Genomic DNA, 56,878 nt, shown 5'->3' with positions numbered 1-56,878 from the left:
GAGGTACCCGAGGCGCCGTTCGCCTTCTTCAAGCCGTCCACCTCCGTGATCGGCCCCGGTGACGACATCCAGTACCCGTCGTTCAGCCAGGAACTGCACCACGAGGCCGAGCTGGCCGTGGTCATCGGCCGCATGTGCCGCGAGGTCCCGCGCGAGCGCGTCAAGGACGTGATCTTCGGCTACACCTGCGCCAACGACGTGACCGCCCGCGACGTGCAGAAGCGCGAGAAGCAGTGGGCCCGCGCCAAGGGCTTCGACACCGCCTGCCCGCTCGGCCCCTGGGTGGAGACGGACCTGGACCTCGCCCGCGCCAACGACCTGACCGTCCAGCTCACGGTCAACGGCGAACAGCGCCAGCTCGGCCGCACGAGCGAGATGATCCACTCCATCGAGGACCTGATCGTCAACATCTCCGAGGCCATGACGCTGCTCCCCGGCGACGTCGTCCTCACGGGTACCCCCGCGGGGGTCGGCCCCCTGAACGTCGGCGACGAGGTCGCCGTCACCATCGAAGGCATCGGCACTCTCACCAACAAGGTTGTCAAGCGTGGCTAGCGCACCCGGCTCCCCCGTACGCGTCCGTTTCTGCCCCTCGCCCACCGGTAACCCCCACGTGGGCCTGGTCCGCACCGCCCTGTTCAACTGGGCGTTCGCCCGGCACCACCAGGGCACCCTGGTCTTCCGTATCGAGGACACCGACGCGGCCCGCGACTCGGAGGAGTCGTACAACCAGCTGCTCGACGCGATGCGCTGGCTCGGCTTCGACTGGGACGAGGGCCCCGAGGTCGGCGGCCCGCACGCGCCGTACCGTCAGTCGCAGCGCATGGACATCTACGCCGACGTCGCGCGGAAGCTCCTCGACGGCGGCCACGCCTACCACTGCTACTGCTCCCAGGAGGAGCTGGACAGCCGCCGCGAGGCCGCCCGCGCCGCCGGCAAGCCGTCCGGCTACGACGGCCACTGCCGTGACCTGACCGCCGGGCAGGTCGAGGAGTACCAGGCGCAGGGCCGCACCCCGATCGTCCGCTTCCGCATGCCCGACGAGGCGATCACCTTCACCGACCTGGTCCGCGGCGAGCTGACCTTCACGCCGGAGAACGTGCCCGACTACGGCATCGTCCGTGCGAACGGCGCCCCGCTGTACACGCTGGTCAACCCGGTGGACGACGCCCTGATGGAGATCACCCACGTCCTGCGCGGCGAGGACCTGCTCTCCTCCACCCCGCGCCAGGTCGCGCTGTACAAGGCGCTCATGGAACTGGGCATCGCCCAGCAGATCCCGGCCTTCGGTCACCTGCCGTACGTCATGGGCGAGGGCAACAAGAAGCTCTCCAAGCGCGACCCGCAGTCGTCGCTCAACCTCTACCGCGAGCGGGGCTTCCTCCCCGAGGGCCTGCTCAACTACCTCTCCCTGCTCGGCTGGTCGCTCTCCGCGGACCAGGACATCTTCACGATCGAGGAGATGGTCGCGGCCTTCGACGTCTCCGACGTGAACCCCAACCCGGCGCGCTTCGACCTGAAGAAGTGCGAGGCGATCAACGGTGACCACATCCGCATGCTGGACGTGAAGGAGTTCGCCGAGCGCTGCCGCCCGTGGCTCCAGGCGCCGTTCGCCCCCTGGGCGCCGGAGGACTTCGACGCGGCGAAGTGGGAGGCGATCGCCCCGCACGCCCAGACCCGTCTCAAGGTCCTGTCGGAGATCACCGACAACGTCGACTTCCTGTTCCTGGACGAGCCGGTCTTCGACGAGGCGTCGTGGGCCAAGGCGATGAAGGAGGGCAGCGACGCCCTCCTGCGCACCGCCCGCGAGAAGCTGGAGTCGGCGGACTGGACGTCGGCCGAGTCCCTCAAGGAGGCCGTCCTGGCCGCCGGCGAGGCCCACGGTCTCAAGCTCGGCAAGGCCCAGGCCCCCCTCCGCGTGGCCGTCACCGGCCGCACGGTCGGCCTGCCCCTCTTCGAGTCCCTGGAGATCCTGGGCAAGGAGCGCACCCTCGCGCGGATCGACGCGGCGCTGGCGAAGCTCGCCGTGTGACGCACCCGTACGACACGCGGGGCGGTGGCTTCGGCCGCCGCCCCGCGTCGGTGTGTCCGGGGCCACGAGCCCTGTTGTGGCATGTGCATGATGATTCTTGATCTCTCCTCGCCCCCCGAGCTCACGATCACGGACAGAGCCCCGCTGCAAGGGGAACGGCGCCCACAGCCGACCGCCTCCCCGCTACCGTCGGTGGCATGACGATCAGAGCCGTGGTCTGGGACGTTGACGACACCCTCTTCGACTACACCACCGCGGACCGGGAGGGCATGCGCGCCCACCTCCTGGCCGAGGGCCTGCTGCACGCCCACGGCGGCGCGGAGCGGGCCCTTCTGCGCTGGCGGGAGATCACCGACGTCCAGTGGGCCCGCTTCTCCGCCGGCGAGGTGGACTTCGTCACGCAGCGCCGCGACCGCACCCGGGTCTTCCTGGGCCGGGAGCTGACCGACGGCGAGGCCGACGAGTGGTTCGCGCGCTATCTGGTCCACTACGAGGCCGCCTGGAGCCTGTTCCCGGACGTCCTGCCCGCCCTGGACGCCCTCGGGGCCAGCCACCGGCACGCGGTGCTGTCCAACTCCAGCCTCACGGTCCAGGAGCACAAGCTGCGCACCCTCGGCCTCCTCGACCGCTTCGAGTCCGTGCTGTGCGCCGCCGAGCTGGGCGTCTCCAAGCCGGAGGCCGGCGCCTTCCTGGCCGCCTGCCGGGCGCTGGGGCTGCCGCCGCACGAGGTGGCCTACGTCGGCGACCACCCGGAGATCGACGGGCGGGGCGCCGCCGAGGCCGGGCTGCTGTCCGTGTGGATCGACCGCGGCACGGGCTGCGTGCGGGCCGTCGGGGAGGCCGTCGCGCACCGGATCTCGACCCTCGCCGAACTCCCGGCACTCGTCCGCGCCGATACCCGTTTTGGAGCCCCGTCCACCTTCGGGTAATGTTCTTCCTGCGCCGAGGGGAGCGGGCCGAAAGGCCGGAACCCCGAGACGCAAACTAGAACGAGAACCCCGCAGGGGCTTGAGTTCCAGTGGCCTATGGTGTAATTGGCAGCACGACTGATTCTGGTTCAGTTAGTCTTGGTTCGAGTCCAGGTAGGCCAGCTCGCAGAGCTTATCTGCAAAGCCCCCGTTGTGTAGCGGCCTAGCACGCTGCCCTCTCAAGGCAGTAGCGCCGGTTCGAATCCGGTCGGGGGTACTGATCCTGATCCTGTCGGGATCGCTAGGGCCCCCGTTGTGTAGCGGCCTAGCACGCCGCCCTCTCAAGGCGGTAGCGCCGGTTCGAATCCGGTCGGGGGTACTGACTGGTCTAAGCCATCATTGGTCTATGGTGTAATTGGCAGCACGACTGATTCTGGTTCAGTTAGTCTTGGTTCGAGTCCAGGTAGACCAGCTCGGATCTGCGGAAACGTAAGATCCAGGCCCCCGTTGTGTAGCGGCCTAGCACGCCGCCCTCTCAAGGCGGTAGCGCCGGTTCGAATCCGGTCGGGGGTACGCACAGGGAAGGCCCTCCACCTCGGTGGGGGGCCTTCGCCGTTCCCCGGCTCACTCGAAGCCGTAGCGCCGCGCCGACTCCTCCTCCTGCGCCAGCCGGTGCAGCGCCTGGAGCATCGGCTCGACCAGGACCGCGCTGGCCACCGCCGCCTCCGCCCGCTCGGCGTCCGTCCGGTACGTCTCCATGAAGTCCATGTCGGCGATCGCCGCCTGGTGCATCAACTTCGCCCGTCGCGCCAGCAGTTCGATGTCCCAGTCGAAGCCCAGCCGACGGAACGCCGCCAGCGCCACCACCAGGGACCGGTACGACGGGGAGATCGTCGTCAGCGACTTGGCGTTCTCCCAGCCCAGGCCGTCCAGCAGCGCATGCACCTCCCGGTGCGCCGCCCGCACGTACGCGTCGTCCTCGTCGGGCTCCGGGACCTGCGGCAGCGCCCACAGGGCCGCGCCCAGCCGGATCGTGCGGCCCAGCGAGTCGTCGTCCACGTGTCCGAGCACCTCGCGGACCGTCGCCACCGGCAGCCGGCCGACCTGGATCATGGCGCGGACCAGCCGCAGCCGGCGCAGGTGCTCCTCCTCGTACTCCGCGGTCGTGGTGTTGATCTGCCGGCCCGGCGGCAACAGCCCCTCGCGCAGGTAGTACTTGATCGTCGCGGTGGACACACCGCTGCGTCTGCTCAGCTCGGCAAGCCGCATCCCTTGCGCTCCTTCTTGGATAACGGCACTATCCAAACATCGGCTGTTGGATAGCGCCGCTCACCGACGCGACGAGGGGGAGCAGATGGTGTCCCGTACCACCGCTGACGCGAAGGGCGAGGTCGTCGTCCTGCTGATCGGCATGCGCATCAACCGTTTCTGGGCGGTGCACCAGTGGCTGCCGGTGATGCTCGCGATGCTCCGCATGCTGCGGGAACTGGAGAAGGACCCCGGGCGGGGGCTGCGGGCCAAGGTCCTGCTGACGGCGTCGCCGCGGACGTACTACGTCGTGCAGTACTGGGAGTCCAAGGACAAGCTGTACGCCTACGCGACCGCGCCGGACGCGTTCCACCACAAGGCGTGGGCCCTGATCAACCGCAAGGAGCGCAGCGGAAAGCTGCGGGGGCGGGTCGGGATCTGGCACGAGACGTACGTCGTGCCGGAGGGGTCGTACGAGGCGATCTACGGCGACATGCCGGCGTTCGGGCTGGCCGCCGCGCACGGGCAGGTGCCGTTGGAGAAGCGCGGCCGCTACGCCAAGGACCGGTTCGCCCACCGGTCGGGGCAGGACGTGCGGGCCTAGACGCCGAGGGGGTCGTCGTGGCGCGGTCCGTCGTGGTCTCGCGCGGGCCTGTCGGTCACGGCTCCGTCGGGGTCGCTCGCGCGGGCCTGCCGGTCGCGGGCCGGGCGTGGTCGCTCGTGCGGGTCCGTCGGGGCGCGGGTGCTCCCCGGTCGCCCGCGCGGTTCCCCGCGTCCCCCGGGGCGGTTCGTTCCCGTCGGGTGGAGGCTGCCGCGGCGTTGAGGCCGCCTCTCTCCCGGCGGGAACGGTCCTGCTGCCGTCAGCCCGAGCGGCGAAGCGCCTCCGAGAGGCGGCCCGCGGCGTCGATGACCGCCTGGGCGTGCATACGGCCCGGGTGGCGGGTCAGGCGCTCGATGGGGCCGGAGACCGAGACGGCGGCCACCACGCGGTTGGAGGGGCCGCGCACGGGCGCGGAGACGGACGCGACGCCCGGCTCGCGCTCGCCGATGGACTGGGCCCAGCCGCGCCGCCGGACGCCCGACAGGGCCGTCGCCGTGAAGCGGGCGCCCTGCAGGCCCCGGTGCAGTCGCTCGGGCTCCTCCCAGGCCATCAGGATCTGCGCCGAGGAACCCGCCTTCATCGTGAGCGTGGAGCCGACCGGGACCGTGTCCCGCAGACCGGACAGGCGTTCCGCCGCGGCCACACAGATCCGCATGTCACCCTGGCGCCGGTAGAGCTGCGCGCTCTCGCCGGTGACATCACGGAGGTGGGTGAGCACGGGGCCCGCCGTCGCGAGCAGGCGGTCCTCGCCCGCCGCCGCCGCCAGCTCCGCGAGGCGCGGGCCGAGGATGAACCGGCCCTGCATGTCGCGTGCCACCATGCGGTGGTGTTCCAAAGCCACGGCCAGGCGGTGGGCCGTGGGTCGTGCCAGTCCGGTGGCGCCGACCAGACCCGCGAGGGTGGCCGGACCGGACTCCAGAGCGCTCAGGACGAGGGCCGCCTTGTCCAGAACGCCGACGCCGCTACTGTTGTCCATGCAACGATACTCACGTCTCACTCTGTGAAACGCAAGTTCAATTTTCCGTGGAACGCGCCACCCTGGAATCACACAGCGGCCCGCAGACCAACGGGCCTGGCGGTGGACGCCCGGAATCACGACGTTCAGGGGCCCGAGAAGGGCAGCCACCGCTCCTCAAGATCTCTAGTTGGGTCGGCGGACGTTTGCCGGCCGGAGGGAAAGCGATGGGTAGGACACTCGCGGAGAAGGTCTGGGACGACCACGTCGTCCGGCGCGCCGAGGGCGAGCCCGACCTCCTCTTCATCGATCTGCACCTGCTGCACGAGGTGACCAGCCCCCAGGCCTTCGACGGGCTCCGCAAGAACGGCCGCACCGTCCGCCGTCTCGACCTCACCATCGCGACCGAGGACCACAACACCCCGACCCTCGACATCGACAAGCCCATCGCCGACCCCGTCTCCCGCGCCCAGCTGGAGACCCTGCGCAAGAACTGCGCCGAGTTCGGCGTCCGGCTGCACCCGCTGGGCGACGTCGAGCAGGGCGTCGTGCACGTGGTCGGCCCGCAGCTGGGTCTGACCCAGCCCGGTACCACCGTCGTCTGCGGCGACTCGCACACCTCCACGCACGGTGCCTTCGGCGCGCTGGCGTTCGGTATCGGCACCTCCCAGGTCGAGCACGTGCTGGCCACCCAGACGCTGCCGCTGGCCCGCCCGAAGACCATGGCCATCACCGTCGAGGGCGAGCTGCCCGAGGGCGTCACCGCCAAGGACCTGATCCTCGCGATCATCGCGAAGATCGGTACGGGCGGCGGCCAGGGCTACGTCCTGGAGTACCGCGGATCCGCCGTCGAGAAGCTCTCGATGGAGGCCCGGATGACCATCTGCAACATGTCGATCGAGGCCGGTGCCCGCGCGGGCATGATCGCCCCCGACGAGACCACCTTCGCGTACCTCAAGGGCCGTCCGCACGCCCCCGAGGGCGCCGACTGGGACGCGGCCGTCGCGTACTGGAAGACCCTGAAGACCGACGACGACGCCGTCTTCGACGCCGAGGTCGTCATCGACGCCGCCGAGCTGTCCCCGTTCGTCACCTGGGGAACCAACCCCGGCCAGGGCGCGCCGCTTTCGGCGGACGTCCCCGACCCGGCTTCGTACGAAGACGCTTCGGAGCGCCTCGCCGCCGAAAAGGCCCTGGAATACATGGGGTTGGCGGCCGGACAGCCGCTGCGCTCCATCAAGGTGGACACCGTCTTCGTAGGCTCCTGCACCAACGGGCGCATCGAGGACCTGCGTGCCGCCGCCGATCTCCTGCGGGGCCGCAAAGTCGCCGACGGGGTACGGATGCTGGTCGTCCCGGGCTCCGCGCGGGTGGGTCTCCAGGCCGTCTCCGAGGGCCTGGACGTGGTCTTCAAGGAGGCCGGCGCCGAATGGCGGCACGCGGGCTGCTCGATGTGCCTCGGCATGAACCCCGACCAGCTGGCCCCGGGCGAGCGCTCCGCCTCCACCTCCAACCGCAACTTCGAGGGCCGGCAGGGCAAGGGCGGCCGGACGCACCTGGTGTCGCCGCAGGTCGCGGCGGCCACCGCCGTCCTGGGCCACCTGGCCTCCCCGGCCGACCTGACCGACGACCGCACGCCCGCTGGAGTCTGAGAACCATGGAAGCCTTCACCACCCACACCGGCCGGGCCGTGCCGCTGCGCCGCAGCAACGTCGACACCGACCAGATCATCCCTGCTCACTGGCTCAAGAAGGTCACCCGGGACGGGTTCGAGGACGGTCTGTTCGAGGCCTGGCGCAAGGACCCCGAGTTCATCCTCAACCGTCCCGAGCGGCAGGGCGCCTCGGTCCTGGTCGCCGGCCCCGACTTCGGCACCGGCTCCTCCCGCGAGCACGCCGTCTGGGCGCTGCAGAACTACGGCTTCAAGACCGTGATCTCCTCCCGCTTCGCCGACATCTTCCGGGGCAACTCGCTGAAGAACGGTCTGCTCACGGTGGTCCTCGACCAGAAGATCGTGGACGCGCTGTGGGAGCTGACCGAGCAGGACCCCACGGCTGAGGTCACTGTGGACCTTGAGACGCGTGAGGTGCGCGCCGAGGGCATCACCGCCCCCTTCGAGCTGGACGAGAACTCCCGCTGGCGGCTGCTGAACGGCCTGGACGACATCTCCATCACGCTCCGGAACGAGGACGACATCGCGGCCTACGAGGCCGGGCGGCCCGCTTACAAGCCGCGGACGCTCCCGGTCTGATCCGGGCGGACCGAAGCCCCCGCACGGGTCTGGTTTCGGCCACCGCAACACCCCGCCTGTACCCCCGATCGCCACGATCGGGGGTACAGCCATGTCTGCACCCGAACGGCCCTGCGTCCCTGTTCGCGTTCGTTCAACTCCCCACGTTACGCGGCCCGTTGTGCGGGTACGTGAGTGCTGTGTTCGTGTCCACCGCAAGTGCCTGGAAGGCCATTTGAGGCGGCAGTTACACCCTGCGCAGGCGACAACTCGCCCCAGATGGCACAATCTGTGCATGGAACACGACGGCCAACTCCAGCTCTACACGGCGGTCGCGAACCAGCTCAAGGAAGCGCACGCAAAGGTGCGCGCACTGCAAGTCCCGGAGGGCGTACGGATGGCGCTGACCCGGAAGCTGCTGGTCATTACGGCCGCGGCCAAGCACGATCTCGCCGACGCGGCAAGGCGGCTCGATCGGTTCACCGTGGATCTCGACGCGGGTCGGATCCCCGAAGAGGACCGCTGAACCGTCCGAGACAGCCGAGTCCGTTGCGGCACAAGGGTGATAAGCCCGTTTCGTGTTTGATTTGCGGTATATATCTGCCTAACGTGCGAAAAAGCTTGAACACTTTCGTTCTGGCGATGTCTCCGAAGGGGAAGACGTGAACAAGGCGCAGCTCGTAGAAGCGATTGCCGACAAGATGGGGGGCCGCCAGCAGGCCGCCGATGCTGTCGACGCGGTCCTGGACGCCATCGTCCGCGCGGTCGTCGCGGGCGACCGGGTCTCGGTCACCGGCTTCGGGTCCTTCGAGAAGGTGGACCGCCCCGCCCGTTACGCCCGCAACCCTCAGACGGGCGAGCGGGTTCGGGTCAAGAAGACCTCCGTGCCGCGCTTCCGCGCCGGTCAGGGCTTCAAGGACCTGGTCAGCGGCTCGAAGAAGCTCCCGCGCGGCGGCGAGGTCTCCGTCAAGAAGGCGCCCAAGGGCAGCCTGAGCGGTGGCGCCGCCGCGACGGTCAAGAAGGCCGCGGCGAAGAAGACCACCAAGGCCGCTGCGGCGAAGAAGGCGGCCACCGCCAAGAAGGCGGCGCCGGCGAAGAAGACCACGGCCGCCGCCGCCGCGAAGAAGACCACGGCGAAGAAGGCACCCGCCAAGAAGACCACGGCGACCGCCAAGACCGCCGCGACGAAGACCGCCGCCGCCAAGAAGACCACGGCGAAGAAGGCTCCGGCGAAGAAGGTCACCGCCAAGAAGGCCCCGGCCAAGAAGTCGACGGCCCGCAAGACCACCGCCAAGAAGACCACCGCCCGCAAGGCGACGTCGTAAGGCCGCCACAGCAGTCACGCGCCGGGCCGGACTCCTCTCGGGAGCCCGGCCCGCGGCGTGTGTAAGGGCAGTTACAGGGTTTGAAGGGTTACGAGGGTGATGCGCAGGGCGTCGCCCCGGCCTTCGGTCTCGATCCGCACGCGCTGGCCCGGGCGCAGCAGCCGGAGGCCCCCGGCGTCGAACGCGGCGCCGTCGAAGGGGACCGGGGTGCCGTCGTCGAGCAGCACCTGTCCGCTGCGGGTCTCCGGGTCGTACGTGTATGCGGTGGCCTGCATGGCAGCAGCCTACTGGTCGCTTCGGCTCCACGTCCGCCCTCGGCTCCGCGTCCGCCCTCGGCTCCGCGTCCGCCCTCGGCTCCGCGTCCGCCCGTGGCCCGGGATCCGTCCGCGAAGGACGGGTCCGCGGTGACGGTCCGCGCGGTTCCCGGCGCCGCCTCGGGGCGTACCGGGCCGCTCAGGCGCCCGGGATAAGCAATCCCGCCGACGCCGTCGCCGTATACGGTCCCACTCCCAGCGTCAGTGCCGCGCGCAGGTCGTCCCCCGTGTCCACGTCCCGCCGTACCGAATCGACCCCCGCGAGCGTGAGTTCCGTAGCGCCGGAGGCGCGGTGCCGCATACGGGAATCCACGCCGAACGCCGGCCGCAATTCACGGTCACCGGCCGCCGCCAGCAAAGTCGTGCCCAGTGCCGCCGCATCCGCGAGAAACGCACGCGGGAATGGAGAGGCCGCCGCCAGTACCCGGGACAGTTCCGCCGGGCGCAGCGCCGGCAGATCGGCGTTCAGGGCCGCGACCGGCGCACCGGGGCTGATGTCCCGTACGACGGCCGCGCCGTGCGCCAGAGCGGCGTTCAGGCCGTCGCGCGGGGCGTCGGGGACGATCCGCGCGCCCAGCGCCGCCAGCTCCCGGCCGGCCCGCTCGTCGTCCGTGACGACCACCACATCCGACACCGCGGCGCAGGCCAGCGCCGCCGACACGGTGTCCTGCGCGAACGCCAGCGCAAGTCCCGGGCGCACTCCGTCGCCGGCGGTGTCCGCGAGCCTGCTCTTGGCCCGCGTCAGGGGCTTCAGGGGGATGACCAAGGTCCACTGCACCGGCGTACCGTCCCTCTCTCGTCCCGCTCATTGTCCCCCGGGCCATCTGGCGCCCGGGGGAGCGGGGCGTACGGTGTTCTCGACAGACCGGCGGCCCGGGGCCACACTTGTGCGGCCCCCGCCGGGGTTGGCAGTCCTAGAGGAAGGTGTCCTTGTGCCCCGCCGCAGAATCGGCTTCTGGTACCGCTTCGCCGCGGTGATCTGCAAACCGCCGCTGGTGGTTCTGATCAAGCGGGACTGGCGTGGAATGGAGCACATTCCGGCCGAGGGCGGATTTATCACCGCGGTGAACCACAATTCCCACGTGGACCCCTTCGCGTACGCGCACTATCAGTACAACACCGGACGGGTCCCGCGATTCCTGGCGAAGAGCGGGCTTTTCAAGAAGGGATTCGTCGGCGCCGCCATGCGCGGTACCGGGCAGATCCCCGTCTACCGAGAGTCCACGGACGCGCTCAGCGCCTTCCGGGCCGCGATCGACGCCGTGGAGCGCGGCGAGTGCGTCGCCTTCTACCCCGAGGGCACCCTCACCCGCGACCCGGACGGCTGGCCCATGACCGGCAAGACCGGCGCCGCCCGGGTCGCCCTGCAGACCAAGTGCCCGGTCGTGCCCGTCGCCCAGTGGGGCGCGAACGAACTGCTGCCGCCGTACGCCAAGAAGCCCAACCTCTTCCCGCGCAAGACCCACCACGTGCTGGCGGGCCCGCCCGTGGACCTCTCCCGCTTCTACGGCCGGGAGATGACTCCGGAGGTGCTGAAGGAGGCCACCGAGGTCATCATGGCCGCCATCACCCGCCTGCTGGAGGAGCTTCGCGGCGAGAAGGCGCCCGAGACGCCGTACGACCCGCGCCGTGAGCGCATCGAGCAGCGGCGCCGCACCCAGGCGGCGCGGATGCAGGGCAAGCAAGCGGAAGGGCAGAGCAAGTGAGCAAGCCTGTGCGGGCGGCCGTCATGGGCACCGGTTCGTGGGGCACGGCCTTCGGCATGGTCCTCGCCGACGCCGGCTGTGACGTGACCCTGTGGGCCCGCCGTCCGGAGCTGGCCGAGGCGGTCAACTCCACCCGGACCAACCCCGACTACCTGCCCGGGGTGGAACTCCCGGAGAACCTCCGCGCCACCGCGGACGCGGCCGAGGCGCTGCGCGACGCGGACTTCACCGTCCTCGCGATCCCCTCCCAGACCCTGCGCGCCAACCTCGCCGAGTGGACCCCGCTGCTCGCGCCGGACACCGTCCTGGTCTCCCTGATGAAGGGCGTCGAACTCGGTTCCACCATGCGGATGAGCGAGGTCATCGAGGACGTGGCCAAGGTCGGCACCGACCGGGTCGCGGTCGTCACCGGGCCCAACCTGGCCCGTGAGATCGCCGCCCGCATGCCCGCCCTGGCCGTCGTGGCCTGCACCGACGAACGGGCCGCCCAACGGCTCCAGGCCGCCTGCCACACGCCGTACTTCCGGCCGTACACCAACACCGACGTCGTCGGCTGCGAACTCGCCGGCGCGGTGAAGAACGTCATCGGGCTCGCCGTCGGCATCGCCGACGGCATGGGACTCGGCGACAACGCCAAGGGCTCGCTCATCACGCGCGGCCTCGCCGAGACCACCCGGCTCGGCCTCGCGATGGGCGCCGACCCCCTGACCTTCTCCGGACTCGCGGGCCTGGGCGACCTGGTGGCCACCTGTTCCTCGCCGCTGTCCCGCAACCACACCTTCGGCACCAACCTCGGCAAGGGCATGACCCTGGAGGAGACCATCGCGGTCACCAAGCAGACCGCCGAGGGCGTCAAGTCCTGCGAGTCCGTGCTGGATCTGGCCCGCCGGCACGGCGTCGACATGCCCATCACCGAGACGGTCGTCGGCATCGTGCACGAGGGCAAGTCGCCGGTCGTCGCGCTCAAGGAGCTGATGGCGCGCAGCGCCAAGCCCGAGCGCCGCTGAACCGCTCCCCACGACCGCGCCGAGCCTTCCCGGACCCGGCGCGAGCCGCCCCCCTCGCGACCGTCCCGAGCCCTCCCGGACCTGGCGGTGAGCCCTTCCGCGCGACGCTCCGCGACCGTCCGTGCGACGCTGAGCGACGGCCCGGGAGCGCGCGCTGACTTGGGCGCTACCTCCGGGTACTCTCAACGCGATATGAGCACCGAGAACCTTCCCCAGAGCCCTGAGCAGCCGTCGCGCAAGCCCCGCGTGGCCGTCGTGTTCGGCGGGCGCAGCTCCGAACACGGGATCTCCGTGGTCACCGCCGGCGCCGTCCTCAAGGCCATCGACCGGACGAAGTACGACGTCCTGCCGATCGGCATCACCACCGACGGCCGCTGGGCGCTGACGGCCGACGAGCCGGAGCGGATGGCCATCGCCGACCGCCGTACCCCCAGCGTGGACGAGCTGGCGGAGTCGCACGAGGGCGGCGTGGTGCTCCCCGTCGACCCCGCCAACCGCGAGGTCGTCTACAGCGAGCCCGGTTCCGTGCCCAAGGCGCTCGGCGAGGTCGACGTGGTCTTCCCGGTGCTGCACGGCCCGTACGGCGAGGACGGCACCCTCCAGGGCCTTCTGGAGCTGTCCGGAGTGCCCTACGTGGGCTCGGGCGTGCTCGCCTCGGCCGTCGGCCAGGACAAGGAGTACATGAAGCGGGTGTTCACCTCCTTCGGGCTCAAGGTGGGCCCGTACGTGGTGATCCGGCCCCGCGAGTGGGCCCAGGACGAGTCCGCCGCCCGCAGGAAGATCGTCGACTTCGCGGGCGAGCACGGCTGGCCGCTGTTCGTGAAGCCCGCGCGCGCGGGTTCGTCGATCGGCATCACCAAGGTCGACGACCTCTCCGGCCTGGACGAGGCGATCGCCGAGGCGCAGCGGCACGACCCGAAGATCCTCGTCGAGGCGGCGCTGCGCGGCCGCGAGATCGAGTGCGGCGTCCTGGAGTTCGAGGACGGCCCGCGCGCCTCCGTCCCGGCCGAGATCCCGCCGCCGGACGCGCACGCCTACTACGACTTCGAGGCCAAGTACATCGACTCCACGCCCGGCATCGTCCCGGCCCCGCTCACCGAGGAGCAGACCGCCGAGGTGCGCGCGCTCGCGGTGGACGCGTTCGAGGCGGCTTCCTGCGAGGGCCTGGTCCGCGCGGACTTCTTCCTCACCGAGGACGGCGAGTTCGTGATCAACGAGATCAACACCATGCCCGGCTTCACGCCGATCTCGATGTACCCGCAGATGTGGCAGGCGAGCGGGATCGGCTACCCCGAGCTGGTCGACCGCCTGGTGCAGGCCGCGCTGCGCCGCTCCACCGGGCTGCGCTGACCCCGGGGCTCAGTGCCGCATGGAGGCGAGTCCCGTCGGGACCGCCTTCTTCACGGCCGTTGCCAGATCCATCAGCACCTGGGCGCTGTCGTCCGAACCGGACAGCTTCTTCGGCAGCGTCACCTGCACATACGCGAGGCGACCGGACGTGGTGAACCGCCACGTCCCGTCGCTCTCCTTCTCCATCAGCCAGTCGACGCCGTTGACCCCGCCGCCGATCGCGTTCGGGTCGTCACCCAGGGCCACCTTCGGATCGACCATCTTCGGCGGCCGGACGATGCCGCAGCGCAGTATGATCGCCGGGTTTCCCCAGCCCGCCGTGTACGCGGACCGGGGCTCGGGGTCCTGACGGCTCTGCCCGTTCACCTGTCGCGGCAGCACCTTGTCCAGGTCCCGGCAGAGCGGGGCGGTCTTCGCGTCGGGGGTGGGAACCGCCACGGTGTCGCTGTCGTCCGCTGCGCTGCAGCTCACGACGGCGACCAGCAGGGCGGGCGCGAGCAGGCCGAGAGGCCGGTGACGGAAGAAGTTCACCGGCCAAGCGTAGACGGGGGCTACAGATGCACGACCGGACAGGTCAGGGTGCGCGTGATGCCGTCCACTTGCTGGACCTTGGCGACCACCATGCGACCGAGTTCGTCGACCGTCTCGGCCTGGGCGCGCACGATGACATCGTACGGACCCGTCACGTCCTCGGCCTGGAGCACTCCAGGGATCTTGCTGATCGTCTCGGCGACGGTCGACGCCTTGCCGACCTCCGTCTGGATCAGGATGTACGCCTGTACCACGGAACCTCCAGGGCGGCCACGAGGATCATGTGGGGAAAAGGAACGCCACGGTATCGCGTCGCCGCTCCTCGCGGGGAGACCTGCGGGAACCGGGCTTGCGCGCCAGGGTGCAGGCACGACGGAAGTTGACGGTCACCAGGACCGTTCTCGACGGTCAGCACGGCCGTGCCGGCAGTCGTCGGGACCGCGGCGACGGTCACTTCGACCGTATCGGGGACACTGATGAAGCGCGACTGGGCAGGGCAAGGGAGAGAAGGGGAGCTAGGGACATGAAGGGCACTGTTGGTGAGCTCGGGGAGTTCGGGCTCATCAGGGAGCTCACCTCCCGTCTCACCGCCACCCCGGCGGTCCGGGTCGGCCCCGGCGACGACGCCGCGGTGGTGGCCGCGCCCGACCGCCGGGTGGTGGCGAGCACCGACATCCTGCTGGAGGGCCGGCACTTCCGCCGTGACTGGTCCACGGCCTACGACGTCGGCCGCAAGGCCGCCGCGCAGAACCTCGCGGACATCGCCGCGATGGGCGCCGTACCGACCGCGCTGCTCCTCGGCCTGGTCGTCCCGGCCGAACTGCCGGTCACCTGGCCCACCGAGATGATGGACGGCCTGCGCGACGAGTGCCAGGTCGCCGGTGCCTCCGTGGTCGGCGGGGACGTCGTGCGCGGCGACATGATCATGGTGTCGATCACCGCGCTCGGCGATCTGCGCAACCAGGAGCCCGTCACGCGCGCGGGTGCCCAGCCCGGCGACCTCGTGGCCGTCACCGGCTGGCTGGGCTGGTCCGCGGCCGGGTACGCCGTGCTCGCCCGCGGTTTCCGCTCGCCGCGGGCCTTCGTGGAGGCGCACCGGCGTCCCGAACCGCCGTACCACGCGGGCCCGGCCGCCGCCGCGCTCGGCGCCACCGCGATGTGCGACGTGAGCGACGGCCTGATCGCCGACCTCGGGCACATCGCCGAGGCCAGCAAGGTCCGCATCGACATCCGCTCCGGCGCGATCGACATCCCGACGCAGATGAACGACATCGGGCAGGCCGTCGGCGTGGACCCGCTCCAGTGGGTGCTGACCGGGGGAGAGGACCACGCCATCGTGGCCACCTTCCCGCCCGACGCCAAGCTCCCGGCGCGCTGGAAGGTCATCGGCGAGGTCCTCAACCCCTCCGCGCTGCCCCAGGTGACGGTCGACGGGGCGCCCTGGACCAGCAAGGGCGGCTGGGACCACTTCGGGGACATCGAGTCATGATCCCCAGGGTTCTCACGGTGGCCGGCTCGGACTCCGGCGGCGGCGCGGGCATCCAGGCCGACCTGAAGACCATGCTGGCGCTCGGCGTGCACGGGATGAGCGTGATCACGGCGGTGACCGCGCAGAACTCCGTGGGCGTGCAGGGCGCCTGGGAGCTGCCCGTGGAGGCCGTACGGGCCCAGTACCGCAGTGTGGTCGACGACATCGGCGTACAGGCCGTGAAGACCGGCATGCTGGCCTCCGCCGAACTGGTCGAGGCGGTCGCCGAATTGATCTCCGGCACGGACGCGCCGGCCGTGGTGGACCCGGTGGGCGTCTCCAAGCACGGCGATGCGCTGCTGGCCGCCTCCGCGCTGGACTCGGTGCGCACCAAGCTGCTGCCGGTGGCGACGGTCGCGACGCCGAACCTCGACGAGGTGATCCAACTCACCGGGGTGCGGGTCGACTCGGAGGACGATCTGCGCCGGGCCGCGGCGGCCGTGCTGGAGTACGGGCCGCGCTGGGTGCTGATCAAGGGTGGCCATCTGCCGGGGGAGGCCGTGGATCTGCTGACGGACGGCTCGGCGGAGCACTGGCTGCGGGCCCCGCGCCACGACAACCGGCATACGCACGGCACGGGCTGCACGCTGGCGTCCGCGATCGCGTCGGGGCTGGCCAAGGGGCTGCCGGTGCCGGAGGCGGTGAGCGAGGCCAAGGAGTACGTCACCGGGGCGATCGCCGCCGGGTTCGCGCTCGGAGCGGGGATCGGGCCGGTGGACCACGGCTGGCGGTTCAGGAACTGAACCCGCGCGCGGGGCGGCAGGCCCGCGTCCGCGCGCCGGTTGCTGTGGATGCACGGCGTCGGTTGCCATGGATGCACGGCGCGGGTGGCCACGGGTGTACGGCGCGGGTGGCTATGCGGGTACGGCGGGTGTGGCCACGCGGCTGTGCGCGGTCACGGTGGTGCGCGGGAACGGCAAGAAGCCGGCCCACCCTGAGGTGGACCGGCTCAGTGCAGCGAACCAGACAGTGGCCGCGCGCGGATGGGGGTCCCCCGGCTCGAACGAAGTCGAGAATGGGGGAGGTAGCGTCAGCGCGAGACCTTGCCGGCCTTGATGCACGAGGTGCAAGCGTTCACGCGCTTCGGCGTCCCGCCGACCACGGTACGCACACGCTGGATGTTCGGGTTCCAGCGACGGGACGTACGGCGGTGCGAAAACGAGATGTTGTTGCCGAAGCCCGGCCCCTTGCCGCAGACGTCGCAGTTGGCAGCCACGGGTCACTCCAAAGACTTCAGATGCACTTACGGATAATCCCGGCATGCCGGGATCGAGATCCTAAAACCTGAGATCTTGAGTGGCGTTGCCAGGGGAACGGCCCGATCGGATCGGGCAACCGGAGCAGCATACAACGGCTGCTTCGGTACAACGAAACTACCATGGCAGATCAGGGCCTCGCTCCCGGCCCTCTTCCGGAAGGCACCGGTCCGGGGTCTACGCTGCGTCCCACGTACGGCCGGCTCAGGGAGGCGCAGGTGGCGCAGGTGCCGCAGACATTCTTCGATGCTCTCGCGGTGCGCACCTGGTGCGGTCTGGCGCTCCGGGCACTGGGGCGGGCCCGTGCGGAGATCGACGCGATCAACGTCTATCCGGTGGCCGACGGCGACACCGGAACCAATCTGTACCTGACCCTGGAGTCGGCGGCCACGGCCGTGGAGGCGGTGTTCGCCGGGTACGAGACCGGCGACGGAGAGCCCTCGCCGGCCGACGCCGTCCGGGCCATGGCCCACGGGGCGCTGATCGGGGCCCGGGGCAACTCCGGGACGATCCTCGCGCAGCTGCTGCGGGGGATGGCCCAGGTCCTGGCGGAGGCCGGGGACGCGTCGCCGGACGACGGCGCGGGGCTGCGGCTGGCGCTGCGCCGGGCCGCCGACTCCGCCCGGCAGGCCGTGGCCCACCCCGTCGAGGGCACCGTGCTGACGGTCGCCTCGGCCGCCGCCGAGGCCGCCGAGGGAGCCGAGGGCGACTGCGGGACGGTCGCGCGGGCCGCCTTCGAGGGCGCGCGGGCGGCCCTGGCGGCGACCCCGGGCCAGCTGGCCGTGCTGCGGCGGGCCGGGGTGGTCGACGCGGGCGGACGGGGACTGGTGGCGGTGCTGGGGGCGCTGGTGGAGACGTTCACGGGAGAGGCGGTACGAGAGGCCCCGCCCCGGGAGTACGCCCCGCTCCGGGAGTCCGCCTCCCCGCACGAGTCCGCCTCGCTGCGAGGGACCTTGCCCGGGGAGGCCGCACCGGGGGAGCCGCCCCTCGGGGAAGCCGCACCGGGAGAGGCCGCCCTGCGGGAGCCGCTGCGGACCCCGGAGGCCGTGTCCGTACCCGGCGGGCACGCGCGTGAGGAGCGTGAGCGGCCCGTTTCCGCATCCGGCCGGGGCGAAGCCGAACACTGCGCCGACGCGGCCGAGGCCGGCGGGCCCGCCTTCGAGGTGATCTACCTGCTGGAGGCCGAGGACGCGGCCGTGGCCCGGCTGCGCACGCGGCTCGACGCCCTCGGGGACTCCCTGGTCGTGGTCGGCGGCGACGGCCTGTGGAACGTCCATGTGCACGTGGACGACGCGGGCGCCGCCGTGGAGGCGGGCGTGGAGGCCGGGCGGCCGTACCGCATCCGGATCACCCACTTCGGCGTCGGAGACGTGCACACCGGCCGCGAGCGTCCGCCGCGCGAGCGCGCCCAGCGGGCGGTCGTCGCCGTCGTACCGGGCGAGGGGCTGGCCGGGCTGTACACCGAGGCCGGCGCGACCACCGTGCTGGCCCGCCCCGGGGAACCGCCCGCCAGCGGAGAGCTGGTGCAGGCGGTACGGCGGGCCCACGCGCGCGAGGTCGTCCTGCTGCCCAACGACGGCGAGCTGCGGCACACGGCCGCCGCCGCGGCCGAACAGGCCCGCACCGAGGGCATCCGCGTGGCCCTGATCCCCACCCGCTCGGCGGTCCAGGGCATCGCCGCGCTCGCGGTGCACGAGCCGGAGCGCCGGTTCGATGAGGACGTCGTCCAGATGACCTCGGCGGCGGGCGCGACCCGGTACGCCGAGGTCGTCGTGGCCGAGCACCAGTCCTGGACGACGGCCGGCATCTGCCAGGCCGGGGACGTGCTCGGCCTGATCGACGGCGACGTGGCGGTGATCGGCGCCGACGTGACGGCCACCGCCCGCACCGTCCTGGACCGCATGCTCCAGGCGGGCGGCGAACTGGTCACGCTCGTCGTCGGCGACGAGGCCCCCGAGACCGTCGCCGCGCACCTGGAGGCCCGTGTACGGGAGTCCTACCTGGCCGTGGACACGGTGGTGTACCGCGGTGGCCGGCAGGGCGCACTGCTGCTCATCGGCGTGGAGTGACCCACCCCTGCGGCCCGGCGGTCCCGTCCTCCGCCCGTTTCCCGCCCTCCGCCTCATGTCCCTGGGCAGCCTGCGTTCAGCTGAGCGCCTGCGTTCAGCCGGGCCGCCTGCGTTCAGCCGGGCCTCCTGCCGCGGCTGGGTCTTCTGCGGAAGCTGAGCCGTCTCGGCCCTCGGCGGGGGGACCGACTCACCCCTGCGGCCCGGCGGTCCCGTCCTCCGTCCGTTTCCCGTTCTCCGTCTGCTGTTCCTGAGCCGCCTCCAGCAGCTGGGCCGCCTCGGCCCGTCGCGCCCGGACGGTCTCGTCGCCGTCGTCGGCGCCCTCGAAGGCCGCGAGCACGGCACGCGCGCGTACCGCCGCCTGCGCCGGGCGCCCCAGGTCCGCCTCCAGCCAGCCCGCGGCCAGTTCCGCACCGGTACGGCTGTCCAGCCCGGCCGCGCCGAGCCGGGCGAACACCGCCACGGCCCGGGTCATCCGCTCCAGCGCCGCCTCGAACGCGGCCCGGATCGCCGTGTCCTCGGCCTCCTCGGACGCCGAGCGGGCCAGCAGCTCCGCGAACTGGCGGTGGGTGCCGCCGAGTTCGGCGGCCAGCTGGTCCCGGTCCGCCGGGCCGGCCGCCGCCAGCGCCGTCTCGCACTCCCGTACCGCCTGCGCCATCAGCGCGGCCGCGTCCGCCGCGCCGGACTCCCGGCCCAGTGCCAGCCAGGCGCGGGCGCGCAGCGAGCGGACCAGGAACGGGGTGTTGCCGAGCGAGCGCCACAGGTCGCCCGCGCGGGCGTAGGCCCGGTCCGCCTCGTCCGCCAGCCCGGCGCTGCCCAGCGACTCGGCGGCGAGGTGGGCGAGCGTCGCGTGGTCCTGCTGCTCGGGCCAGTGCCGGGCGAGGTCGGCTGCCTTGAGCCGCTCCTCGGCGGCGGCCCGGTGCTCGCCCAGCTCGCCCAGGCAGTCCCCGAGCCACCAGCGGGCCTGGACGACCGCGCCGTCTCCGTGCGTGTCGGCGCTCAGGTCGGCCAGCGCGGACTCCAGCACCTCGGCGGCCTCCGCGTACCGGCCCCGACGCAGCAGGAGGCCGCCCAGCTGCTGCCGTGCCCAGGCGCCCAGGGTGCCGCTCTCGCCTGCCTCGTCGGCCCAGTGCGCGGCCTCCAGGGCGTGCTCGGCCGCCTCGCCGGGCAGATCCCGGCCGCCGAGCACCTCGGCGAGCTGGAGGTGCAGCTGGGCCCGCCCGACCGGCTCCACGTACGGCCCGCCGTGTTCCAGGGCCGCCCGCAGCGCCCGCTCGGCCCCGGCCGCGTCACCGGCCTGGTGGGCCAGGGCGGCGATCTGCACCTCGTACTCCACCGCGAACCACGGCAGCCCGGCGGTCACGTACGCGTCGGCGGCCCGCCGGAACAGGTCCGCGGCCCGCGCCGCGTCCCCGGTGAGCCCGGCCAGCTCGGCGAGCATCGCCCGGGCCTCGGCCCCCCGCGCCGCCAGCCGCACGTCGTCCTCCCCGCGCCCCTCGACGAGCGCGAGCACCTCCCGCACGGCCGCCTCGGCGTCCACGACGGCCCGCCGGGCGTCCACGACGGCACGCCCCCCGTCGCCGGCGACCCGACCGGAGTCCCGGGCGCCCTGCCCGGCGTCCGTGCCCGCCTGTCCGGCGGCCTGGACGTCCCCGGGGCCCTGGCCCGCGTCCGGGTCCGCCTGTCCGGCGGCCTGGTGCACCCGGCGCATCAGGACGCGCGCGCGGCTCATCACCACCGACGCGGTCTGCCGCACGCCCGTCCCCTCGTCGGCGTACAGCGCGAGCACCTCGTCGTACAGGTCCGTGACCGTGGCCAGGGCCGCGTCCACCTCGCCCGCCAGCGCGCGGACGTACGCCCCACGCGCGCGTGCCGCCAGCGCCTCACCGGGGTCGCCCGCCTCCGCGTACAGCGCCGCCGCCCGCTCGAACAGGGCGAGGCCCTCGGGACCGCGGGCCATCGCCTCGTGGTCGGCGATCTCCGCGCGGTCCCGGGGCTCCAGCCCGGCGCCGTCCCGTGCGGCCCGCGCGACCGCCGCCCACGCCTCCAGCGCGTGCGGTTGCAGGGTGTCCGACAACCGCCGGGCCTCGGCGAGCAGGGCGGCCAGTCCGGGTTCGGCGGGCTCCTGCGAGGGCACCTGGGCGGGCGGGGCCTGGACGGCCGGTCCCGCCGCGGGGCGTACCGCTCGCACGCCCAGCGGCAGCCGCTCCACCAGCGGGCGCTGGTCCATCCGCGCGCGCATCCGGTCACCGACGGACGAGGTGCCGTTGCGGCGGTCGAACCGTCCGGCGAGTTCCGTCGCCTCCGCGCGCGCGTGCGCGGCGAGTTCCGCCGCGCTCCAGGTCCGCCCGGCCGGCCCCGGCACCCGCTGCTCGCCCAGGCCCAGCTCGGCCAGCCGGTCCATCAGCAGCGTCACCACGGCCATGAACTCCAGCCGGCTGCGCGGATGCCCGGTGTCCGTGAAGTACGCCGGCCGCTCCGCCAGCAGCTCCAGACCGCGCGCCTCGTTGCCGGTCAGCGCGCAGAACTCCACATGGTCGGCGTACGCGCCCCGCATGCTCTCCATGGACCGCACCAGCCGGAAGCCGCGCAGATGGTGGGCGCGGGCCTCGTCCACGCGTCCGAGCCGCAGCAGCGGGGCGAGCGAGGAGGCGAGCACGGTGTGCGGCTCGTGCGCGCAGGCGAACTCGCCCTCCAGCACCGGCCGCCACAGCTCCAGTGCCTCCTCGTCCCGGCCGCACCGGACCTGCCAGGCGCCCTGCCCGTGCAGCTCGCAGGCGTGGCAGTCGGCCATCCGGTCGCGGTCGGCGACCAGCCACGCGCCGTACGCCCGCTCCGCGCGCGGGAGGTCCCCGACGTGCGCGGCCACACTGAACTCGGCGCTGCGCACGGCCCGTTCGGAGTGCCCGGCGAGCCGGTAGCGGTGCTCCATCTCGCCGAGCCACTGCTCGATCGAGGCGAGCGGGACGTGCGGCTGGTCCAGCATGCCCGCCGACATCCACTTGAAGACCCAGTGCAGCGAGTGCGTCTCGTGCTCGTCGAAGTCCTCCGGCCGTTCGTCCCACATGCGCAGCAGCCGCGCGAACGGGACGAACATCTTGTCCTTCTCGGAGCTGTAGTTGTAGACCTTCAGCTGGTGCCCGAGCGCCTCGATCACCGCGAGCGGGACGTCGAGCCGCTCGGCCTCGGCGAGCAGCTGCTCCGCGCGCGCGTTGCGGGCCGGGCCCTCCGGTTCCTCGGCGTTCTCCGCCAGCGCCCGGCGCAGCGCGTCGAAGTCCGTGATCTCGCTCATCGCCCGTCCCCCTCTCCGTGGGTCGCCCATTCCAGCAGCCCGATGAACGCCCGGTTGAGCAGCGCCGAGTCGGCCGCCCGCAGCGGGCGCTGCGCTCTCAGCAGCGCCTGCCCGTACAGCGACTCGGTCGCGGTGCCGATCAGCTCCGGATCGCCGAGCGCACCGATCCGCCGGACCAGCGGACTGAGATGGTTGAGCACCAGACGCGCGCGCGGGGCGGTGCCGCGCAGCGAGCCCAGGATGCCCGCCCACAGGTCGTCGGCGTGCTCCTCGGCCGCCGCGCGGGCCTGCTCGTGCCGGGCGGCCCGGTCGTCCAGGTGCAGCGCGGGCACCGACAGCGGGTGGAAGGCGCGCAGGACGACGTCACAGCCCAGCGGGTCGAGCCGGTCCCGGGCGGCGGCCAGGAAACCGGACAGCGCCAGTTCCTCGCCGGGGTCGACCGCGTCCAGGTGCGCGGTCACGGTGTCCGCGTCCAGCTCGGCGACCACCGTCCCCGGCCGCACCCCCGGCAGCGCCTCGACCAGCTCGCTGTCGTACGTGTAACCGCCGTTGACCACCCCGACGCCCTGCGCCGAGGCGATCGGCGCGACCTGCCGGTACTCCTCCACCGTCCGCGTGAAGTGCACCACCGGGTGCCGCTGCGCGAACTCCTCCAGGGAGATCTGTCCGTCGGTCGTCTCGAACGGCAGCCACGGGAGCATCGTGCGCAGCATCTCCCGGTCGTGCCGGGCGAGGGACTTCACGCCCAGGTGGTGCACGGCGAGGAAGGCCGACAGCCGCTCGGGGTCACCGGCCGCGAGCCCGGTCAGCCAGGACCGAATCCTTTCGCCCAGCGCGTCCCGGACGGCGGCGAGGGTCTCGTCCTCGTACAGCGACTCGCGTGAGGCGGTGGGCCGCAGGCTGTCGGTGTCCAGGACGCAGCGCACGAAGAACGCCCAGTCCGGCAGGAGCTGTTCCGCCCGCTCGGTGAGCAGCATGCCTTTCAGGTGCACACGGTGGGTCGCCCGCTGGGCGGGGCTGACCGCCGACGGCAGCACGTACGCCACCCCGCGGATCCCGGCCAGCGGCACGTCCAGGTCGATCGAGTCCAGCGGGGCGAACCCGAACAGTTCCCGGCAGTGCCGGGCCAGTGCGACCCTTCGGCCGGCCGGACTCGGGTGGGCGCGGTCCCAGGGGGCGGGCAGATCCGTGACCGGCTCCTCGCCGACCCGGACGTCGTAGGGCAGCAGGGAGCCGAAGTCCCGGGCCAGGGCGCGGACCCGCTCGGGCGCCAGCCACTCGGCCGCGCCGGCCCGCGCCGTCAGGTACACGGTCGTGCCCGGTTCGGGCCGCTCCGCCGCGGGCAGCGTCCGCACGGTGTACGACCCGTCGTCCCGGGCGGTCCACTCCACCGGCGGTGCCTCGGGGGTACGGGCGCTGCGGCTGACCACCCGGATCCGCTCGGCGACCACGAAGCAGGCCAGCAGCCCGATGCCGAACTGGCCGAGGAAGTCCGACCGGGCCTCCTGCAGGCCCTCGGCCCGCTTGGAGCTGCGGCCGATGGTGGCCAGCAGGCTGTGCACGTCCGGCTCGGTGAGCCCGACGCCGGTGTCCTCCACCCGCAGCCCGCCGTCCGCCGCGTACAGCCGGACCCGCGCCGGGGCGTCCGGCTCGGCGGACCGCCGGGCGGTGATGGCGTCGACGGCGTTCTGCAGCAGCTCGCGCAGATAGACCTTGGGGCTGGAGTAGAGGTGATGGGAGAGCAGGTCCACCAGACCACGCAGGTCGACCTGGAACGTATGAGGTGGGTGAGGTGACTGGGATGCCTGGGATGCCTGGGAGGTCTGGGAGTCCATCGTCACTGCGCCGGGCGGGGGGAGTGCGCGCGGCGCGGGGTCGGGCGGTCCCGGCGGACGGTGACCGCGAAGGATGGCCGGAGCGCGTCATCCTAGGCCGGAACAGCCCGCCTGACCAGGAGTTTCCCTGATGTTTACGGCAGATCGCAGACAATCCGCGGGGCAGCGTCTACGGCATTGTCAGTGCCGTGGTGTGCAATGGATCTCGTGCCCGCACTGCAAGAACCGCTCAAGAAGGTGCTCGGCCCCGCCACCGCGAAGGTGATGGCCGAGCACCTCGGCCTGCACACCGTCGGCGACCTGCTGCACCACTACCCCCGCAGATACGAGGAGCGCGGCCAGCTCACCCACCTCGCCGACCTCCCCATGGACGAGCACGTGACGGTGGTCGCCCAGGTCGCCGACGCCCGCCTGCACTCCTTCGCCTCCGCCAAGGCCCCGCGCGGCAAGGGGCAGCGCCTGGAGGTCACGATCACGGACGGCAGCGGCCGCCTCCAGCTGGTCTTCTTCGGAAACGGCGTGCACAAGCCCCACAAGGAGCTGCTGCCGGGCACGCGCGCGATGTTCGCGGGCAAGGTCTCCGTCTTCAACCGCCGCCTCCAACTGGCCCATCCGGCCTACGAGTTGCTGCGGGGGGACAGTGAGGAGGCGGTCGAGACCTGGGCCGGCGCGCTGATCCCCATCTATCCGGCGACCGCCAAGCTGGAGTCCTGGAAGATCGGCAAGGCGGTCCAGACGGTCCTGCCCAGCGCCCAGGAGGCCCTCGACCCGCTCCCGGACTCCCTGCGCGCCGGCCGCGGCCTGCTGCCCCTCCCCGAGGCCCTGCTCAAGATCCACCGCCCGCACACCAAGGCCGACGTCGCCGCCGCCCGCGACCGTCTGAAGTGGGACGAGGCCTTCGTCCTCCAGGTCGCCCTCGCCCGCCGCCGGCACGCCGACACCCAGCTCCCGGCCGTACCCCGCGCCCCCCAGCCGGACGGCCTGCTCACGGCCTTCGACGACCGCCTGCCCTTCACCCTCACCGAGGGCCAGCGGAAGGTGTCCCGGGAGATCTTCGACGACCTCGCCACCGCCCACCCGATGCACCGCCTCCTGCAGGGCGAGGTCGGCTCGGGCAAGACCATGGTGGCCCTGCGCGCCATGCTCGCCGTGGTGGACGCGGGCGGTCAGGCCGCGATGCTCGCGCCCACGGAAGTCCTCGCCCAGCAGCACCACCGCTCGGTCACCGAGATGATGGGCGAGCTGGCCGAGGGCGGCATGCTGGGCGGCGCCGAGCACGCCACCAAGGTGGTGCTGCTCACCGGCTCCATGGGCATGGCGGCCCGCCGTCAGGCCCTGCTCGACCTGGCCACCGGCGAGGCCGGCATCGTCATCGGCACCCACGCCCTGATCGAGGACAAGGTCCAGTTCCACGACCTCGGCCTGGTGGTGGTGGACGAACAGCACCGCTTCGGCGTGGAGCAGCGCGACGCCCTGCGCGGCAAGGGCAAGCAGCCCCCGCACCTCCTCGTCATGACGGCGACGCCGATCCCGCGCACGGTCGCCATGACGGTCTTCGGCGACCTGGAGACCTCGGTCCTCGACCAGCTCCCGGCCGGCCGCTCACCCATCGCCAGCCATGTCGTCCCGGCCGCCGACAAGCCCCACTTCCTGTCCCGCGCCTGGGAAAGGGTGCGCGAGGAGGTGGCCGGCGGCCACCAGGCGTACGTGGTCTGCCCCCGCATCGGTGACGAGGAGGACGACCCCAAGAAGGCCGACAAGAAGAAGTCCCCCGAGGACGAGGCGGAGAAGCGCCCGCCGCTGGCCGTCCTCGACATGGCCGAACAGCTGGGCCGCGGCCCTCTGAAGGGCCTGAAGGTGGAGGTCCTGCACGGCCGGATGCACCCGGACGACAAGGACGCCGTCATGCGCCGCTTCGCGGCCGGCGAGACGGACGTCCTGGTCGCCACGACCGTCATCGAGGTCGGCGTCAACGTCCCCAACGCCACGGCCATGGTCATCATGGACGCGGACCGCTTCGGCGTCTCCCAGCTCCACCAGCTGCGCGGCCGGGTCGGCCGTGGCTCCGCCCCCGGCCTGTGCCTCCTGGTCACCGAGATGCCCGAGGCCGGCGCGGCCCGCCAGCGCCTGAACGCGGTCGCCTCCACCCTCGACGGCTTCGAACTCTCCCGCATCGACCTCGAACAGCGCCGCGAGGGCGATGTCCTCGGGCAGGCCCAGTCCGGCGCCCGCTCCAGCCTCCGGGTTCTCGCGGTCATCGAGGACGAGGAGGTCATCGCGGAAGCGAGACAGGAGGCGGCGGCGCTCGTGGCGGCGGATCCCGAACTGGAGCGGCTGCCGGGTCTCCGGACGGCTCTGGACGCCCTCCTGGACGACGAGAGGGAGCGGTACCTGGAAAAGGGCTGAGGCCCGGCACCCCGGCCGGAGCGCGGACCGTACTCCGTATGCGGCTACCGCCGTGCGGGCGGGACCAGCCACAATGAACATGGAAGTCGCCCATGGAGAAGGACCACACATGACCCGCGTGATCGCCGGCCGGGCCGGCGGACGGCGCCTCTCGGTACCTCCCGGCACCGGAACCCGCCCCACCTCCGACCGCGCACGCGAAGGGCTCTTCTCCACCTGGCAGTCCCTGTTGGGCGGCCCTCTGGACGGCGAGCGGGTCCTCGACCTCTACGCCGGCTCCGGCGCCGTGGGCCTGGAGGCGCTCTCCCGGGGCGCGAGCCACACCCTCCTCGTCGAGGCCGACGCCCGCGCGGCGAGGATCGTCCGCGAGAACGTGAAGAACCTGGGCCTCCCGGGCGCCGAGGTCAGAGCGGGCAAAGCGGAACAGATCATCAGGACGCCCGCCCCGGAGGAGCCGTACGACCTGGTCTTCCTCGACCCTCCGTACGCCGTCACCGACGACGATCTTCGCGAGATTCTCCTCACACTCCGCTCGGAACGCTGGCTCGCCGAGGAAGCCCTCGTCACCGTGGAGCGCAGCACCAGAGGCGGCGAATTCCACTGGCCGGACGGTTTCGAGGCGATCCGGTCCCGTCGTTACGGCGAGGGAACGTTTTGGTACGGTCGCGCCGCCTCTACGTGCGAAGACGCACGATGACCGGACCGGAGAGCGAGGGATCACAAGTGCGCCGCGCCGTCTGTCCCGGGTCGTTCGACCCGATCACCAACGGACACCTCGACATCATTGCCCGAGCCTCCCGTCTCTACGACGAGGTCTATGTCGCGGTGATGATCAACAAGTCCAAGAAGGGCCTGTTCGAGATCGAGGAACGGATCGAGCTGATCCGCGAGGTCACCTCCGACTACGCCAACGTCCGCGTGGAGGCGTTCCACGGCCTCCTCGTCGACTTCTGCAAGCAGCGCGACATCCCCGCCATCGTCAAGGGCCTGCGCGCGGTCAGCGACTTCGACTACGAACTCCAGATGGCCCAGATGAACATCGGCCTCACCGGCGTCGAAACGCTGTTCGTGCCCACCAACCCCACCTACAGCTTCCTCTCCTCCTCCCTCGTCAAGGAGGTCGCGGCCTGGGGCGGCGACGTCTCCCACCTGGTGCCCGCCCAGGTCCTGGAGGTCCTGAACGAGCGCCTGCGCAAGGACTGATGGGGCTACAGTCGTCCCGTCCGTCTCCAACCCGGCTGTAGAGAGTGGCGAGCACAGGTGGACGTGCAGAAGAAGCTCGACGAGATCGTCTCCACGGTCTCCGGCGCCCGGGGCATGCCCATGTCGGCGTCGTGCGTGGTCAACCGCGCCGAACTGCTCGCGATGCTCGAAGAGGTGCGGCAGGCGCTGCCCGGCTCCCTGGCTCAGGCGCAGGAGCTGATCGGCGACCGTGAGCAGATGGTCGAGCAGGCACGGCAGGAGGCCGAGCGGATCATCGGCGACGCGCACGCCGAGCGCGGCTCGCTGATCTCCGACACCGAGATCGCCCGCCGTTCCCAGGCCGAGGCCGACCGGATCCTCGCCGAGTCCCGCAAGGAGGCCGAGGAGATCCGCGCCGAGGCCGACGACTACGTCGACTCCAAGCTCGCCAACTTCGAGGTCGTCCTCACCAAGACGCTCGGCTCGGTCGGCCGGGGGCGCGAGAAGCTCCTCGGCACCGGCCCCGGCCTGGACGAGAACGGCTACGAGGACGAGGACGCCCCCGAGCGCAGCCAGGACCCGGAGACCCTGCGCCACAACGCCGACGCCTACGTCGACGCCAAGCTGGGCGCCTTCGAGGCGGTCCTCGCCAAGACCCTGGAGGCCGTCGGCCGCGGCCGGCAGAAGCTGCACGGCCGGATCGCCACCGACGACCTGGGCGCGCTCGCCGACGACACCACGACCTTCCAGCACTCCAGCGACGCCGACTACCTCGCCGATCTCGCGGCCCTCGCGGACAGCGACCGCGCGGCCCGGCGGCAGCAGGAACCGGTGCAGCCGCCTCAGCCGGCCGCCCCGCCGCCCCAGCCGTCGTACGAGCCGCAGCCGTCCTACGGCTATCAGCAGGAGCCCGACCCCTACGCGGGCTTCCCGCAGCAGCCGGACTACGCGCAGCAGCCGGACCCGTACGGCTACCAGCAGGCCGACCCCTACGCCTACCAGGGCTCGTACGACCCTCAGCAGGCGGCCTACGATCCCCAGCAGTCCCACGAGCCCCAGCAGTCCCACCAGCCGCCGCAGCCCCAGCATCAGCCGGGCTACGCCCTGGACGAGACGAGCCTCTTCGACACGAGCATGATCAGTGCGGAGCAGCTGAGGGCGTACGAGCAGGGCCGGGGACTGTAGCCGCGCACCGGATTGGGCGCTGAGCGAAAGGTCCAGTATCCTGGCTCTTCGGTCGCGCGTATGCCCGCGATCACCGCTGCCTGGAACACCTGCGGGCGGCGTCCCTTCGAGTACGTAGATCGAAAGCAGGAATGGCTCCCAACGCCCGCCTCGACCACCGCAACCCCCTCGTGATCGATACGCACGAGTTGGGTCGGCGTCCTGGTGCGCTGAAGCGCCTGACCCGCGAGATCGACGCTCCCCGGGATCTCGGCATCCCGGGAGTCATCGGAGTGCCGGAAGGTGCCCCGCTGGAGCTCGAACTCCGTCTTGAGTCGGTCATGGAAGGGGTGCTTGTCACAGGCACCGCCCGTGCGGCGACCGAGGGGGAGTGCGTAAGGTGTCTGGAGCCGGTCGGGCTGGAGCTCGAAGCGGACTTCCAGGAGATGTTCTCGTACCATGACGCCGATGACCGGGGCCGCGTGATCGCGGAACCGGGCGACGACGCCGAGGACGACGAGGACAGGCTCTTTGTCGAGGACGGTCTGATCGACCTCGAACCCGTGCTGCGCGATGCGGTGGTGCTCGCACTGCCGATGCAGCCGGTGTGCCAGGACGACTGCCCGGGCCTGTGCTCCGAGTGCGGAGCCCGGCTCGCGGACGACCCGGACCACCATCACGATGCCGTCGACATCCGTTGGGCGGCTTTGCAGGGACTCGCCGGTTCACTCGAAGACGGCGAGAAGGACGAGATGAGCGGCGCCGAAGCGGGCGTCGACGAGAAGCAGGAGAAGTAGCCGTGGCTGTTCCGAAGCGGAAGATGTCGCGCAGCAACACGCGCCACCGCCGGTCGCAGTGGAAGGCTGCGGTCCCCACCCTGGTTGCGTGCGAGCGCTGCCACGAGCCCAAGCAGCAGCACATCGCGTGCCCGTCTTGCGGCACCTACAACAAGCGCCAGGTCCTCGAAGTCTGAGCGGCTGGTGAGAGGCACCGTGTCCACGCCAAAGAAGAATTCAGCGGACAACACGGCCTCGTCCCACACGCTTCTGGAAGGGCGGCTCGGCTACCACGTCGAGTCCGCCCTTCTGGTGCGAGCGCTGACCCACCGTTCCTACGCGTACGAGAACGGCGGTCTGCCGACGAACGAGCGTCTGGAGTTCCTCGGGGACTCCGTGCTCGGCCTCGTCGTCACGGACACGCTGTATCGCACCCACCCCGACCTGCCCGAAGGCCAGCTGGCCAAGTTGCGGGCCGCGGTGGTCAACTCGCGTGCGCTGGCGGAGGTCGGTCGCGGCCTCGACCTCGGCGCCTTCATCCGGCTCGGCCGGGGTGAAGAGGGCACGGGCGGCCGGGACAAGGCGTCCATCCTCGCCGACACCCTTGAAGCGGTGATCGGCGCGGTCTATCTCGACCAGGGCCTCGACGCGGCCTCCGAACTGGTGCACCGCCTGTTCGACCCGCTGATCGAGAAGTCCTCCAATCTCGGCGCCGGCCTGGACTGGAAGACATCCCTGCAGGAGCTGACCGCGATCGAGGGACTCGGCGTGCCCGAGTACCTGGTCACGGAGACCGGCCCCGACCACGAGAAGACCTTCACTGCTGCCGCCCGCGTCGGAGGCGTCTCGTACGGCACCGGCACCGGCCGCAGCAAGAAGGAGGCGGAGCAGCAGGCCGCCGAGTCCGCCTGGCGGTCCATCCGGGCCGCGGCGGACGAGCGCGCCAAGGCGGCCAGGGAGACCGCCGCCAAGGACGGCGACCCGTCGTCCGCCACCGCCTGAGCAAGCAGCACGCGAGCGCCCGCCCGGCCGTCCACGCCGGCGCGGGCGCTCGGCTCATCCACCGGTCCGTACGGTTCTGACAGGGGTCCCGATGCCCGAGTTGCCCGAGGTCGAGGTCGTACGGCGTGGCCTGGAGCGCTGGGTCGCCCACCGGACCGTCGCCGAGACCGACGTGCTGCACCCGCGTGCCGTACGCCGGCATGTCGCCGGGCCCGACGACTTCGCGCACCGGCTCAAGGGCCACCACATCGGCACGCCCCGCCGACGCGGCAAGTACCTGTGGCTGCCGCTGGAGGAGACGAACCAGTCCGTCCTCGCCCACCTCGGCATGAGCGGCCAGCTGCTGGTCCAGCCGCACGACGCGCCGGACGAGAAGCACCTGCGCATCCGGGTCCGCTTCGCCGACGCGCTCGGCACCGAACTCCGCTTCGTCGACCAGCGCACCTTCGGCGGGCTGTCGCTGCACGACAACACCCCCGACGGCCTGCCCGACGTCATCGCGCACATCGCCCGCGACCCGCTGGACCCGCTCTTCGACGACGAGGCCTTCCACCAGGCGCTGCGCCGCAAGCGGACCACCGTCAAACGCGCCCTGCTCGACCAGTCGCTGATCAGCGGGGTCGGCAACATCTACGCCGACGAAGCCCTGTGGCGCGCCCGCATCCACTACGAGCGGCCGACGGCGAACCTCACCCGCCCGGTCACGGCGGATCTCCTCGGCCATGTCCGGGACGTCATGAACGCGGCCCTCGCCGTCGGCGGCACCAGCTTCGACAGCCTGTACGTCAACGTCAACGGCGAGTCGGGCTACTTCGACCGCTCCCTGGACGCCTACGGCCGTGAGGGCGAGCCCTGCCGCCGCTGCGGCACCCCGATCCGCCGCCGCCCCTGGATGAACCGGTCCAGCTACTTCTGCCCGAAGTGTCAGAGGGCGCCGCGCGTCTCGTCGTAACGCGCGCGGGCCACGAGGACGTCGTCCATCGCCCCCTCCACACAGTGGATGAGAGCCAGCAGCCGCTCGGCGACCTGGCGGCCCAGCGGGGTCAGTTCGTAGTCCACGCGGGGCGGATTCGTGGGCTGCGCCTCGCGGTGCACCAGACCGTCACGCTCCAGCGCGTGCAGCGTCTGGGACAGCATTTTCTCGCTCACCCCGTCGACCCGCCGACGCAGCTCGTTGAAGCGCAGCGACCCCTCGCACAGCGCGCCGAGCGTCAGCCCGCCCCAGCGGCCCGTGACGTGCTCCAGCGTGTCGCGTGAGGGGCAGGCCTTGGCGAAGACGTTGTACGCGAGGTCGTCCTGGTCCTGGGTGGTGGCGCTCATATCCGCAAGGGTACGCCCGCACAGCGCTTACCACTAGCTTGCACTAACTTCTGGTTAGTGCTTTCCTGTGGTTACTGCTTTTGCGTTGCGGTTCCCAGTCGAGCCGCCGCTTTCCGCTGCCGTTTCGAGGAGCCCGAATGACCACGCCCGTCGTTTCCATCGCCTACCACTCCGGCTTCGGCCACACCGCCGTCCTCGCCGAGGCCGTCCGTACCGGAGCCGTCGAGGCGGGTGCCGAGGTGCACCTGATCAAGGTCGACGAGATCACCGAGGAGCAGTGGGCGACGCTGGACCGCTCCGACGCGATCGTCTTCGGCTCGCCCACCTACATGGGCACCGCCTCCGGCGCCTTCCACGTCTTCGCCGAGGCGACCTCCAAGCGCTGGTTCGGCCAGGACTGGAAGGACAAGCTGGCCGCCGGCTTCACCAACTCCGCCTCCAAGAGCGGTGACAAGCTGCACACCCTGCAGTTCTTCCAGACGCTCGCCGCCCAGCACGGCATGCACTGGGTCAACCTCGGCCTGCTCCCCGGCTGGAACAGCAGCACCGCCTCCGAGAACGACCTCAACCGCCTCGGCTTCTTCGCCGGCGCCGCCGCCCAGTCCAACAACGACCAGGGCCCCGAGGGCGTGCACAAGGCCGACATAGCCACCGCCGAGCACCTGGGCCGCCGGGTGACGGAGACGGCGAAGGTCTTCGCGCGCGGGCGCGTCGCCGCCTGAGGTCGCGTCCGTACCCGGAGAAGCGAGGACCCGCGGGCTTCTCAGTACCCGAAGTCCTGCGTCCACCAAGGCCCGCCCGGGCCGAAGTGGACGCCGACGCCCAGGGTCTTGAAGTCGGGGTTCAGGATGTTGGCGCGGTGGCCGGGGCTGTTCATCCAGGCCGCCATCACGGCCGCCGCGTCGGCCTGGCCGCGGGCTATGTTCTCGCCGCCGAGTTCGGTTATGCCGGCCTTCGCGGCCCGGTCCCACGGGGACGTGCCGTCCGGGTCGGTGTGATCGAAGAAGTCCCGCGCGGCCATGTCGTCGCTGTACGCCTCGGCCAGCCCGGTCAGCGCGGAGTTCGCCGCCAGCGGGCTGTAGCCGGCCTTCGCCCGCTCCTCGTTGACGAGCTTCAGCACCTCGGCCTCGGCGGCGACCTCCTTCGGCACCGTCACCGGCGCGGCGGACGACGCCGACGCCGACGCCGGCGCCTTGGTGGCCGTACGGGACGGCGTGGGCGTGCGGGACGGCGTGGCCGTTCGGGTCGGGGTGGCCGTACGGGACGGAGTGGCCGTACGGGACGGGCTGGCCGTGCGTGACGGCGTGGGTGTGCTGGACGGCGTGGGTGTGCGGGACGGGGTGGCCGTACGGGACGGGCTGGGCGTGTGCGAAGGCGTGGCCGTACGCGAGGGTGTGGCCGTACGGGACGGGGTGGCCGTTCGGGTCGGCGTGGCCGTACGCGAGGGTGTGGCCGTACGGGACGGGGTGGCCGTACGCGACGGGGTGGCCTTCGGCTCGGCCGGGATGGCGGGAGTCGACGGCGTGGGCCGCGTCCTCGACGTCGGCTTCTCGGTGGCCGTCTTCGACGGGGCCGGCGCGGAGGATGCCGACCTGGAGGCGGACGGGGACACCGAGGCGGAGGCGGAGGCGGAGGCGGACGCGGAGGCGGACGCGGAGGCCGACCGGCTCGGGGCGCCGGCGTGGCCGCCGCCGCTGGTCCCGCTCGTGGGGCTGCCGAGATGACCGGCACCGCTGTCGGCGCTGCCCGAGGTGCCGCCCTGCGGGCTCGCCGTGTTGCCGGGTGAGGCCGAGGTCTGCGCCCGGCCCTCGCCGGTGGCGTGCGCACCACCGCCGAGCTGGTAGTTCTGCAGGCCCGGGACGACACCCGTGGCCACCGCGACCGTGCCGAGCGCGACAGCCGCCGACACTCCGAGCAGAGCAGCGCGCACCGGTGGCCGTACGGCCTTGGCCCGCGGCCGGCGACCGCCCGAAGGCCCGTCCCCGGGGGTGAAACCGCCACCCATGGATCCGCCACCCATGGATCCACCGTCCGTCGGACCGGAGCCGGAGCCGGGTGTGGCGGGCGTCCGGCCCTCGTCCGTCGAGAAGAGATAGGCCTGGGCCTTCGCGGTGGCCTCGGCGTAGGCCTCCGGGTTCAGGTAGGGCGCGATGCCCATGGGTATCGGCCGTTCCCCCGCCGACGACTGCCGGGCTCGGTCACTCCCGGCGGCGGAGCGCTGAGTACGGGTGACCCCTGTGGCGCGGCCCGTGGCGGCGCGGCCGGCGGCGAAGCGTCGGTGGCGTCCCATGTCCTGGCCCTCTTCCTCGTGCTCGCGGTCGACCCGTGTCCGCGCGGCGAGTGACTCGTCGGCGAGTGACTCCCTCTGGCCAACCCGGCTCACTCGATCAAGTGAGTTTCAATTGCAATCCTTTGCGCTCGGACGGTACCTGATGCCGTCGGGGGGACGACGTGTCCCGCGCAACACCGGCCGGTTAGGTTGCACCCATGAGTGAGGACGTACGACTGGTCGCCTGGGTGCGTGGACGCGTGCAGGGCGTGGGTTTTCGCTGGTTCACGCGTGCCAAGGCGCTGGAGATCGGCGGGCTGAGTGGTTTTGCTCTCAATCTGGCCGACGGCCGGGTCCAGGTGGTCGCGGAGGGGGCCCGGGAGGGGTGCGAGGGGCTGCTCGACTGGCTCCAGGGCAGCGACACGCCCGGACGCGTGGACGGAGTCACCGAGATCTGGGACACACCGCGCGGCGGCTATGACGGCTTCGCCATCCGCTGAGTCGGCGCGGCCGGGCGGTGCGGCCGGAACGCCGAAAGCTGCCGGGGGCATGTGCGCGGAGTGGAAACGCCCTGGTGGTTGCGAAGAAGGGCGTGGCATGGCAGGCTCCGCTGGTACTGCTGGTCGCCACGCCCTGAGGGTCCGGAGGAGTCGCAGCGCCGCCGTTTTTCCGGCCGCGTGCCCCGGTCTGCCCGCCAATACAGGGCGTGATCGTGTTGACCGTCAAACTTTTTGGTGAGACGCTGAAAGCCCCGCGCACCTTAGCTGTTTGGCATGGAGCAACAGCAGAGCAACACTCGGATGTGCCAAGCACCGCGGGTGCGAATCCCTCACGACCCACACCGCATCGGTCGGTCACTCAGTGTGGAGGACCAAGCATCATGGCAAAGGCGCTTCTCGGTTACGTCGGCGGCTCCGACCCTCGACTCCTCGCCGAGATGCGACGGCTGCAGCAGCGAGTCCAGGACCTGGAGTCCGAGCTGGTCAGGATCCAGGCGGAGAACCAAGCGCTGTCGGCTGCCGCCTCTCAGGACAGGATCATGGAGAGCATCGACGCACACCAGGCGGAGCCTGCGCTCACCTGATCACTGCATCGCTCCACAACAGCAGTCGCTGTGATCGGGCTGCCGTAATCAACCGCTCAGTTGATCCGACGGCTGAGACCCAGTCGTCATAGAGTTGCAAGGGACGCTTCGGCGTCCCTTCGTTCTTTCCCCCGCGCATCCTTTCAGCCTCTTCAACATCTGGTGTGCCCTGCATGGTCACTGGCGAAACCGCGCGGTTGCGAGGGTTCATGGAGTGAGATAGCGGCGGCGGGTAGAGTCCGGCGGCGTGCACCTCAAGGCCCTGACCCTTCGCGGGTTCAAGTCGTTCGCCTCGGCGACCACGCTCCGGTTCGAACCGGGCATCACGTGTGTCGTCGGACCGAACGGCTCGGGCAAGTCCAATGTCGTGGACGCGCTCAGCTGGGTCATGGGCGAGCAGGGCGCCAAGTCGCTGCGCGGCGGCAAGATGGAGGACGTCATCTTCGCCGGCACCACCGGCCGCCCGCCGCTGGGCCGCGCGGAGGTGTCCCTGACCATCGACAACTCCGACGGGGCGCTGCCCATCGAGTACGCCGAGGTCACCATCACGCGGATCATGTTCCGCAACGGCGGCAGCGAGTACCAGATCAACGGTGACACCTGCCGTCTCCTGGACATCCAGGAACTCCTCTCCGACTCCGGCATCGGCCGCGAGATGCACGTCATCGTCGGCCAGGGCCAGCTCGACTCCGTCCTGCACGCCGACCCCATGGGCCGCCGCGCCTTCATCGAGGAGGCGGCCGGCGTCCTCAAGCACCGCAAGCGCAAGGAGAAGGCGCTCCGCAAGCTGGACGCGATGCAGGCGAACCTCGCGCGCGTGCAGGACCTCACCGACGAACTGCGCCGCCAGCTCAAGCCCCTCGGCCGGCAGGCGGCGGTGGCGCGCCGGGCCGCCGTCATCCAGGCCGACCTGCGCGATGCCCGGCTGCGGCTCCTCGCGGACGACCTCGTTCGCCTGCGCGAAGCCCTGCGGGCCGAGGTGGCCGACGAGGCGGCCCTGAAGGAACGCAAGGAGACCGCCGAGCAGGAGCTGAAGAAGGCGCTCCACCGCGAGGGCCTGCTGGAGGACGAGGTACGCCGGCTCACCCCTCGTCTCCAGCGCGCCCAGCAGACCTGGTACGAGCTGTCCCAGCTGGCCGAGCGCGTGCGCGGCACCGTCTCGCTGGCCGACGCCCGGGTCAAGAGCGCCACCTCCGCGCCCCCCGAGGAGCGGCGCGGCCGGGACCCCGAGGACCTGGAACGGGAGGCCGCCCGCATCCGTGAACAGGAGGCCGAGCTGGAGGCCGCTCTGGAGGCGGCCCAGCGAGCCCTGGACGACACCGTCGCCCACCGCGCCGAACTGGAACGCGAGCTGGCCGTGGAGGAGCGCCGGCTGAGGGACGTCGCCCGGGCCATCGCCGACCGCCGCGAGGGTCTGGCCCGGCTGTCCGGGCAGGTCAACGCGGCCCGCTCGCGCGCCGCCTCCGCGCAGGCCGAGATCGACCGGCTGGCCACGGCCCGCGACGAGGCACAGGAACGCGCGGTGCGCGCCCAGGAGGAGTACGAGGCCCTCCAGGCCGAGGTCGACGGCCTCGACGCCGGCGACGCCGACCTGGCCGAACAGCACGAGACGGCCAAGCGGCGGCTCGCCGAGGCCGAGGCCGCGCTGAGCGCGGCCCGCGAGACGGCGACCGCGGCCGAACGCCGGCGCGCCGCGACCCAGGCCCGCCACGAGGCGCTGGCGCTGGGCCTCAGGCGCAAGGACGGCACCGGCATACTGCTCGGTGCCCGCGACCGGCTCACCGGCATCCTCGGCCCCGCCGCCGAGCTGCTCACGATCACCCCGGGCCACGAGGTGGCGCTGGCCGCCGCGTTCGGCGCGGCGGCGGACGCGATCGCCGTGACGACCCCCGCGGCGGCGGCCGAGGCGATCAAACTGCTCCGCAAACAGGACGGAGGCAGGGCAGCCCTGCTCCTGACGGGACCCCCCGACACCGCAGACGCCGCGCCCCCCAGGGGCGCGGGGAACGGCGCGCCCAGCCCCCACGCACCCGCACCCGATACCGCAGACGCCGCCCTCGGAAGTGGCCCGAAGCACCACGCACCCGCACCCGACAACACCGCGGCCCCCCTTCCCCCCGCCACCCTCCTTCCCCCCGCCACCCCCCTTCCCCCCGCCGCCCCCCTCTTCGCCGCCGACCTCCTCCGCGGCCCCGCCGAACTCATGCCCGCCGTGCGTCGGCTGCTGGCCGGAATCGTCGTCGTGGACACCCTGGAGGACGCCGAGGCCCTGGTCTACGCCCACCCGGCCCTCACCGCCGTGACCGCCGAGGGCGATCTCCTCGGCGCCCACTTCGCGCACGGCGGCTCGGCCGGGGCGCCCAGTCTGCTGGAGGTCCAGGCCTCCGTGGACGAGGCCGCCGCCGAGCTGGCCGAGCTGGCGGTCCGCTGCGCGGAGCTGGCCGAGGCGCAGCACGCGGCGGCCGAGCACCGCGGCCGGGCGACGGCCCTCGTGGAGGAGCTGGGGGAGCGGCGACGGGCCGCCGACCGGGAGAAGTCGGCCGTGGCCCAGCAGCTCGGGCGGCTCGCCGGGCAGGCGCGGGGTGCGGCCGGGGAGGCCGAGCGGTCGGCCGCGGCGGCGGCACGTGCGCAGGAGGCGCTGGACAAGGCCGTGGAAGAGGCCGAAGAACTGGCCGAGCGGCTGGCCGTGGCCGAGGAGATGCCGGTGGAGGAGGAGCCGGACACCTCGGTGCGGGACCGGCTCGTCGCCGACGGCGCCAACGCCCGGCAGACCGAGATGGAGGCCCGCCTCCAGGTCCGTACGCACGAGGAGCGGGTCAAGGGGCTCGCCGGCCGGGCCGACTCGCTGGACCGGGCGGCCCGCGCCGAACGCGAGGCACGCGCGCGTGCCGAGCAGCGCCGGGCCCGGCTGCGGCACGAGGCGGCCGTGGCCGAGGCCGTCGCCTCCGGCGCCCGGCAGCTGCTCGCGCACGTCGAGGTGTCGCTGACCCGGGCCGAGCAGGAGCGCTCCGCCGCCGAGACCGCCAAGGCCCGGGGCGAGCAGGAGCTGGCCGCCGCCCGCACGGCCGGCCGTGAACTGAAGTCCGAACTCGACAAGTTGACGGATTCGGTTCACCGCGGCGAGGTACTCGGCGCCGAGAAGCGGCTGCGCATCGAGCAGCTGGAGACCAGGGCGCTGGAGGAGCTGGGTGTCGAACCGGAGGGGCTGGTGGCGGAGTACGGTCCGCGTCAGCTCGTGCCGCCCTCGCCCCCCGCCGACGGGGAGCGGCTGCCGGAGGACCCGGAGCATCCGCGGAACCAGCCCCGCCCCTTCGTACGCGCCGAACAGGAGAAACGGCTCAAGGCCGCCGAGCGGGCGTACCAGCAGCTGGGCAAGGTCAACCCGCTGGCGCTGGAGGAGTTCGCGGCGCTGGAGGAGCGGCACAAGTTCCTCAGCGAGCAGCTGGAGGACCTGAAGAAGACCCGCGCCGACCTGCTTCAGGTGGTGAAGGAGGTCGACGAGCGTGTCGAGCAGGTGTTCACCGAGGCGTACCGGGACACCGCGCGGGAGTTCGAGGGTGTCTTCAGCCGGCTGTTCCCGGGCGGCGAGGGCCGTCTGGTGCTGACCGATCCCGACAACATGCTCGCCACGGGTGTGGACGTCGAGGCGCGGCCGCCGGGCAAGAAGGTCAAGCGGCTCTCCCTGCTCTCCGGCGGCGAGCGTTCGCTGACGGCCGTCGCGCTGCTGGTGTCGATCTTCAAGGCCCGGCCGAGTCCGTTCTATGTCATGGACGAGGTCGAGGCCGCACTGGACGACACCAACCTCCAGCGGCTCATCCGGATCATGCAGGAGCTGCAGGAGGCCTCGCAGCTGATCGTGATCACGCACCAGAAACGCACGATGGAGGTCGCGGACGCGCTCTACGGCGTGTCCATGCAGGGCGACGGCGTGTCCAAAGTCATCTCGCAGCGGCTGCGCTAGCCCCTCTCAAGATCCATTAGAAGATCACCTCCTCTGTGTTCAAGAACTGAACACGGAGCCACCGGGCATATCTCAAAACTCACAGCCGTTGAAGTATTGACTTCGAAACTTGAAGGCATAGTCTCTGCAACGTTGCTTTTACCTTCAGGTGTAAGCGGCGTGTACGTATGCGCCACTGGAAGCCTGGAAGGGCTCGCCCCCCCACCCGGCAGCGTTGCCGTGGCCCGAGGAGTTACACGTGACCAGCACAGCGCAGGCACCTCAGTCAGGAGCCAGGACGGCTCATCCCGAGCATCTCGGGCACGTCATCTTCATCGCTGCGGCTGCCGCCATGGGCGGCTTCCTCTTCGGTTACGACAGCTCCGTGATCAACGGCGCGGTCGAGGCCATCCGCGGCCGTTACGACATCGGCTCCGCCGCCCTCGCGCAGGTCATCGCGATCGCCCTGATCGGCTGTGCCATCGGCGCCGCCACCGCGGGCCGCATAGCCGACCGGATCGGCCGTATCCGCTGCATGCAGATCGCCGCCGTCCTCTTCACCATCAGCGCCGTTGGTTCCGCGCTGCCCTTCGCGCTGTGGGACCTCGCGTTCTGGCGCATCGTCGGCGGCTTCGCCATCGGTATGGCCTCCGTCATCGGCCCCGCCTACATCGCCGAGGTCGCCCCGCCCGCCTACCGCGGCCGGCTCGGCTCCTTCCAGCAGGCCGCGATCGTCGTCGGCATCGCCATCTCCCAGCTGGTCAACTGGGGTCTGCTCAACGCCGCCGGCGGCGACCAGCGCGGCAAGCTGATGGGCCTGGAGGCCTGGCAGGTCATGCTGGGCGTGATGGTCGTCCCGGCCGTCCTCTACGGCCTGCTGTCCTTCGCGATCCCCGAGTCCCCCCGCTTCCTGCTCTCCGTCGGCAAGCGCGAGCGCGCCAAGGAGATCCTCGCCGAGGTCGAGGGCACGGGCATCGACCTGGACGCCCGCGTCGCCGAGATCGAGCACGCGATGAAGAGCGAGGACAAGTCCTCCTTCAAGGACCTGCTCGGTGGCGGCTTCTTCTTCAAGCCGATCGTCTGGATCGGTATCGGCCTGTCGGTCTTCCAGCAGTTCGTCGGCATCAACGTCGCGTTCTACTACTCCTCGACGCTGTGGCAGTCGGTGGGTGTCGACCCGACGGACTCGTTCTTCTACTCCTTCACGACGTCGATCATCAACATCGTCGGCACCGTCATCGCGATGATCTTCGTGGACCGCATCGGCCGCAGGCCGCTCGCGCTCATCGGTTCCGTCGGCATGGCCGTCGGCCTCGCGCTGGAGGCCTGGGCGTTCAGCTACGACCTGGTCGACGGCAAGCTGCCGAGCACCCAGGGCTGGGTCGCCCTGATCGCCGCCCACGTGTTCGTCCTCTTCTTCGCCCTGTCCTGGGGCGTGGTCGTCTGGGTCATGCTCGGCGAGATGTTCCCGAACAAGATCCGTGCCGCCGCCCTGGGCGTGGCCGCCGCCGCGCAGTGGCTCGCCAACTGGGCCATCACCGCGAGCTTCCCGTCGCTGGCCGACTGGAACCTCTCCGGCACCTACGTGATCTACACGGTCTTCGCCGCGCTCTCCATCCCGTTCGTCCTGAAGTTCGTCAAGGAGACGAAGGGCAAGTCCCTGGAAGAGATGGGCTGACCTTCGGCGAAAGCCCCCCGAACTCGGGGAGAAGGGCCAAGTCCCCGCTGCCCCTCTCCTCGTACCCTCCGCCGCCCCCGGCCCGGCCACTGCCCGGACCGGGGGCGGCGGTGCCGTACGTACCGCAGGGCCGCCGGCACCGCGAGGGGCCCTTCGTTCAGCCCTCCAGTGCCGGTACCACGCGTTCCGCGAACAGGTGGAGGCTGCGCCATCCCTCCTCCAGGGGCATTCCGCCCGCCAGCGGGTGCAGCACCAGGCTCTCCAGGCCCTGCGCCACGCACTGCTCGGGAGTGAGGATCCGGTACACGCCCTCGGCGCGCAGCTCGTCGACGGTCGTGGCGGCCGACTTCACCGCCGAGCGGATCTGCCCGGACTGCCAGGAGGCGTACGTCCGTGCCTCGTGCAGGAAGTGGGCGCCGTGCTCGGCCCACGCCCGGTCCGGGTCCTCGGCGAGGTGGAGGAGCGGGGTCTCGGCAGCCGGCATCATCGTCCAGCCCTCGGTGCCGTACTCGGTGAGCCTCTCCTTGTAGTACGCCTCCAGCTCCGGCAGATGCGCGCTGGGGAAGAAGGGCAGGCCGAGCCGGGCGGCCCGGCGGGCGGCGGCCTTCGAGGAGCCGCCGACCAGCAGCAGGGGGTGCGGATCGGTGTACGGCCGCGGGGTGAGCCGCACCCTGCGGCCCCGGTACGCGAACTCCTCGCCGGTCCACGCCTTCAGCAGGGTCTCCAGCAGCTCGTCCTGGAGCCGGCCCCGCCGCTTCCAGTCGACGCCGAACAGGGCGTACTCCTCCGGCCGGTACCCGATCCCGGCCACGGTCACCAGCCGTCCCCCGCTCAGCAGGTCCAGGACGGCGATGTCCTCGGCCAGCCGCAGCGGATCGTGCAGCGGGCCGATCACCGCCGACACCGTGACCGCGATGTTCCGCGTCGCCCCGAACACCGCGCCCGCGAAGGCGAACGGCGACGGCAGCCAGTTGTTCTCCGCGCCGTGGTGCTCCTCGGTCTGCACGGTGCCGATCCCGTGCTCGTCCGCGTACGCGGCCATCTCCAGAGCGGCCCGGTAGCGGGCGGAGAGGGCGGCGGGAGGGGCGCCGGGCGCGACGAGGTTGAAACGTACGACCGTGACGGGCATGGAAAGTCCCCCTCCGGTAGGACTCGGTGGAGGGGGACGTTAGCTGACGGTGCGTCAGACAGCCAGGGTTTCGGGCTCTTCCGCGGCCGGGTCGGCCGCCGGGCTCGCCACCGCGGGCTTCGGCAGCACCACGTACAGCACCCCGGAGATCACGATCGTCGCGACCCAGCCGAGGCCGTACTCGCCGATCACGTTGTTCTTCGCGAGCGGGCCCGTGAACCAGTCCGAGGTGGTGAACATCAGACCCGACACCAGACCGATCGCCCAGGCGGCCACGGCCGAGGGGGCGAAGCCGCCCTTGTACCAGTAGGCGCTGGCGCGGGTGGTGTCGGCCATGGCCCGGCCGTCGTACTCGGTGCGGCGCAGCATGTCCGCGCCGAAGACGCCGACCCACGCCGAGAAGGCGACCGCCAGCAGCGACAGGAAGGCGATGAACGAGCCCATGAAGCTCGTCGCCACCAGCATCAGCACCCCGCCGAAGATCAACGAGATCACGGCGTTGACCGAGACCGCCCAGTGCCGCGGCACCTTGAAGCCCAGGGTCTGCGCGGTGAAGCCCGCCGAGTACATCGACATGGAGTTGATCAGCAGCATGCCGATCAGCGCGATGAACAGGTACGGCACGGCGATCCAGGTCGGCAGGATCTCACCGAGGAAGGACACCGGGTCGCTCGCCGAGGCCAGGTCCGGCGTGGAGACCGCCATCACCGCGCCCATCAGCACCATGGGCAGGACGACCACACCGGCGCCGCCCACCGCCGTGCCCACGATCGCCTTCGACGAGGCCGTGCGCGGCAGATAGCGGGTGAAGTCCGGGGCGGACGGGATCCAGCTGACACCGCCGGCCGCGATCATGCCGATGCCGGTGATCACCGCGGCCGTCGAGCCGGCGCTGTGGTCCATCACCTTCGACCAGTCGGTGTTCGCCACCAGGTAGCCGAGGACCAGCACCGAGAAGACGCCGAAGAAATAGGTCGCGTACTTGTTGCACTTCTGCACGGCGTTGATGCCGAGCCCGGAGATCGCGAACGTCGCGACGACGAACGCCAGCAGCGTCACCATGTCCAGCACGCTGTTCGCCTTGATGCCGAACAGGATGTCCAGGATGGTGAGCATCGCGTACGCGCCGGTCACCGCGTTGATGGTCTCCCAGCCCCAGCGCGCGACCCAGATCAGCGACCCCGGCAGCAGATTGCCGCGCTGTCCGAAGACCGCCCGCGACAGCGCCATGCCGGGCGCGCCGCCCCGCTTGCCCGCGATGCCGATCAGTCCGACGAGACCGTACGACACGATCGGCGCGGCGATCGCGACGACCAGCGCCTGCCAGATGTTCAGGCGGTACGCCACGACCAGGCTCGCGCCCATGGTCAGCAGCAGCACGCTGATGTTCGCGCCGACCCAGGTGGGGAACAGCTCCCGGGTCCTCGCGGTGCGTTCGTGGTCGGGGACCTGTTCGATACCGCGGGTTTCGAGAGCGCCTTCGGTCTCGACGGTTTTGCTCATGAAAGAGGTGCCAGACGTGGGGGGACAGGGGGACGTGGGGGACTCTACGCGCGTGGATAGAGAGGCCACCATCGTACTTTGCTCCGAGTCCGCGTGTTAAGTGGCCTTTGTCTCTCAGAGGAAGGCACAAACAGGGTCCTGGCGAACACCATGGCCGATACTGGTCGGGTTATGGAAACCGTCATCCTTCTTGTAGTCATCGCCGTGGTCGTGCTCGCGGTGCTCGGCGGGCTGGTGGTCGGCAGCCGGCGCCGGAAGCCGCTGCCCCCGCCGCCCCCCAAGACGCCCGACATCACCGCGCCCCCGGCCGAGCCGCACGTCGGCGACGAGGCCGAGACGCCGCACGACGAACCGCGCCGGACGATCGAGGAGGTGGATCTCCCGGGCGGCCCCGCGCCGGTCGCCGTCGAGGAGCCGCCCGTCGAAGAGGCTCCGGTCGAAGAGGCTCCCGCGATCGAGATCCCGGAGCCCACCGCAGGCCGGCTGGTCCGGCTGCGCGCCCGCCTGTCCCGCTCGCAGAACGCCCTCGGCAAGGGCCTGCTCACCCTGCTCTCGCGGGAGCACCTGGACGACGACACCTGGGAGGAGATCGAGGACACGCTGCTCACCGCCGACGTCGGCGTGCTGCCCACCCAGGAACTCGTCGAGCGCCTGCGCGAACGCGTGAAGGTCCTGGGCACCCGCACCCCCGTGGAACTGCGCGGTCTGCTCCGCGAGGAACTCCTCAAGCTGGTCGGCACCGATGTCGACCGCACGGTGAAGACCGAGCCCGAGGACCGCAAGCCGGGCATCGTGATGGTGGTCGGTGTCAACGGCACCGGCAAGACCACCACCACCGGCAAGCTCGCCCGGGTGCTCGTCGCCGACGGCCGCAGCGTCGTGCTCGGCGCCGCCGACACCTTCCGGGCCGCCGCCGCCGACCAGCTCCAGACCTGGGGCGAGCGCGTCGGCGCCTACACCGTGCGCGGACCGGAGGCCGGCGATCCCGCCTCCGTCGCCTTCGACGCGGTCAAGGAAGGCAAGGAGATGGGGGTCGACGTCGTCCTCATCGACACCGCCGGCCGCCTGCACACCAAGACCGGCCTCATGGACGAGCTGGGCAAGGTCAAGCGCGTGGTCGAGAAGCACGCGCCGCTGGACGAGGTGCTGCTCGTCCTGGACGCCACCACCGGCCAGAACGGCCTGGTCCAGGCCCGCGTGTTCGCCGAGGTCGTGGACATCACCGGCATCGTGCTGACCAAGCTGGACGGCACGGCGAAGGGCGGCATCGTGGTCGCGGTCCAGCGGGAGCTGGGCGTGCCGGTCAAGCTGATCGGGCTCGGCGAGGGCGCGGACGATCTCGCCCCGTTCGAGCCGGAGGCGTTCGTGGATGCCCTTATCGGTGACTGACCGCCCCCGGAGCCCCGGACGCGGCTGCCGCCCCGGAGCGTTTCCGGGTACCGACGCGAAGCGCCCGCCCCCCAGGTGTGACGGGGGACGGGCGCTTCGCCGTGCGGGGGGGGGCGGATCCTTCCGCGCGGGACTACGAGCGCGAACGATGGGCCACGTACGCCAGGGTCCCCAGCAGCAGCCGTGCCGCAGGAGGCCGGGTCGCCGAGTCCAGTGCCGGCGGGCGCAGCCAGCGCACGGGGCCCAGGCCGCCCCGGTCGGAGGGCGGCGCGGTGATGTGCGTACCCGGGCCGAGGCCGCGCAGGTCCAGTGCCGCCGGGTCGTCCCAGCCCATGCGGTAGAGCTGCCGGGGGAGGTCGGCGGCGGCGCCGGGGGCGACGAAGAAGTGGGCGCGGCCGTCCGGGGTGGCGGTGACCGGCCCGAGGGGCAGGCCCATGCGCTCCAGGCGGACCAGGGCCCGGCGGCCGGCCGGCTCCGAGACCTCGATGACGTCGAAGGCCTGGCCGACCGCGAGCATCACGGAGGCGCCCGGGAACTCGGACCAGGCCTTGCTCACCTCGTCCAGGGTGGCCCCGGCCGGCACCTGCGGGGCGAAGTCGAGCGGATGCGCGCCCGGGGCGGCGCAGTCGGGCCGCCCGCACGAACAGGCACCTCCGGCGGCCCGCGCCCCCGGCACCACGTCCCAGCCCCACAGTCCGGTGAACTCGGCGACGGGAGTGCACTCCGCGGAACGGCCGCGCCGCCGTGTGCCGGAACGGATCTCGCGGATGCCGCCGATCGTGAAGCCCATGCCCCCTCCAACGGGTCCAGCGCGCCGGTGGTTACGTCACGGAACGAGACGGAAGCGGAACGTAACCATACGGCTCCGCTTTCCCGTCTGGTTGCGGAGCCAAGGCGGCGCCTCGAAGCACATCGGGTGGCACACCGGGAGTCACGCGCCCCCGCGTGCATCACTCCGCCCACTTCCGGCCGTCCTATGTCAAGTGAATCGCGCGGAGGCCACCGTGAGTTCATTCGAAGGGGTGGCGAATGGTGGCGTTTCAGGGATCCCCGTGGCTGGACGGGTGATCGTAGGATTACTGTGAGTGTGCGAGTCCCCGGGGCAATGCACTCGTGGGTATGCCGGAGGCAAGTCGTCAGCTCGTTCGAAGGGTGAGAACCAGCGGACGGGAGCCCGTATTTACCGGCATTCTGATAGGGCTTGGCGCATCAGGCGACAAGTGGTCTCAGGGAGTGGGGGCGTTCCAGTGGGCGGCAACGGCGGTAGCGGGACGAACGCTGACAAGCGCCCCAACGAGCTGCTCGGCTCGTGGTTCGTGCGCAGCGGCTGGTCCAAGGGCGAGCTGGCCCGCCAGGTGAACCGCAGGGCACGCCAGTTGGGTGCCCACCACATCTCCACCGACACCTCGCGCGTGCGCCGCTGGCTGGACGGCGAGAACCCCCGCGAGCCGATCCCGCGCATCCTCTCGGAGCTGTTCTCCGAGCGCTTCGGCTGCGTCGTCTCCATCGAGGACCTCGGCCTGCGCGCCGCCCGCCAGTCGCCCGCCGCCTCCGGAGTCGACCTGCCCTGGACGGGCCCCCAGACGGTCGCCCTGCTCGGTGAGTTCTCCCGCAGCGACCTGATGCTCGCCCGGCGCGGCTTCCTCGGCACCTCGCTCGCCCTGTCCGCCGGCCCCTCCCTCATCGAGCCCATGCAGCGCTGGCTCGTGCCCACCCCGGGCTCCCCGGTCCCGCCCGAGCCCCGGGCCGCCCTCGATCCGCGCAGGCCGGGCCGGCTCTCCCAGCCCGAGCTGGACCTGCTGGAGTCCACCACGCGCATGTTCCGCCAGTGGGACGCCCAGTGCGGCGGCGGCCTGCGCCGCAAGGCCGTCGTCGGCCAGCTGCACGAGGTCACCGACCTGCTCCAGGAACCCCAGCCCGAGGCCACCACCCGCAAGCTGTTCCAGGTCGCGGCCGAGCTGGCCGAGCTGGCCGGCTGGATGTCGTACGACGTCGGCCTCCAGCCCACCGCGCAGAAGTACTTCGTCCTCGCCCTGCACGCGGCGAAGGAAGCCGGCGACAAGCCGCTCGGCTCCTACATCCTGTCCAGCATGAGCCGCCAGATGATCCACCTGGGCCGGCCCGAGGACGCCCTGGAGCTGATCCACCTCGCCCAGTACGGCAGCCGCGACTGCGCGAGCCCGCGCACCCAGTCCATGCTGTATGCGATGGAGGCCCGCGCCTACGCCAACATGGGCCAGCCCGGCAAGACCAAGCGCGCGGTCCGCATGGCCGAGGACACCTTCGCCGAGGCCGACGAGTGGGACGAGCCGGACCCCGACTGGATCCGCTTCTTCTCCGAGGCCGAGCTGTACGGCGAGAACTCCCACTCCTTCCGCGACCTGGCCTACGTGGCCGGGCGCAGCCCCGCCTACGCCTCCCTCGCCGAGCCGCTCATGCAGCGGGCCGTGGAGCTGTTCGCCGAGGACGCCGAGCACCAGCGGTCGTACGCGCTCAACCTGATCGGCATGGCCACCGTGCACCTGCTCCAGCGCGAGCCCGAGCGCAGCACGCAGTACGCCTCGCAGGCCATGGAGATCGCCAAGAAGGTCCGCTCCGAACGTGTGAACACTCGTATCCGAAAAACGGTCGACACGGCCGTACGCGACCACGGCGACCTCGCCGCCGTGGTCGACCTCACCGAGCAGCTGGCCGTCGACCTGCCCGAGACCGCCGAGGCGGTCTGACCCACCCCGAGCACCCCATGCCCCGGCCGCGGCCGGTCCTCCCGAACTGCCCGACTCGGCTCCCCCATGCCAGGTCATCGAGAGGACCGCCGCGGCCGGTCCGTATCCCGCGCGCGAATCCGCCGCGGAAGGTTGCGCCACGATAACGATCGCGCAGCCGGACATCTCGCAATTCATCGACGCGTAACACGCCAGGCGCCTTCGTCACCCCGGCGAAACAACGAGGGGCTTCCACCGAAACCGCGCTGCGCCAATCTCATGGCGCATAACCGGCCCACCCCTCAACCGACCGGACCGCTCAGGCACCGCCCGCACGGGGCCGCACCAACCGACGAGGAGACGCCGATGGCACCAGCCATCATGCTTGCGGCGGACGCACCCAAACTGTCGTCCGCGAACACAGGCTTCATGCTCATCTGTTCCGCCCTGGTGATGCTCATGACCCCGGGCCTGGCCTTCTTCTACGGAGGCATGGTCCGCGTCAAGAGCACCCTGAACATGCTGATGATGAGCTTCATCAGCCTCGGGATCGTCACCATCCTGTGGGTGCTCTACGGCTTCTCCCTCGCCTTCGGCACGGGCAACAGCCTCCTCGGCTGGAACGCCGACTGGATCGGCCTCAGCAACATCGGCCTGACGGAACTCTGGGACGGCTACACCATCCCGGTCTTCGTCTTCATGGTCTTCCAGCTGATGTTCGCGATCATCACACCGGCCCTGATAAGCGGTGCCCTCGCGGACCGCGTCAAGTTCTCCGCCTGGGCGCTCTTCATCACCCTGTGGGCCACGATCGTCTACGTACCGGTCGCGCACTGGGTCTGGGGCGCCGACGGCTGGGCCTACAAGCTCGGTGTGATCGACTTCGCCGGCGGTACGGCGGTCCACATCAACGCGGGTGCGGCGGCGCTCGGTGTCATCCTCGTCATCGGCAAGCGCGTCGGCTTCAAGCGGGACCCGATGCGCCCGCACAGCCTCCCGCTGGTCATGCTCGGCGCCGGTCTGCTCTGGTTCGGCTGGTTCGGTTTCAACGCCGGCTCCTGGCTCGGCAACGACGACGGCGTCGGCGCGCTGATGTTCGTCAACACGCAGGTCGCCACCGCCGCCGCCATGCTGGCCTGGCTCGCCTACGAGAAGATCCGGCACGGCGCGTTCACCACGCTCGGCGCCGCCTCCGGCGCGGTCGCCGGTCTGGTCGCCATCACCCCGTCCGGCGGCGCGGTCTCCCCGCTCGGCGCGATCGCCGTCGGCGCCATCGCCGGTGTCGCCTGCGCCGCGGCCGTCGGCCTGAAGTTCCGGTTCGGCTACGACGACTCCCTCGACGTCGTCGGCGTCCACATGGTCGGCGGCATCATCGGCTCCCTGCTCATCGGCTTCTTCGCCACCGGCAAGGGCCAGTCGGAGGCGACCGGTGTCTTCTACGGCGACCACACGTGGGACCAGCTGTGGAAGCAGTGCGCCGGTGTCTTCGCGGTCCTCGCCTACTCCCTGGTGGTCTCCGCCGTCCTCGCCCTCCTGCTCGACAAGACCCTCGGCATGCGGGTCACCGAGGACGAGGAGATCTCCGGCATCGACCAGGCCGAGCACGCCGAGACCGCATACGACTTCAGCGGCGCCGGCGGCGGTGTCACCGGGACCGTCGCCGCCCAGACCCTGGCCGCCGCGCAGAACCGGAAGGTGGACGCATGAAGCTCATCACCGCCGTCGTGAAGCCCCACCGGCTCGACGAGATCAAGGAAGCCCTCCAGGCCTTCGGCGTCCACGGACTCACGGTCACCGAGGCGAGCGGCTACGGCCGGCAGCGCGGCCACACCGAGGTCTACCGCGGCGCCGAGTACACCGTCGACCTCGTGCCCAAGATCCGTATCGAGGTGCTGGCCGAGGACGACGACGCCGAGCAGCTGGTCGAAGTCATCGTCAAGGCCGCCCGCACCGGCAAGATCGGGGACGGCAAGGTGTGGTCCCTGCCGGTCGAGACGGCCGTACGGGTCCGCACGGGCGAGCGCGGGCCGGACGCGCTCTGACACAGGACAATCCGGGTCGGGGGAACGCCGGGGGAAACGGAACAGGAGTCGCTGGGTGACCGGTACGGAAGTACGGAAAGAGACGGAAGACTCGGGACCCGGCGGCTACGCGGCGGCCCGGCTGCGCCTCCTCACGGAGGGGGCGCGGTCCGGGCCGCCGCGCCGTACCGCCCTCGCGGAACTGACCGACGACTGGCTCGCGGGACTGTTCGGCGCGGCGGCCGGTGCCCGGCCCGGTGTCTCGCTCGTCGCCGTGGGCGGCTACGGCCGCGGGGAGCTGTCCCCACGCAGCGACCTCGACCTCGTCCTGCTGCACGACGGCTCCGACCCCGGCGCCGTCGCCGCCCTCGCCGACCGGCTCTGGTACCCCGTCTGGGACCTCGGTCTCGCCCTCGACCACTCCGTCCGCACCCCCGCCGAGGCCCGCAGGACGGCCGCCGAGGACCTGAAGGTCCACCTCGGACTGCTGGACGCCCGCCACCTCGCCGGCGACGCCGGCCTCACCGCCGGCCTGCGCACCAGCGCCCTCGCCGACTGGCGCAACCAGGCCCCCAAACGCCTTCCCGAACTCCAGGAACTGTGCGCCGAACGCGCCGCACGCCAGGGTGAACTCCCGTACCTGCTGGAACCCGACCTCAAGGAGGCCCGTGGCGGCCTCCGCGACGCCACCGCCCTGCGTGCCGTCGCCGCCTCCTGGCTCGCCGACGCCCCGCGCGAGGGACTGGCCGACGCCCGCCGCCGCCTGCTGGACGTACGGGACGCCCTGCACCTGGCCACCGGCCGCGCCACCGACCGGCTCGCCCTGCAGGAACAGGACCAGGTGGCCGCCGAGCTGGAGCTGCTCGACGCCGACACCCTGCTGCGGCAGGTGTACGAAGCGGCGCGCGTGATCGCGTACGCCAGTGACGTCACCTGGCGTGAAGTGGGGCGCGTACTGCGCTCGCGCGCCGTGCGGCCCCGGCTGCGCGCCATGCTGGGCGGCGGCAAGCCGGTCGCGGAGCGCTCCCCCCTCGCCGAGGGCGTGGTCGAACAGGACGGCGAGGTGGTCCTCGCCCGCGCCGCACGCCCCGAACGCGACCCCGTGCTCCCGCTGCGCGCCGCGGCCGCCGCCGCCCAGGCCGGCCTCCCGCTCTCCCTGCACGCCGTACGGCGCATGGCCGCCACCGCGCGCCCCCTGCCCACGCCCTGGCCCGCCGAGGCCCGCGAACAACTGGTCACCCTCCTCGGCTCCGGCCGCCCGACGATCGAGGTCTGGGAGGCCCTGGAGGCCGAGGGCCTGATCACCCGCCTGCTCCCCGACTGGGAGCGGGTCCGCTGCCGCCCCCAGCGCAACGCGGTCCACCTCTGGACCGTCGACCGGCACCTGATCGAGACCGCCGTCCGCGCCTCCGAACTCACCCGCCGCGTCAGCCGCCCCGACCTGCTGCTCGTCGCCGCCCTGCTGCACGACATCGGCAAGGGCTGGCCGGGCGACCACTCGGTGGCCGGCGAGATCATCGCCAAGGACGTCGCCGCGCGGATCGGCTTCGACCGGTCGGACGTGGCCGTGCTGTCCCTGCTGGTACGCCACCACCTGCTGCTCATCGAGACGGCCACCCGCCGTGACCTGGACGACCCCGCCACCGTCCGCTCGGTCGCCGAGGCGGTCGGCACCCAGAGCACCCTGGAACTGCTGCACGCCCTCACGGAGGCGGACGCCCTGGCGACCGGCCCGGCCGCCTGGTCCTCCTGGCGCGGCTCGCTCGTCACCGACCTCGTCCGCCGGGTCTCCGCCGACCTCGCCGGGGACGCCTTCGCCGAGCCGGAGCCGGCCGCGCCCACCGCCGAGCAGGAGCGTCTCGCCATCGAGGCCTTCCGCACCGGCGGCCCGGTCCTCGCCCTGCGCGCCCAGACCGGCCAGGTCACCGAGGAGGAGCCGTCCGGCGATCCGGAACCCCTGGGTGTCGAACTCCTCATCGCCGTCCCCGACCAGCCCGGCGTGCTCCCCGCGGTCGCCGGCGTCCTCGCCGTGCACCGCCTCACCGTCCGCACCGCGGAACTGCGCGCCGTCAGCCTCCCGGACGACGTGGACGACGACGGCACGGTCCTCCTCCTCAACTGGCGGGTCGCGGCCGAGTACGGCTCCCTGCCCCAGGCGACCCGGCTGCGCGCCGACCTCGTCCGTGCTCTGGACGGCAGCCTGGACATCGCCGGCCGTCTCGCCGAACGGGACGCGGCCTACCCCCGCCGCCGCGGCTGGATCGCCCCGCCGGCCCGCGTCACGGTCGCCCCGGCCGCCTCCCACCACGCCACGGTCATCGAGGTCCGCGCCCAGGACGCCCCGGGCCTGCTGTACCGCATCGGGATGGCCCTGGAGAAGGCGGGCGTGCGGGTGCGGAGCATGCATGTGAGCACGCTGGGCTCGAACGCGGTGGACGCGTTCTACGTCACGACCGGCACGGGCGCGCCCCTGCCGGGACAGGACGCGGGGTCACTGGCGCGGGTGCTGGAGGAGACCCTGCGGGCGTGACCCTGCGCTCGGGGCGGGCGTTCACCGGGTGTGACCCCCGCGACCGCGGGGGTGATCCCGGGCGTGCGCTCGCTGCCGACACGTCCCGCGCAGGGTCCCCGCCGGCGCGGGGACGCGGTCCGGCCCGCCCAATGCGATGGTCGGGGGCGATTGTCTTGCGCAGCCGGATACTCTGGAGGGCAGCCCAAACCGTCTCCGACCCCGAGGACCGACGCCACCGTGTTCGATACCCTCTCTGACCGCCTTAGCGCGACTTTCAAAAACCTCCGCGGCAAGGGCAGGTTGTCCGAGGCGGACATCGACGCCACGGCACGCGAGATCCGCATCGCGCTCCTCGAGGCGGACGTCGCCCTTCCTGTCGTCCGGACGTTCATCAAGAACGTCAAGGAAAGGGCCCTGGGCGCCGAGGTCTCCAAGGCGCTGAATCCGGCGCAGCAGGTCCTGAAGATCGTCAACGACGAGCTGGTCACCATCCTCGGCGGCGAGACCCGGCGTCTCCGCTTCGCCAAGCAGCCGCCCACCGTGATCATGCTGGCCGGTCTCCAGGGTGCGGGCAAGACCACCCTCGCGGGCAAGCTCGGCCGGTGGCTGAAGGAGCAGGGCCACTCCCCGCTGCTGGTCGCCGCCGACCTCCAGCGCCCGAACGCCGTGAACCAGCTGAGCGTCGTCGCCGAGCGCGCCGGCGTCGCGGTGTACGCCCCGGAGCCGGGCAACGGCGTCGGCGACCCGGTGAAGGTCGCCAAGGACTCCATCGACTTCGCCCGGTCCAAGGTGCACGACATCGTGATCGTGGACACCGCCGGCCGCCTCGGCATCGACGCCGAGATGATGCAGCAGGCCGCGGACATCCGGGACGCCGTCGGCCCCGACGAGATCCTGTTCGTCGTCGACGCGATGATCGGCCAGGACGCCGTCAACACCGCCGAGGCCTTCCGCGACGGCGTGGGCTTCGACGGCGTGGTCCTCTCCAAGCTGGACGGTGACGCCCGCGGTGGCGCCGCCCTGTCCATCCGGCAGATCACCGGTAAGCCGATCATGTTCGCGTCGAACGGCGAGAAGCTGGACGACTTCGACGCGTTCCACCCGGACCGGATGGCCTCCCGCATCCTCGACATGGGTGACCTGCTCACCCTGATCGAGCAGGCGGAGAAGACGTTCAGCCAGGAAGAGGCCCAGAAGATGGCCTCCAAGCTGGCGTCCAAGAAGGGCCAGGACTTCACCCTGGACGACTTCCTGTCCCAGATGGAACAGGTCAGGAAGATGGGCAGCATCAGCAAGCTGCTCGGCATGCTCCCGGGCATGGGCCAGATCAAGGACCAGATCAACAACCTGGACGAGCGGGAGGTCGACCGCATCGCCGCGATGATCAAGTCGATGACCCCCGGCGAGCGCCAGGACCCGACGATCATCAACGGCTCGCGCCGCGCCCGTATCGCCAAGGGTTCGGGTGTCGAGGTCAGCGCGGTGAAGGGCCTGGTCGAGCGGTTCTTCGAGGCCCGGAAGATGATGTCCCGGATGGCCCAGGGCGGCGGTATGCCGGGCATGCCGGGGATCCCGGGCATGGGCGGTGGCCCCGGCCGTACCAAGAAGCAGCCGAAGAAGGCCAAGGGCAAGCAGCGCTCCGGCAACCCGATGAAGCGCAAGCAGCAGGAGCTGGAGGAGGCCCAGCGCCGCGAGGCCGCCGCGCAGGGCGGCGGCGCCTTCGGCCTGCCGGGCCAGCAGGACGGCCAGGACTTCGAGCTGCCGGACGAGTTCAAGAAGTTCATGGGCTGACCGGGCCCGTACGTCGTCGGGGCGCCCTTCCGGTGGAGGGGCGCCCTTGCGTATGCCGGTGGGGGGCCGGTGTCGTACCGTCCCGATATGACGAACCCCGCTCCGCCGCGCAAGTCGCCGGACCAGCCCTGGCGCACCGAGGGCGCCCCGGAGGAGCCGCAGCCGCCGGGCGGGCGGAGGATGCGGGGAGGCTGGTGGCGGCTGGCCCTCACCGCGCTGATCGTGTACCTGATCGCGAACCTGGTGCTGTCGTACGTCGACCAGGCGAACGAGCCGACGATCTCCTACACCGAGTTCAGCAGACAGGTGGACGACGGCAACGTCGACAAGATCTACGCCAAGGGCGACTCCATCCAGGGCCAGCTCAAGAAGGAGCGGAAGAACCCGGAGGGCGGCGGCGGGTACACCAAGTTCAACACCGAACGGCCGTCCTTCGCGGACGACGACCTGTGGGCGAACCTGACCAAGCACAAGGTCAACGTCACGGCCGAACCGGTCGTCCAGCACCGGAGCTTCCTCTCCAACCTGCTGATCTCGCTGGCGCCGATGCTGCTGTTGATCGCCGTGTGGGTGTTCATCGCCCGGCGGATGAGCGCGGGGCTCGGCGGCGCGGGCGGCATGCTCGGCCGCAAGGCACCGCCGAAGCCGGTGGAACTGGTGCCGGGGGAGAAGCGCACCACGTTCGCCGACGTGGCGGGCATCGACGAGGTCGAGGGTGAACTGAACGACGTCGTCGACTTCCTGAAGAACCCCGACGCGTATCGCCGCATGGGCGCCAAGATGCCGCGCGGTGTGCTGCTCGCGGGGCCGCCCGGCACCGGAAAGACGCTGCTGGCGCGGGCGGTGGCCGGTGAGGCGGGCGTGCCGTTCTTCTCCGCCTCGGCCTCGGAGTTCATCGAGATGATCGTGGGCGTGGGCGCCTCCCGGGTGCGGGAGCTGTTCGCGGAGGCCCGGAAGGTCGCGCCGTCGATCATCTTCATCGACGAGATCGACACCATCGGGCGGGCACGCGGTGGCGGTGCGTCGATGGGCGGGCACGACGAGCGTGAGCAGACGCTGAACCAGATCCTCACCGAGATGGACGGTTTCTCGGGCTCCGAGGGCGTCATCGTGATCGCGGCCACCAACCGCGCCGACATCCTCGATCCGGCGCTCACCCGCCCCGGCCGCTTCGACCGGGTGGTCCAGGTGTCGCCGCCGGACCGCGGCGGGCGCGAGGCCATCCTGGAGATCCACACCCGGGACATCCCGCTCGCCGACGACGTCGATCTCGGACAGGTGGCCCGGACGACGCCCGGCATGACGGGCGCGGAACTGGCCAATCTCGCCAACGAGGCCGCGCTGCTGGCCGTGAAGCGCAACCAGCAGCGGGTGACCCGGTCCGACCTGTCCGACGCGCTGGAAAAGGTCCAGCTGGGTGCGGAGCGCCCGCTGGTGATGCCGGAGGAGGAGCGCCGGCGCACCGCGTACCACGAGAGCGGGCACGCCCTGCTGGGCATGCTCCAGCCGGGCGCCGACCCGGTCCGCAAGATCACGATCGTGCCGCGCGGCCGGGCGCTCGGCGTCACGCTGTCGACTCCGGACGCGGACAAGTACGCCTACACCGAGGAGTACCTGCGCGGACGGATCATCGGCGCGCTGGGCGGCATGGCGGCCGAGCACGTGGTCTACGACGTGATCACCACCGGCTCCGAGAGCGATCTGGAGCAGGTCACCAACATCGCGCGCGGGATGGTGTCGCGCTGGGGCATGAGCGAGGAGGTCGGCCGGCTCTCCGCGCTCCCGAACGACGCCCAGCAGGCGTACGGCCTGGCCGCCGCCCCGCAGACCCTGGACGTCATCGACACCGAGATGCGCCGGATCGTGGACGAGTGCTACGAGGAGGCGTGCCGCAAACTCCGGGACCACCGGGGGCAGCTGGACGCGCTCGCGCAGGCCCTGCTGGAGCGGGAGACGCTGGAGGAGGCGGACGCGTACCGGATCGCGGGGATCACGCGCCTGACCAAGGACGTCGACGCCTAGGGCCTCTCGTTTGGATCATGCCGGGCTCGCGGGCCCTGGCACCGCGCCTCGCCGCGTTGTCGTCGGTTGCCATGGCTCCGCCATGGCGCCCTCCTCCGCCTTGCGATGCACGGCACCGGACCCCGCTCCCTGATCCGGCCTGATCCAAACGAAAGACCCTAGGGCCGTCGCCCCGGTGGAGCGGGCTCCGCGGGCCCCGGCGGGATCCGGCCGTCCCCGGCTAGGGCACGCGGGCGATGAGGTAGCGGAAGACGTTCGGCATCCAGACGGTGCCGTCCGGGCGCCGGTACGGGTGCAGGGCCTCCGTCAGCTCCTTGTCGACCTGCTTGGCGTCGGTCGCCGCGATCGCCGCGTCGAACAGGCCGGTCGACAGCAGCCCCCGTATCGCGCTGTCGAGCCCGGCGTATCCGAACGGGCAGGACACCCGCCCCGAGCCGTCCGGTTTCAGCCCGGCCCGCCCGGCGACCTCCTCCAGGTCGTCGCGCCCGGCGGGCCGCCGGGCGCGCCCGCCGCGCAGCGGATCGGCCAGCTTGGTGGCCACCCGCAGCACGGAGGAGGTCGCGCAGCGCTCCGGCGGCCCCCAGCCGGCCAGCACCACGGCGGCCCCGCGTGCGACCCGCGGCAACGCGGCGGCGAGCAGTTCGCCGAGCCCTTCGGAGTCGCCCGCGAGGCCGCCGACCGGCTCGAAGACGGTCACCAGCGTGTACGCGGCCGTCTCCGCGCCGACCGCGTCCCCGGGGGTGCCGTCGAGGAGTCTCGCCCTCGCGGCCGTACGCGTACGCCCGCGAGGGCCGGGCCTGC

General features: G+C 71.7%; 49 protein-coding genes and 5 tRNA genes (2 of these 54 only partly in view). 39 read left to right on the top strand and 15 right to left on the bottom strand.

Annotated elements, in window-relative coordinates:
- The 8 genes from ACZ7KF_RS19270 to ACZ7KF_RS19235 all read left to right on the top strand — a co-directional run.
- Positions 1 to 555, top strand: the 3' portion of a protein-coding gene (locus tag ACZ7KF_RS19270) for a fumarylacetoacetate hydrolase family protein (protein WP_471075953.1). It extends 231 nt beyond the left edge of the window; the window shows 555 of its 786 coding nt (coding positions 232-786); the start codon falls outside the window, past its left edge; it ends in the stop codon at positions 553 to 555.
- Positions 548 to 2,032, top strand: coding sequence for a glutamate--tRNA ligase (gene gltX, locus ACZ7KF_RS19265; RefSeq protein WP_471075950.1), 1,485 nt, complete (start codon positions 548 to 550; stop codon positions 2,030 to 2,032). The genes ACZ7KF_RS19270 and gltX overlap by 8 nt, the downstream gene beginning before the upstream one ends.
- A gap of 197 nt (positions 2,033 to 2,229) precedes the next feature.
- Entirely contained in the window at positions 2,230 to 2,961 is a 732-nt protein-coding gene (locus ACZ7KF_RS19260) for an HAD family hydrolase (protein ID WP_471075947.1), read from the top strand.
- 90 nt (positions 2,962 to 3,051) lie between these two features.
- Positions 3,052 to 3,123 (top strand) — tRNA-Gln (locus ACZ7KF_RS19255).
- 21 nt (positions 3,124 to 3,144) lie between these two features.
- Positions 3,145 to 3,217, top strand: a tRNA-Glu gene (locus ACZ7KF_RS19250).
- 29 nt (positions 3,218 to 3,246) lie between these two features.
- Positions 3,247 to 3,319: transfer RNA gene (locus ACZ7KF_RS19245), tRNA-Glu, on the top strand.
- 21 nt (positions 3,320 to 3,340) lie between these two features.
- Positions 3,341 to 3,412: transfer RNA gene (locus ACZ7KF_RS19240), tRNA-Gln, on the top strand.
- 28 nt (positions 3,413 to 3,440) lie between these two features.
- Positions 3,441 to 3,513: transfer RNA gene (locus ACZ7KF_RS19235), tRNA-Glu, on the top strand.
- A 51-nt stretch (positions 3,514 to 3,564) separates the two neighbouring features.
- Here ACZ7KF_RS19235 and ACZ7KF_RS19230 read toward each other — a convergent pair.
- The gene (locus ACZ7KF_RS19230) at positions 3,565 to 4,209 is read right to left on the bottom strand and encodes a MerR family transcriptional regulator (RefSeq protein ID WP_471075944.1); all 645 of its coding nucleotides are present in this window, start codon (positions 4,207 to 4,209) and stop codon (positions 3,565 to 3,567) included.
- Between the two features lie 85 nt (positions 4,210 to 4,294).
- On the opposite strand from ACZ7KF_RS19230, the gene ACZ7KF_RS19225 reads away from it, so the two are divergent.
- A complete protein-coding gene (locus ACZ7KF_RS19225) occupies positions 4,295 to 4,792 on the top strand; it encodes a DUF4188 domain-containing protein (protein WP_471075941.1) in 498 nt (165 codons plus the stop codon).
- Positions 4,793 to 5,048: 256 nt separating this feature from the next.
- Here ACZ7KF_RS19225 and ndgR read toward each other — a convergent pair whose 3' ends face one another.
- On the bottom strand, positions 5,049 to 5,765 hold the full coding sequence (gene ndgR / locus ACZ7KF_RS19220) for an IclR family transcriptional regulator NdgR (protein WP_145883474.1): 717 nt from the start codon (positions 5,763 to 5,765) through the stop codon (positions 5,049 to 5,051).
- A gap of 206 nt (positions 5,766 to 5,971) precedes the next feature.
- On the opposite strand from ndgR, the gene leuC reads away from it, so the two are divergent.
- The 4 genes from leuC to ACZ7KF_RS19200 all read left to right on the top strand — a co-directional run bounded on the left by leuC (position 5,972) and on the right by ACZ7KF_RS19200 (position 9,299).
- The gene (gene leuC, locus ACZ7KF_RS19215) at positions 5,972 to 7,396 is read left to right on the top strand and encodes a 3-isopropylmalate dehydratase large subunit (protein WP_471075938.1); all 1,425 of its coding nucleotides are present in this window, start codon (positions 5,972 to 5,974) and stop codon (positions 7,394 to 7,396) included.
- A 5-nt stretch (positions 7,397 to 7,401) separates the two neighbouring features.
- On the top strand, positions 7,402 to 7,995 hold the full coding sequence (leuD, locus tag ACZ7KF_RS19210) for a 3-isopropylmalate dehydratase small subunit (RefSeq protein WP_471075936.1): 594 nt from the start codon (positions 7,402 to 7,404) through the stop codon (positions 7,993 to 7,995).
- 274 nt (positions 7,996 to 8,269) lie between these two features.
- Positions 8,270 to 8,500 (top strand): SCO5555 family protein, encoded by a 231-nt coding sequence (locus tag ACZ7KF_RS19205; RefSeq protein ID WP_471075933.1) that lies wholly within the window; start codon positions 8,270 to 8,272, stop codon positions 8,498 to 8,500.
- Positions 8,501 to 8,636: 136 nt separating this feature from the next.
- On the top strand, positions 8,637 to 9,299 hold the full coding sequence (locus ACZ7KF_RS19200; RefSeq protein ID WP_471075930.1) for an HU family DNA-binding protein: 663 nt from the start codon (positions 8,637 to 8,639) through the stop codon (positions 9,297 to 9,299).
- A gap of 71 nt (positions 9,300 to 9,370) precedes the next feature.
- On the opposite strand, the gene ACZ7KF_RS19195 is transcribed toward ACZ7KF_RS19200, so the two are convergent.
- Both ACZ7KF_RS19195 and cofC read right to left on the bottom strand, forming a co-directional pair.
- The gene (locus ACZ7KF_RS19195) at positions 9,371 to 9,574 is read right to left on the bottom strand and encodes a hypothetical protein (RefSeq protein ID WP_471075927.1); all 204 of its coding nucleotides are present in this window, start codon (positions 9,572 to 9,574) and stop codon (positions 9,371 to 9,373) included.
- A 178-nt stretch (positions 9,575 to 9,752) separates the two neighbouring features.
- Positions 9,753 to 10,391, bottom strand: a complete 639-nt coding sequence (cofC, locus tag ACZ7KF_RS19190) for a 2-phospho-L-lactate guanylyltransferase (RefSeq protein WP_471075924.1) — start codon at positions 10,389 to 10,391, stop codon at positions 9,753 to 9,755.
- Positions 10,392 to 10,545: 154 nt separating this feature from the next.
- On the opposite strand from cofC, the gene ACZ7KF_RS19185 reads away from it, so the two are divergent.
- The 3 genes from ACZ7KF_RS19185 to ACZ7KF_RS19175 all read left to right on the top strand — a co-directional run bounded on the left by ACZ7KF_RS19185 (position 10,546) and on the right by ACZ7KF_RS19175 (position 13,676).
- On the top strand, positions 10,546 to 11,319 hold the full coding sequence (locus ACZ7KF_RS19185) for a lysophospholipid acyltransferase family protein (RefSeq protein ID WP_471075922.1): 774 nt from the start codon (positions 10,546 to 10,548) through the stop codon (positions 11,317 to 11,319).
- Positions 11,316 to 12,326 (top strand): NAD(P)H-dependent glycerol-3-phosphate dehydrogenase, encoded by a 1,011-nt coding sequence (locus tag ACZ7KF_RS19180; protein ID WP_471075919.1) that lies wholly within the window; start codon positions 11,316 to 11,318, stop codon positions 12,324 to 12,326. The genes ACZ7KF_RS19185 and ACZ7KF_RS19180 overlap by 4 nt, the downstream gene beginning before the upstream one ends.
- Before the next feature lie 192 nt (positions 12,327 to 12,518).
- Positions 12,519 to 13,676: a D-alanine--D-alanine ligase family protein gene (locus ACZ7KF_RS19175; RefSeq protein WP_471075916.1), complete on the top strand. Its 1,158-nt coding sequence runs from the start codon at positions 12,519 to 12,521 to the stop codon at positions 13,674 to 13,676.
- 9 nt (positions 13,677 to 13,685) lie between these two features.
- Here ACZ7KF_RS19175 and ACZ7KF_RS19170 read toward each other — a convergent pair whose 3' ends face one another.
- Entirely contained in the window at positions 13,686 to 14,207 is a 522-nt protein-coding gene (locus ACZ7KF_RS19170) for a DUF3515 domain-containing protein (protein ID WP_471075913.1), read from the bottom strand.
- 20 nt (positions 14,208 to 14,227) lie between these two features.
- Positions 14,228 to 14,461, bottom strand: coding sequence for an Lrp/AsnC family transcriptional regulator (locus ACZ7KF_RS19165; protein ID WP_030649166.1), 234 nt, complete (start codon positions 14,459 to 14,461; stop codon positions 14,228 to 14,230).
- Between the two features lie 269 nt (positions 14,462 to 14,730).
- Here ACZ7KF_RS19165 and ACZ7KF_RS19160 point away from each other — a divergent pair, with 269 nt between their 5' ends.
- Positions 14,731 to 15,696, top strand: a complete 966-nt coding sequence (locus ACZ7KF_RS19160; RefSeq protein ID WP_471075909.1) for a thiamine-phosphate kinase — start codon at positions 14,731 to 14,733, stop codon at positions 15,694 to 15,696.
- Positions 15,693 to 16,478, top strand: a complete 786-nt coding sequence (gene thiD / locus ACZ7KF_RS19155; RefSeq protein ID WP_471075906.1) for a bifunctional hydroxymethylpyrimidine kinase/phosphomethylpyrimidine kinase — start codon at positions 15,693 to 15,695, stop codon at positions 16,476 to 16,478. The genes ACZ7KF_RS19160 and thiD overlap by 4 nt, the downstream gene beginning before the upstream one ends.
- A 287-nt stretch (positions 16,479 to 16,765) precedes the next feature.
- Here the strand turns inward: thiD and rpmB are convergent, their stop codons facing one another.
- On the bottom strand, positions 16,766 to 16,951 hold the full coding sequence (gene rpmB / locus ACZ7KF_RS19150) for a 50S ribosomal protein L28 (protein ID WP_009190838.1): 186 nt from the start codon (positions 16,949 to 16,951) through the stop codon (positions 16,766 to 16,768).
- 258 nt (positions 16,952 to 17,209) lie between these two features.
- On the opposite strand from rpmB, the gene ACZ7KF_RS19145 reads away from it, so the two are divergent.
- Complete coding sequence (locus ACZ7KF_RS19145; RefSeq protein WP_471075903.1) at positions 17,210 to 19,060, top strand: DAK2 domain-containing protein; 1,851 nt, start codon at positions 17,210 to 17,212, stop codon at positions 19,058 to 19,060.
- A gap of 187 nt (positions 19,061 to 19,247) precedes the next feature.
- Here the strand turns inward: ACZ7KF_RS19145 and ACZ7KF_RS19140 are convergent, their stop codons facing one another.
- Entirely contained in the window at positions 19,248 to 22,349 is a 3,102-nt protein-coding gene (locus ACZ7KF_RS19140) for a tetratricopeptide repeat protein (RefSeq protein WP_471075900.1), read from the bottom strand.
- Positions 22,346 to 24,184, bottom strand: a complete 1,839-nt coding sequence (locus ACZ7KF_RS19135; protein ID WP_471075897.1) for an HSP90 family protein — start codon at positions 24,182 to 24,184, stop codon at positions 22,346 to 22,348. Before ACZ7KF_RS19135 ends, ACZ7KF_RS19140 begins: the two co-directional genes overlap by 4 nt.
- Before the next feature lie 198 nt (positions 24,185 to 24,382).
- On the opposite strand from ACZ7KF_RS19135, the gene recG reads away from it, so the two are divergent.
- From recG to mutM, 8 genes are all read left to right on the top strand, one after another.
- Positions 24,383 to 26,590, top strand: coding sequence for an ATP-dependent DNA helicase RecG (gene recG / locus ACZ7KF_RS19130; RefSeq protein WP_471075894.1), 2,208 nt, complete (start codon positions 24,383 to 24,385; stop codon positions 26,588 to 26,590).
- 109 nt (positions 26,591 to 26,699) lie between these two features.
- Positions 26,700 to 27,287: a 16S rRNA (guanine(966)-N(2))-methyltransferase RsmD gene (gene rsmD / locus ACZ7KF_RS19125; protein ID WP_471075891.1), complete on the top strand. Its 588-nt coding sequence runs from the start codon at positions 26,700 to 26,702 to the stop codon at positions 27,285 to 27,287.
- Between the two features lie 26 nt (positions 27,288 to 27,313).
- Positions 27,314 to 27,793 (top strand): pantetheine-phosphate adenylyltransferase, encoded by a 480-nt coding sequence (coaD, locus tag ACZ7KF_RS19120; RefSeq protein WP_471076323.1) that lies wholly within the window; start codon positions 27,314 to 27,316, stop codon positions 27,791 to 27,793.
- Between the two features lie 57 nt (positions 27,794 to 27,850).
- Entirely contained in the window at positions 27,851 to 28,957 is a 1,107-nt protein-coding gene (locus tag ACZ7KF_RS19115; protein ID WP_471075889.1) for an ATP synthase F0 subunit B, read from the top strand.
- A 131-nt stretch (positions 28,958 to 29,088) separates the two neighbouring features.
- On the top strand, positions 29,089 to 29,733 hold the full coding sequence (locus tag ACZ7KF_RS19110; protein WP_471075886.1) for a YceD family protein: 645 nt from the start codon (positions 29,089 to 29,091) through the stop codon (positions 29,731 to 29,733).
- 2 nt (positions 29,734 to 29,735) lie between these two features.
- Positions 29,736 to 29,909, top strand: coding sequence for a 50S ribosomal protein L32 (gene rpmF / locus ACZ7KF_RS19105; RefSeq protein ID WP_003951102.1), 174 nt, complete (start codon positions 29,736 to 29,738; stop codon positions 29,907 to 29,909).
- A 19-nt stretch (positions 29,910 to 29,928) separates the two neighbouring features.
- On the top strand, positions 29,929 to 30,714 hold the full coding sequence (gene rnc, locus ACZ7KF_RS19100) for a ribonuclease III (protein WP_471075883.1): 786 nt from the start codon (positions 29,929 to 29,931) through the stop codon (positions 30,712 to 30,714).
- A gap of 91 nt (positions 30,715 to 30,805) precedes the next feature.
- Positions 30,806 to 31,666 (top strand): bifunctional DNA-formamidopyrimidine glycosylase/DNA-(apurinic or apyrimidinic site) lyase, encoded by an 861-nt coding sequence (gene mutM, locus ACZ7KF_RS19095; protein ID WP_471075880.1) that lies wholly within the window; start codon positions 30,806 to 30,808, stop codon positions 31,664 to 31,666.
- On the opposite strand, the gene ACZ7KF_RS19090 is transcribed toward mutM, so the two are convergent.
- Positions 31,639 to 32,034 (bottom strand): winged helix-turn-helix transcriptional regulator, encoded by a 396-nt coding sequence (locus ACZ7KF_RS19090; protein ID WP_471075877.1) that lies wholly within the window; start codon positions 32,032 to 32,034, stop codon positions 31,639 to 31,641. The two genes, mutM and ACZ7KF_RS19090, sit on opposite strands and share 28 nt — an antisense overlap.
- A gap of 137 nt (positions 32,035 to 32,171) precedes the next feature.
- On the opposite strand from ACZ7KF_RS19090, the gene ACZ7KF_RS19085 reads away from it, so the two are divergent.
- The gene (locus ACZ7KF_RS19085; RefSeq protein WP_471075875.1) at positions 32,172 to 32,756 is read left to right on the top strand and encodes a flavodoxin family protein; all 585 of its coding nucleotides are present in this window, start codon (positions 32,172 to 32,174) and stop codon (positions 32,754 to 32,756) included.
- Positions 32,757 to 32,797: 41 nt separating this feature from the next.
- Here the strand turns inward: ACZ7KF_RS19085 and ACZ7KF_RS19080 are convergent, their stop codons facing one another.
- A complete protein-coding gene (locus ACZ7KF_RS19080) occupies positions 32,798 to 33,964 on the bottom strand; it encodes a CAP domain-containing protein (RefSeq protein ID WP_471076320.1) in 1,167 nt (388 codons plus the stop codon).
- Positions 33,965 to 34,521: 557 nt separating this feature from the next.
- Between ACZ7KF_RS19080 and ACZ7KF_RS19075 the strand changes: the two genes are divergently transcribed.
- The 4 genes from ACZ7KF_RS19075 (at position 34,522) to ACZ7KF_RS19060 (ending at position 41,005) form a co-directional block, all read left to right on the top strand.
- Positions 34,522 to 34,803 carry an acylphosphatase gene (locus ACZ7KF_RS19075; protein ID WP_471075873.1) on the top strand — a complete coding sequence of 94 codons (282 nt, stop codon included), beginning with the start codon at positions 34,522 to 34,524 and terminating at the stop codon, positions 34,801 to 34,803.
- Between the two features lie 380 nt (positions 34,804 to 35,183).
- Positions 35,184 to 35,387, top strand: a complete 204-nt coding sequence (locus ACZ7KF_RS19070) for a hypothetical protein (protein ID WP_225823126.1) — start codon at positions 35,184 to 35,186, stop codon at positions 35,385 to 35,387.
- A 247-nt stretch (positions 35,388 to 35,634) separates the two neighbouring features.
- Positions 35,635 to 39,348 (top strand): chromosome segregation SMC family protein, encoded by a 3,714-nt coding sequence (locus tag ACZ7KF_RS19065; RefSeq protein ID WP_471075870.1) that lies wholly within the window; start codon positions 35,635 to 35,637, stop codon positions 39,346 to 39,348.
- Between the two features lie 238 nt (positions 39,349 to 39,586).
- Positions 39,587 to 41,005, top strand: coding sequence for a sugar porter family MFS transporter (locus tag ACZ7KF_RS19060; protein ID WP_471075867.1), 1,419 nt, complete (start codon positions 39,587 to 39,589; stop codon positions 41,003 to 41,005).
- 157 nt (positions 41,006 to 41,162) lie between these two features.
- Here ACZ7KF_RS19060 and ACZ7KF_RS19055 read toward each other — a convergent pair whose 3' ends face one another.
- On the bottom strand, positions 41,163 to 42,134 hold the full coding sequence (locus tag ACZ7KF_RS19055; RefSeq protein ID WP_471075865.1) for an LLM class flavin-dependent oxidoreductase: 972 nt from the start codon (positions 42,132 to 42,134) through the stop codon (positions 41,163 to 41,165).
- Between the two features lie 54 nt (positions 42,135 to 42,188).
- Entirely contained in the window at positions 42,189 to 43,637 is a 1,449-nt protein-coding gene (locus ACZ7KF_RS19050; RefSeq protein WP_471075862.1) for a cytosine permease, read from the bottom strand.
- A gap of 171 nt (positions 43,638 to 43,808) precedes the next feature.
- On the opposite strand from ACZ7KF_RS19050, the gene ftsY reads away from it, so the two are divergent.
- Complete coding sequence (gene ftsY / locus ACZ7KF_RS19045) at positions 43,809 to 45,026, top strand: signal recognition particle-docking protein FtsY (RefSeq protein ID WP_471075859.1); 1,218 nt, start codon at positions 43,809 to 43,811, stop codon at positions 45,024 to 45,026.
- Between the two features lie 133 nt (positions 45,027 to 45,159).
- Here ftsY and ACZ7KF_RS19040 read toward each other — a convergent pair whose 3' ends face one another.
- Positions 45,160 to 45,816: a bifunctional DNA primase/polymerase gene (locus tag ACZ7KF_RS19040; RefSeq protein WP_471075856.1), complete on the bottom strand. Its 657-nt coding sequence runs from the start codon at positions 45,814 to 45,816 to the stop codon at positions 45,160 to 45,162.
- A 457-nt stretch (positions 45,817 to 46,273) separates the two neighbouring features.
- Between ACZ7KF_RS19040 and nsdA the strand changes: the two genes are divergently transcribed.
- The 6 genes from nsdA to ftsH all read left to right on the top strand — a co-directional run bounded on the left by nsdA (position 46,274) and on the right by ftsH (position 56,077).
- Positions 46,274 to 47,752 (top strand): transcriptional repressor NsdA, encoded by a 1,479-nt coding sequence (nsdA, locus tag ACZ7KF_RS19035; protein ID WP_471075853.1) that lies wholly within the window; start codon positions 46,274 to 46,276, stop codon positions 47,750 to 47,752.
- A gap of 345 nt (positions 47,753 to 48,097) precedes the next feature.
- A complete protein-coding gene (locus ACZ7KF_RS19030) occupies positions 48,098 to 49,438 on the top strand; it encodes an ammonium transporter (RefSeq protein ID WP_471075850.1) in 1,341 nt (446 codons plus the stop codon).
- Positions 49,435 to 49,773 carry a P-II family nitrogen regulator gene (locus tag ACZ7KF_RS19025; protein ID WP_100828472.1) on the top strand — a complete coding sequence of 113 codons (339 nt, stop codon included), beginning with the start codon at positions 49,435 to 49,437 and terminating at the stop codon, positions 49,771 to 49,773. The genes ACZ7KF_RS19030 and ACZ7KF_RS19025 overlap by 4 nt, the downstream gene beginning before the upstream one ends.
- Positions 49,774 to 49,828: 55 nt before the next feature.
- On the top strand, positions 49,829 to 52,282 hold the full coding sequence (locus ACZ7KF_RS19020; protein ID WP_471075847.1) for a [protein-PII] uridylyltransferase: 2,454 nt from the start codon (positions 49,829 to 49,831) through the stop codon (positions 52,280 to 52,282).
- 219 nt (positions 52,283 to 52,501) lie between these two features.
- The gene (gene ffh / locus ACZ7KF_RS19015) at positions 52,502 to 54,055 is read left to right on the top strand and encodes a signal recognition particle protein (protein WP_471075844.1); all 1,554 of its coding nucleotides are present in this window, start codon (positions 52,502 to 52,504) and stop codon (positions 54,053 to 54,055) included.
- An 87-nt stretch (positions 54,056 to 54,142) separates the two neighbouring features.
- Positions 54,143 to 56,077 (top strand): ATP-dependent zinc metalloprotease FtsH, encoded by a 1,935-nt coding sequence (gene ftsH, locus ACZ7KF_RS19010; protein ID WP_471075841.1) that lies wholly within the window; start codon positions 54,143 to 54,145, stop codon positions 56,075 to 56,077.
- A 220-nt stretch (positions 56,078 to 56,297) separates the two neighbouring features.
- On the opposite strand, the gene ACZ7KF_RS19005 is transcribed toward ftsH, so the two are convergent.
- Positions 56,298 to 56,878, bottom strand: the 3' portion of a protein-coding gene (locus tag ACZ7KF_RS19005; RefSeq protein WP_471075838.1) for a class I SAM-dependent methyltransferase. 316 nt of this gene lie beyond the right edge of the window; only the last 581 of its 897 coding nucleotides appear in the window; the start codon falls outside the window, past its right edge; its stop codon occupies positions 56,298 to 56,300.

This window comes from Streptomyces sp. NPDC038200 (assembly GCF_055600785.1).
This window is presented reverse-complemented; position numbering and strand designations above follow the sequence as displayed.

Coding starts and splice junctions, on each gene's coding strand:
- ACZ7KF_RS19260 (WP_471075947.1), top strand. CDS start 2,230: ATGACGATCAGAGCCGTGGTCTGGGACGTTGACGACACCCTCTTCGAC.
- ACZ7KF_RS19230 (WP_471075944.1), bottom strand. CDS start 4,209: ATGCGGCTTGCCGAGCTGAGCAGACGCAGCGGTGTGTCCACCGCGACG.
- ACZ7KF_RS19225 (WP_471075941.1), top strand. CDS start 4,295: ATGGTGTCCCGTACCACCGCTGACGCGAAGGGCGAGGTCGTCGTCCTG.
- ndgR (WP_145883474.1), bottom strand. CDS start 5,765: ATGGACAACAGTAGCGGCGTCGGCGTTCTGGACAAGGCGGCCCTCGTC.
- leuC (WP_471075938.1), top strand. CDS start 5,972: ATGGGTAGGACACTCGCGGAGAAGGTCTGGGACGACCACGTCGTCCGG.
- leuD (WP_471075936.1), top strand. CDS start 7,402: ATGGAAGCCTTCACCACCCACACCGGCCGGGCCGTGCCGCTGCGCCGC.
- ACZ7KF_RS19205 (WP_471075933.1), top strand. CDS start 8,270: ATGGAACACGACGGCCAACTCCAGCTCTACACGGCGGTCGCGAACCAG.
- ACZ7KF_RS19195 (WP_471075927.1), bottom strand. CDS start 9,574: ATGCAGGCCACCGCATACACGTACGACCCGGAGACCCGCAGCGGACAG.
- ACZ7KF_RS19175 (WP_471075916.1), top strand. CDS start 12,519: ATGAGCACCGAGAACCTTCCCCAGAGCCCTGAGCAGCCGTCGCGCAAG.
- ACZ7KF_RS19160 (WP_471075909.1), top strand. CDS start 14,731: ATGAAGGGCACTGTTGGTGAGCTCGGGGAGTTCGGGCTCATCAGGGAG.
- thiD (WP_471075906.1), top strand. CDS start 15,693: ATGATCCCCAGGGTTCTCACGGTGGCCGGCTCGGACTCCGGCGGCGGC.
- ACZ7KF_RS19140 (WP_471075900.1), bottom strand. CDS start 22,349: ATGAGCGAGATCACGGACTTCGACGCGCTGCGCCGGGCGCTGGCGGAG.
- ACZ7KF_RS19135 (WP_471075897.1), bottom strand. CDS start 24,184: ATGGACTCCCAGACCTCCCAGGCATCCCAGGCATCCCAGTCACCTCAC.
- recG (WP_471075894.1), top strand. CDS start 24,383: ATGGATCTCGTGCCCGCACTGCAAGAACCGCTCAAGAAGGTGCTCGGC.
- rsmD (WP_471075891.1), top strand. CDS start 26,700: ATGACCCGCGTGATCGCCGGCCGGGCCGGCGGACGGCGCCTCTCGGTA.
- ACZ7KF_RS19110 (WP_471075886.1), top strand. CDS start 29,089: ATGGCTCCCAACGCCCGCCTCGACCACCGCAACCCCCTCGTGATCGAT.
- mutM (WP_471075880.1), top strand. CDS start 30,806: ATGCCCGAGTTGCCCGAGGTCGAGGTCGTACGGCGTGGCCTGGAGCGC.
- ACZ7KF_RS19090 (WP_471075877.1), bottom strand. CDS start 32,034: ATGAGCGCCACCACCCAGGACCAGGACGACCTCGCGTACAACGTCTTC.
- ACZ7KF_RS19085 (WP_471075875.1), top strand. CDS start 32,172: ATGACCACGCCCGTCGTTTCCATCGCCTACCACTCCGGCTTCGGCCAC.
- ACZ7KF_RS19075 (WP_471075873.1), top strand. CDS start 34,522: ATGAGTGAGGACGTACGACTGGTCGCCTGGGTGCGTGGACGCGTGCAG.
- ACZ7KF_RS19070 (WP_225823126.1), top strand. CDS start 35,184: ATGGCAAAGGCGCTTCTCGGTTACGTCGGCGGCTCCGACCCTCGACTC.
- ACZ7KF_RS19055 (WP_471075865.1), bottom strand. CDS start 42,134: ATGCCCGTCACGGTCGTACGTTTCAACCTCGTCGCGCCCGGCGCCCCT.
- ACZ7KF_RS19050 (WP_471075862.1), bottom strand. CDS start 43,637: ATGAGCAAAACCGTCGAGACCGAAGGCGCTCTCGAAACCCGCGGTATC.
- ftsY (WP_471075859.1), top strand. CDS start 43,809: ATGGAAACCGTCATCCTTCTTGTAGTCATCGCCGTGGTCGTGCTCGCG.
- ACZ7KF_RS19040 (WP_471075856.1), bottom strand. CDS start 45,816: ATGGGCTTCACGATCGGCGGCATCCGCGAGATCCGTTCCGGCACACGG.
- ACZ7KF_RS19030 (WP_471075850.1), top strand. CDS start 48,098: ATGGCACCAGCCATCATGCTTGCGGCGGACGCACCCAAACTGTCGTCC.
- ACZ7KF_RS19025 (WP_100828472.1), top strand. CDS start 49,435: ATGAAGCTCATCACCGCCGTCGTGAAGCCCCACCGGCTCGACGAGATC.
- ftsH (WP_471075841.1), top strand. CDS start 54,143: ATGACGAACCCCGCTCCGCCGCGCAAGTCGCCGGACCAGCCCTGGCGC.